We start from the raw sequence: 55037 nt of genomic DNA on the forward strand, positions 1-55037 counted from the left end.
CAATACTGCACCGGCTCTGACGGCGGCCTATATTACGGATTTATCATCCTGGCGCAATAGAAAAATCTTAAATTCAATCTGTTTGTTCATTGCGCATACAAAGCGGGGCTGTATTTACAAGACTGTTACGAAAACAGTGACATGCAGCAATGTTACAGCTTGCTCAAACTCTGCTTGGCCAGTTGGGCCGGCGAAGTGTTGGGATAGCCCTTGATCACCTGCTCATAGAAGTTCTTCGCTTCCGCCTTCTTGCCGTCAAGCTGTGCCAGCATGCCCAGCTTCAACAGCGCATCGGCTCGCTTGGGCGACTTGCTGAACTTGGTTGCCACCGTGGTGAACTGGGCAGCAGCGCCGGTCCGGTCACCCTTGTTGAACAACAGCTGACCCAGCCAGTAATGGGCATTGGGGACATAGCTCGAGCTTGGATACTGTTTGATGAACCCTTCGAAGGCGGGGATGGCCTTGTCGTAGTTCTTCTCCTTGAGCACCATGTTCACGGCCGCATCGTAGGCCTGGTTCTCATTTAGGTTGGTCGAGTAGTTGGCCGCAGCTGCCGGTGTCGCGCTCGCAGCGGCGGCTGCCGGGGCTGCTGGCGTAGCAGCAGGCTGGCTGTTGGCCACCTTGTCGAGCTCCTGATAGAGCTGACGCTGACGCTCTTGCGACTGTTCCATCTGGTAGGTCTGCTGTTCCAGCTGACCGCGCAGCTCGGAGACCTCCCCTTGCAGGGAGTCGACCTGCTGCTGCAATTCGGCTTGCAGGCGCAGACGGGCATTGAGGGTGCGTTCCAGCAGGGCAACCCTGTCTTCCAGGCTGCCGGTGGGCACGATGGCGCCGTTGTTGCCGCTAAGGACAACACCGCCACCCGAGTCACCGCTCAGATCGCTGACGGGAGCCGCCGCCTGCGCATTCAGAGCAACCAATACGGCCAGCGCAACAACAGCTTGCTTGTACACAGATTTCATTCGGATCAAACCTTAGCGTTTAGGGCAAATAAAACGGCCAGCGCCATCGTCGCTCGCTTATGCAGATTTCATTCGGATCAAACCTTGGCGTTTAGTGCAAATAAAACGGCCATCGAAATGGCCGCTTGCATATAAACGAACTTCGTTCGGTTTAAACCTTAGTAAACCAGAACCGCACGGCGGTTTTTGGCAAAGGCATCCTCGGTGTGGGACATGTCCAGCGGCTTCTCTTCGCCATAGCTGACGATGGAGAGCTGCTCGGCCTGCACACCCAGGGTTTGCAGATACTTGGCAACGGCCTTGGCACGACGCTCGCCCAGGGCGATGTTGTACTCCGGAGTACCGCGCTCGTCGGCGTGACCTTCGATCAGGACTTTAACGCTCGGGCGCTCGCGCAGGTAGCTGGCGTGGGCATCCAGCAGATCAGCGTACTGACCCTGGATATCGTAACCGTCGAACGGGAAGTAGATCACGTTGTCACGTTGCAGCGCTTCGAACTTCTGACGCATCTGCTCTTCCGGGGACAACATGCCGTTGGCGCCGCCGGTTTGTACACCGCCCATGCCGTCGGTCATACCTGATTCAGCACCAGCGGCGTCAGAATCAGAAGAAGAGCTACAAGCGGCCAGGGTGAACAGTGGCAGTGCGATGGCCAAACCCTTGAGCAGTTTATTGAGTTGCATGCTATTTCCTTAAACCTTTATAACAAAACAAAAAACAATTGGATTTTTATCAATTCAAGAAGGGCGACCAAGCTGGTGCACGAATTTCACCGCTACTGGTCGGAAGCACAGCCTTGAAGCGACCATCAGTCGACACCAACGCGAGACTCTTACGACCCTGATAGATGGTGGCATAAATGATCATGCTGCCATTGGGAGCCACACTTGGCGACTCATCCAGCGCACTCTGGGTAAGGACCAGCAGGGCATTGTTTTCCATGTCCTGGCGGGCAATACGGTACTGCCCCTGAACACGAGTCACCATCACCATGATTTTGCCATCAGGAGTGATGGATGCGCCCTGGTTGGATTCACCTTCCCAAGTCATCCGGCGAGTCATACCAGTCGCCAAATTTACGCTATAAATCTGGGGTTTGCCACCACGTTCAGAGGTGAACAACAAATTTTGCCCGTCCGGCATCCAGGAGGGTTCGGTGTCGATCACCCGGCTGGTTGTGACGCGAGTCAGCTGCTTGCTAGCGACATCAACCACATAGAGGTTCGGTGAACCATCCTTGGAGAGAACGATAGCCAGACGACGACCATCCGGAGACCACTCAGGCGCGCCGTTGATCCCGCGGAAACTGGTGATCAGGCTACGCTGCTGGGTGTAGATATCCTGCACGTAGATCTCGGACTTCTGGTTCTCGAAACTCACGTAGGCCAGCTTGCTGCCATCCGGCGACCAGGCCGGGGACATCAGCGGCTCGCGGGAGCGCAGCAGGGTCTTCTCGTTGTAGCCGTCGTAGTCGGCGATGCGCAGCTGATACGGGAACTGGGTGCCCTGCTGGACGGAGACATAGGCCAGGCGGGTCAGGAAGGCCCCACGTTCGCCGGTCAGGCGCTCATAGACGATGTCAGAGATGCGGTGAGCGAACTGACGCATCTGGGCGCCCGGGATGGTCGCCATGCGGCTGTCCAGGATGTAGCCGTTGCTCTCGCCACCTTGCGCCTTGGCCAGCTGGCCCTTCAGCACATCGACCAGCTCGAAGTTGATCTTGTAGGTACCGTCGCCGACAGCGGCAATGGAACCGACCACCACAGCCTCGACCCCTTGCGAAGCCCAGGGTGCGAAGTTGATTTCGCCGCTGGTGCTCGGCGTCTGCGGCATCTGGCCACGGGCCAGCGGCTTGAACTTGCCGCTGCGCATCAGGTCGTTGGAGACCACTTCCGCGATGTCCTGCGGCAGCTGGCCATTGCCTTCCCACTTGAAGGGGGCGACCGCAATGGGTCGGGCACTGTCGATACCGCCAGTGATGACGATGTCCAAGGCCGCCTGGGCGCTCTGGCCCAGCAACAAACAGCCAACCAAAGCAAAAAACACTTTTCTTATCATGGCTTAAATACTCGGTTCCAAAAAAATGAGAGATTAACTTCCTTTCTCGGCAAGATGCTGCCAACCACGCTACACGATTTACCTTACCCAGGCCTTAGATGCTCGGTTCCAACTTGAGGTTGAACTCCTTCAACATCTCGAACGCCGCAGGATCCTTCGGCACCGGCAGTTGGTTGGCCTTCAATACGGCCGCCTTGCCGGAACGACATACCGCCGGGTCACCCTGGCCGTTATCTACCGAAATGACAAAGCCAGTGCTCGCAAGACGTACGCCGATAGTACATGTTTTGCCCCGCATGGTGGGATCCAAAATCATATATCGCTCAACAGTCGCCTTGATGAGTGCCGCGTATTTGTCGACCTCGCCCTGCGCTGCAGCAGATGCCGCCTGACTGCGGGCATTGGCCTCAGCCGCCAGCTGCTGCTGCATCATGTCTTCCATCTCTTTTTGCAGCTTGGCCTCCTCGGCCGCCTTGCGCTTGCGCTCTGCCGCGATCTTGGCCTGCTTGTCGGCCTCCGCCTTGGCTTTCTTCTCTGCGTCAGCTTTTGCCTTCTTAGCGGCCTCTTCTTTGGCCTCCTTGGCTTTCTTGTCGGCTTCGGCCTTGGCCTTTTTCTCGGCCTCCGCCTTGGCTTTCTTGTCCGCTTCGGCCTTGGCTTTCTTCTCAGCCTCCTGCTTGGCCTTCTTCTCGGCTTCAGCCTTCTTGGCTGCGTCCGCCTTGGCCTGCTTCTCTTCGGCCTCTTTCTTCTCTTGTTCCTTTTTCTTCTTCAGCGCCAGCGCCTTGCTCTCTTCTTCCGCGGCCTTGCGCTCGGCTTCCACCTTCTTGGCTTTCTGCTCTTCCAGCTTGCGGGCTTCCTCGGCCTTCTGGGCCTTCTCTTCCGCCTGCTTCTGCTCGGCTACCTTTTTCTGCTTTTCAGCCTCGGCCTTGCGGGTGGCCTCTTCGGCCTCCTTGCGCTTGGTCTCGGCGATACGCAGCCGCTCCTGCTGCTGGGCCAGCTCGCGCTTGGCGATGTCCGTGTCTTCCTTATCCTTCTCTTTCTCTACCTTCTGCGGCTTGGGCTGAGACTTCTGTTGCTGGATCTGCTTGGCCTGCTCGTTGAGGAAATTCTCGTCGAGCATGACGGCATTGACGATCTGCCCCTTCGACTCGGGTCGCTTCGGCTTGCTGAAGTCGAGCCCGACAAACAGGATGATGCCGATGATCAGGTGCAGCAGAAGCGACGCGATGAGATAACCGGAAATACCACGCTTCACATCCATCTCCGTCAGTTCACCGGATCCGTCATCAGGCCGACCTGAGGCACACCCGCTTTCTTGAGGGCTACCATCAGCAGGATCACCTCTTCGTAGCGCACCGACTTGTCGCCGGCGACCACCACCGGGGCGTTCTGGTTGATGGCCAGATAGCCCATGGCCTTCTCGGTGATGTATTGCTGCATCGCCTCGGGAGTACCGGCAGGCACCGGCTCGTCATCGGCCTCGCCGGCCTTGATGACGTACTCACCTTCGGTGTTGACGCTGACGATGAAGGGCGGCTTGGCATCTTCCGGCAACTGCTCGGATTCCGCCTGCGGCAGGTCAACCTTGACCCCTTGCGTGATCACGGGCGTCACCGCCATGAAGATGATAAGCAGCACCAGCATGACGTCGATATAGGGAACCACGTTGATCTCGGCCACCTTCTTGCGCCGGATCCGCTGATAGGTTTGCATTACTGATCACCCTGCTGCTGAGCAATTTGACGGTTCAGAATGGTGGTGAACTCGTCCATGAAGTTGGCGTAGGCGTTTTCCAGCCGCTCGACCTTGTTGGAGAAGCGGTTGTAGAAGATAACGGCCGGGATGGCGGCAAACAGACCCATGGCGGTGGCGATCAGCGCTTCCGCGATACCGGGTGCCACCATCTGCAGGGTGGCCTGCTGCACCTGACCCAGGGCGATAAAGGCGTTCATGATCCCCCAGACGGTACCAAACAGACCGATGTAGGGGCTGATGGAGCCGATGGTCGCCAGCACCGGCAGATTGGATTCCAGTTCGTCCACGGCACGGGAAAGGGAGACCCGCATGGCACGGTAAGTACCGTCCATCACCGCATCCTGACCACGGGCACCGGCCTTGAGCAGACGGGCGTACTCCTTGAAGCCGGAGTAGAAGATGTCTTCCATGCCTTCGATGTCGTCGCGACGGGAGGAGGACTCCTGGTAGAGACGGTTCAGATCGACCCCGGACCAGAATCTGTCTTCAAATTGCTCCGATGCGAGATTGGCTGCCTTGATGGCCTTGGAACGCTGGATGATCAGCGCCCAGGAGACTACCGACATACCCATCAGGGTCATCATGACCAGTTTTACCAGCAGGCTGGCTTGCCAAAACAGGCCAATAAACGAAATTTCAGCGTGCACTTAACAGCACTCCCTTCACATTTTCAGGTATTGCAACAGGTTTCATATGCGGATGACTGACACAGGCTATCTGTACCATGGCCTGGGTGATCAGTCGTCCATCAGCCGCCAGTATCCGTTGTGAAAAACGCATGGAGGCGCGTTTCACTTCAGTCACTTGCGTTAATACAGTCAAAAGCTCATTAAATCGGGCCGCCGAGCGGAAATCGATCTCTGTTCGACTCACCACAAACGCGAACCCGTCGCGCAGCATGACATCCTGTTCGATGCCGCCGCAGCGCAGGAACTCGGTGCGAGCACGTTCCATAAACTTGAGATAATTGGCGTTGTAGACGATGCCCCCGGCATCGGTGTCTTCGTAGTAGACCCGTACCGGAAACTCAGAGACTTCCCCCATAACAATCTGTGATCCATTCGACAGTCAGATGGGGGGCTATCATAGCGCAGGGCTGAATAGGAAAGAAGCAGGGGGAAGCAGGGAAATCCTGCCTCCCCCCGTTTTTTATGAAAGGAAATAGCCTTGGGTCAACCAGAGCCCATATAACAAACTGGGCCAGGCGAGCCAGGGGCAAAACAGCACACGACCGATGAGGCTGCGGGGATGAAATCCCAGCCCGTGCATGACGCCACAACAGACCGCCCACATCAGCCAGGGCGCGAGCCAGAGCCCGTGTTCACTGGTATTGGCGGCCACCAGGTTGGGAGCCTGTAAAATGGCGACGGCCAGCAGGGCCGCCGCCAACAGCATCAACCCCTGCCAGGGTTGGCGCTCCAAGGGAGCGGCCAACCGGGCGAGTCGATCACTTGTTCTCATCGATCTGGCGATCCATGTTCTCGGTGTGCTCCAGCCAGAGCGCATTGATGATGCCGAATGCGCAAGCCAGCAACAGACCCAGGATCCAGGTGAAATACCACATATCAGGGCACCTTCTTAGTAGAGCGATTGTTGGTTGTCTTCGATGTGCTTGCTGGTCACCCGGCCGAACATCTTGATGTAGGTCCACAGGGTATAACCCAGCACAATCGGTACGAAGATGGCAGCCGCCACCGTCATCACCTTGAGGGTGTTGAAGGAGGCTGTGGCATCCCACATGGTCAGGCTCAGTGACGGCTCAAGACTGGAAGGCATCACGAACGGGAACATGGAGAAGCCTGCGGTCAGGATCACGCCGGCAACCGCCAGGGAGGAGGTAGTGAACGCCAGCCAGCCCTTGTTCAGTTTGGCGAACAGCGCGGTCAGCAGGCTCATGGCCAGACCCAGCACTGGTGCTGCAACCATCCAGGGATAGAGGTTGTAGTTGTTCATCCAGGCTCCAGCCTGACGCACCACTTCCTTGTTCATCGGATTGGAAACGGCATCGGTCGCGGCCGCCTTGACCACCACATAGCCTTCCATGCCGCTGACCCAGAAACCGGCCAGACCGAACAGCACCAGGGTCAGCAGCGAGCAGATCATGGCGGCAGTGCGGGAGCGGGCCAGCACTTCACCGTCGGTCTTCATCATCAGCCAGGTCGCACCCTGAGTGACCAGCATGAACAGGCTCACCAGGCCGGCCAGCAGGCCGAACGGATTGAGCAGACCGAAGAAGTTGCCGTGATAGGTCAGCATCATGAACTGGTTGAAGTCGAACGGTACGCCCTGCAGCAGGTTGCCGAATGCCACGCCAAACACGATGGGCGGCACCGCACTGCCGACGAACAGCGCCCAGTCCCAGTTGCTGCGCCACTTGGCGTCTTCACGCAGGGAACGGTACTTGAAGCCGACCGGGCGGAAGAACAGGGCCATCAGCGTCAGGATCATGGCGATGTAGAAGCCGGAGAAGGCTGCGGCATAGACCATGGGCCAGGCGGCAAACAGGGCACCACCGGCAGTCACCAGCCATACCTGGTTGCCCTCCCAGTGCGGGCCCATGGTGTTGAGCATCACCCGACGCTCGACATCCTTCTTGCCGACGAAGGGGAGCAGTGCGCCCACCCCCATATCGAAGCCGTCGGTGATGGCGAAACCGATCAGCAAGACACCGACCAGCACCCACCAGACCAGACGCAACATTTCGTAATCAAACATGGGTTACTCTCCTTATGCCTTGCTCTGTTCGAAGTGGTACTTGCCCGTCTTCAGGCTGCTTGGGCCCAGACGCGCGTACTTGAACATCAGGTACATCTCGATGATCAGCAGTACGGTATAGAACAGGCAGATCCCGATCAGGGAGAACCAGATCTCGGACGCCGGCACATTGGATGCAGAGACGGAGGTCGGCAGCACTTCGGCGATGGTCCAGGGCTGACGGCCATACTCAGCGACAAACCAGCCACACTCGATGGCGATCCAGGGCAAGGGGATACCGTACAGCAGCGCCTTGAGCAGCCACTTGCGCTCGCCGATCTTGTGACGGGTACTGTCATAGAAGGCCAGACCGATCAGCAGCAGCATCAGCATGCCGCAGGCAACCATGATGCGGAAGGCGAAGAACAGCGGCGCAACCTGCGGGATGGAGTCATCCACGGCAGCCTTGATCTGTTCGTCGGTGGCATCGGTGACGTTGTTGGTGTAGCGCTTGAGCAGCAGACCGTAGCCCAGATCCTGCTTCACTTCATCGAAGCGGGCACGGGTATCGTCGGACTTGTCGCCGGATTGCAGCTTGGTCAGCAGGTCGTAGGCGGTCATGCCGTTGCGCACGCGCAGCTCATGCTCGCTCTTCAGATCCTTGAGGCCGGTGACCTGACCATCCAGGGAACGGGTGGCGATGATGCCGAGCGCATAGGGGATCTTGATGGCGTAGTCGGTGCGCATCTCTTCCTGATTCGGAATACCGAACAGGGTAAAGGAGGCAGGTGCCGGCTCGGTGTTCCACTCGGCCTCGATGGCCGCCAGTTTCACCTTCTGCACTTCACCGGTCTCGTAACCGGACTCGTCACCGAGGATCAGCACGGAGAGGATGGAAGCCATACCGAAAGCGGCTGCAATGGCGAAGGAGCGACGGGCAAAGGCCACATCACGATTCTTCAGCAGGTAGTAGGAAGAGATACCCAGCACGAACATGGCGCCCGTGGTGTAGCCGGCCGCGACGGTATGCACGAACTTGACCTGGGCAACCGGGTTGAACACCAGCTCGGCGAAGCTCACCATCTCCATCCGCATGGATTCGAAGTTGAACTCGGCACCGACCGGGTTCTGCATCCAGCCGTTGGCCACCAGGATCCAGAGGGCGGAGAGGTTGGTCCCCAGTGCCATCAGCCAGGTCGCAGCCAGGTGCTGGCGCTTGGAGAGGCGATCCCAACCGAAGAAGAACATACCGACGAAGGTGGATTCCAGGAAGAAGGCCATCAAGCCTTCGATGGCCAGCGGGGCCCCGAAGATATCGCCGACGTAGTGGGAGTAGTAAGCCCAGTTGGTACCGAACTGAAACTCCATGGTCAGCCCTGTGGTGACCCCAAGGGCAAAGTTGATACCAAACAACTTGCCCCAGAACTTGGTCATGTCCCGGTAGACAGGGTTGTTGGTCATCACATAGACAGACTCCATGATCGCCAGAATGAAGGCCATTCCGAGCGTCAGGGGCACAAACAGGAAGTGATAAAGGGCCGTCGCAGCGAATTGGAACCGCGATAGGTCTACCACATGCTCAGCAATCATGATGTTTCCTCACCGATTATTGGCACGGCTATTTTAAGTTTTAAGGACAAAGCTTCCGTTGGAAGTCCCCGAATTATCGGTCATGTTCCAGTTTTGCACTGACGACCGGATTCGACTGCCACCACATTAACAACAAGGCAATAATAGGGAACAAAAAAAGCTAATGTTTAACAATTGCAAAACAATCTAGCTTGCTTTATTCCAGCCCATAATGACCTGCGTTTTATATCACCTTTATTTGATTGAAATCAATGTAAAACCATCATGAATACATGCCTTTTAAAGGCACTTTCACGGCCGATTAGATTTATTTTAGAGAGCTGCGTCACAAAAAAACAAAGATCGCAAATCATTGATTTAAATCAAATTTATATTTATCACCAATTAGTAATGGTTCTGTTAAAAAACAACTAGCAAGGTCGTTTTCATAATGTTTCCTGTGGCTGTGCCGGGTCCAAATAAAACTAATTAAAAACCACTAAAAACGCATGTTCATGCTAATTCCACAAGACAGCAAAATGATTAGTTAATCTAATCTGAGATAGGTAATTTTTCTTGTTTGTCCGAGTCCGATAGAGCTCCTACAATGCGCCTCGCAGTGAGGGCATACCCTTGGATACAGGCCGGTCAATCTGGGTTCCCGGTACGTATTCGATGAACATTTCGAACCTGTTTATTGGAATCAAAGATGAAAAAGTTTGTTGCTAAAACCATCCGTTACTACAAGCTTTCGTTCGTGCAGCTCTATCAAATGAACCGACTCTGAGGCCTCGCGACGGCTCCTCTGTTTTTTACCGGTCTGTCTCCAGACGCACTCACTGTCTGTGAACATCCATCCTGAATTGTCTTTGCCCACCGCATCCGCAGTGGGCTTTTTTTTGCCTGGATAACAAAAAACCGCCTCTGGCGGCGGTTTTTTGTTCAATCAGCTATTTTCACCCTTCATCTGGCCGTTGCAGGCCAAAATGCGCATAAGCTCTTGGTGTCGCGATCCGCCCTCTGGGTGTACGTTGCAGATAGCCCTGCTGGATCAGATAAGGCTCGAGTACATCCTCGATAGTGTCCTTCTCCTCCCCGATGGCAGCCGCCAGGTTGTCGAGCCCCACCGGCCCGCCCAGAAACTTGTCTATCACAGCCAACAATAACTTGCGGTCCATGAAGTCGAAGCCTTCATTATCCACGTCCAGCATGTCCATGGCTCGGGCCGCTATGGGTCCATCAATGCGGCCGTCAGATTTCACCTGGGCAAAATCGCGCACCCGGCGCAACAAACGGTTAGCAATTCGCGGCGTACCGCGCGAACGACGCGCCACCTCCAGCGCACCGTCTTCCGTCATGTCGAGCCCGAGGCAACGGGCGCTGCGCGCGACGATGTCGGTCAGATCCTTGACGTTGTAGAACTCGAGCCGTTGCACTATGCCAAAACGATCCCGCAGCGGACTGGTGAGAGAGCCAGCCCGGGTAGTGGCACCGATCAGGGTGAAGGGGGGCAGATCGAGCTTGATGGAACGGGCGGCTGGCCCCTCCCCGATCATGATGTCGAGCTGGTAATCCTCCATCGCCGGATAGAGCACCTCCTCCACCACCGGACTGAGGCGGTGGATCTCGTCGATGAACAGCACGTCGTTTGGTTCGAGGTTGGTGAGCAGTGCCGCCAGATCGCCGGCCTTCTCCAGCACCGGGCCGGAGGTGGTCTTGATGTTGACCCCCATCTCGTTGGCAACGATGTTGGCCAGCGTGGTCTTGCCAAGCCCCGGCGGGCCGAAGATCAACAGGTGATCGAGCGCCTCGCCACGCTGGCGCGCCGCCGCGATGAAGATCTCCATCTGCTCGCAGACGGGATCCTGACCGGTGTAATCGGCCAGCAGCTTGGGCCGGATGGCCCGATCGATGACTTCCTCTTCCCGCCCGCCGGAGGCGGAGATGAGACGATCCGCTTCAATCATTGTCTACCTCATACCAGGCTGCGCAGTGCTTCACGGATGATATCTTCCACCGACATGCCGTCGACAGCGACCTTGCTGACGATCTGGCTGGCCTGCTGCGGCTTGTAGCCGAGCGCCACCAGCGCGCTGGCCGCCTCTTCGCTCGAATCCGGCGCCCGCAGGGCACTCTCTCTGGCAGGCAGGGTGATCTCGGCCGGCGAGAAGAGATCGTGGCTGACCCAGCCCTTGAGCCGGTCCTTCATCTCCACCACCAGCCGCTCGGCGGTCTTCTTGCCCACTCCCGGCAACTTGACCAGGGAGCTTATCTCTTCGCGCTCGACGCTCAGCACGAACTGGGTGGCGGTCATGCCGGAGAGGATGGCCAGCGCCAGCTTGGGACCGACCCCGTTGGTCTTGATCAGCTCGCGAAACAGCGCCCGCTCCTGCTTGTGGTTGAAGCCATATAGCAGCTGGGCATCTTCCCGCACCACGAAGTGGGTGTGGATGGTCGCCTCCTTGCCGATCTCGGGCAGATCATAGAAGCAGCTCATGGGCATCTGTACCTCATAGCCCACGCCCCCGACCTCCAGCAGTACCTCGGGGGGTTGTTTCTCAATGACTACGCCTCTCAAGCGACCAATCACGGCAATCTCCTCACCAAACCAGCTATCTGTAAATTGGCTCATAGCATAAAGAATAACTGGATAAGTATCCAGCATAGGGCGGTGAGGATCGGGGCGGATTCTCGGCACGTTCGCCCGTTGCCAGCCATGCTTGGATCCGTGCATGGCAACAACTTTATTTTTCATCGGGAATGGCGGATTCCAGCCATTGATAAAACACTGAATTGGGTTTGTTCGGAGCCAAGGAAGGTCCTGCATCATGAAAATTGTCACCACATCGAATCTCGGGCTGACCATTCTGCTCAGCTGCACCCTGGGGATGGGCATCGTCGGCTGGTATGGCAGCCAGCGACTGGCGGATCTGCTCTCCTATGTATTGGGCGCCGCCTGGCAGACTGCCGACGGCGCCATGGAGGGGTCCATCGAGCTCGGCAACCAGTCGCTCTACATCCAGAAGATGCTCAGAGGCATGCCACTCGACGAGCCGGAGCTGCAACGCGCCAGAGCGGCCACCGCCGATGCCATGCGCCGAGTGGGGGAAGGCCGGTTGATCGACGCCACCGCCATCAGCGCGATGGAGCAGCAGCATCTGGCCTATCAGCAGCAACAGGAGCAGTTGCTGGCACTCTACCGGGCCTTTACCAGCGTCGATCAGGCGCTGCGCGCCAGCTCGGAGCGCATGTCCCGCCTCTCCACCCAGCTTGAGGTGGTGGGGGACGGCGCGGTCGAGAGCCTGACCCAGTCGCCGGATCAGGCCATCAGCTGGAATGGTGGTCTGGCTACCCGCTGGCATGCTGCCGATGGCGGCATGGAGGCCAACATCGGCTTCCTGCGCCAGCTCTATGCGCTGGAGAAGATGCAGAGCGAAGGGCCGACTCCCGCCATCCAGGCCGAGATGAAGGAGGCAACCCGCTTCTACCAGGAAGCAGTCGACGCCATGCTGGGCAGCGGCATGTTTGATGTGCCCGGCGAAGGGGAATTTGCCGGCCAGTCGCTGGCAACCCAGTACCGCACCTTGCAAACCGAGGTGCAGCGGCTGATGGTGCAGTGGATGGCGGCACTGAGCGAGTATCAGGGTCAACTGGTCAACTATGAACGCAGTGCCGACCAGCTCAAGCAGCAACTGGTCGAGGTCGAAGCCAAGGGGGACGCCACGGTCGAGGATCAGGTGAACCAGCTCAACAGCATCATCAGCCACACCAAGAACCTGCTGCTGGGGGGCCTGCTGTTGAGCCTGCTGCTCGTGACCCTGTGCGGCTTCTGGCTGGTGCGTACCATCGTCAAACCCCTGCTGCAGGTCAATCAACGCATGCAGGATATCGCGGCGGGAGAAGGCGACCTCAATGCCCGCATCAATCTCAAGCGCGACGACGAGATTGGCTCGCTGGCCGGCAGCGTGGATCGCTTCATCGAGAAACTGCAGAAGATGATCAGCTCCACCATGGACAACAACCAGCACATCAGCGAGCACGTCCACACCTCGGTCAACCGGGTCGAAGCCATCAGCCAGAGCAGCCGCCAGACCGCCGAACACGCCCAGGCACTGCACCACGACAGCGAGCAGATGGTTCAGGTCGCCACCTCCATCTCGGACAACTGCAGCCTGGCGGCGCAAAACGCCAACGAGGTACGCCAGCTCACCGCCGAGAGCAGCCAATACGTGACCTCCGCCAGCAACGGCATGCAGCGGGTAGTGGTGGAAGTGGGCGAGTGCGCCAACGCCATCAACGCCCTCAAGGAGCAGGCCAGCCAGATTGGCCAGATCATCTCCACCATCAGCAGCATTTCGGAACAGACCAACCTGCTGGCGCTCAACGCCGCCATCGAGGCGGCCAGGGCCGGCGAAATGGGTCGCGGCTTTGCCGTGGTGGCCGACGAGGTGCGCACCCTGGCCAATCGCACCGCCTCTTCCAGTGCCGAAATAACCGAGGTGATCAACAGCATCCAGCAACAGACCGAGAAAGCCTATCTGATGATGCAGCGCAATCTGAAGACGGTGGAATCCGGCATGGAGGACTCCGACAACACCAGGCAGATCCTGTTCAAGGTGGAAGAGGCCATCGACCATCTGGCGGACATGGTGCAACAGGTAGCGGATGCCACCGGCCAGCTCTCCCATACCCTGAGCCACACCTCGGACAAGGTCTCCGGCATCAGCCTGCAGGCCCAGACCGGCGAGCAGGAGGCGCAGGAGTGCCTGCAGCTCGCCTCCTCCCTGCATCAGGCCAGCCTGCTGCAACAGCGCCTGCTGTCGCAATTTCGGGTCTGACCAACGCGGGGGCTATGCCCCCGCTTTCTCCCGTCGCACGAATTTAGCCCTTGGGCCGCAGGGTCCGGCCTGTTAAAATTCCGCTCTTGAAATTATCCAGGGCCCAGCCGCCCGTCTTAGCTAAGGTCTACCGCGATGCGTACCAGCCAATATCTGCTTTCCACTCTCAAGGAAACCCCGTCCGATGCCGAGATCGTCAGCCACCAGCTGATGCTGCGCGCCGGCATGATCCGCAAACTGGCCTCCGGCATGTATGCCTGGCTGCCGTCTGGTCTGCGGGTTCTGAAAAAAATCGAGAACATTGTTCGCGAAGAGATGAACAATGCTGGTGCCATCGAAGTCTCCATGCCGGTGGTGCAGCCCGCCGAGCTGTGGCAGGAGTCCGGCCGCTGGGATGACTACGGTCCCGAGCTGTGCCGTCTGACCGACCGTCACAACCGTCCCTTCGTGCTGGGTCCGACCCACGAAGAGGTGATCACCTCGCTGGTGCGTTACGAAGTGAACAGCTACAAGCAGCTGCCGCTCAACCTCTACCAGATCCAGACCAAGTTCCGCGATGAAGTGCGTCCCCGCTTCGGCGTGATGCGTGGTCGCGAATTCCTGATGAAGGACGCCTACTCCTTCCACATCGACAAGGCTTCGCTGATCGAAACCTACGAGCGGATGCACGCTGCCTACTGCGCCGCCTTCACCCGCATGGGGCTGAACTTCCGTCCGGTGCAGGCCGATACCGGCTCCATCGGTGGTACCGGCTCCCACGAATTCCAGGTGCTGGCCGAAAGCGGTGAAGACTTGATCGCCTTCTCCGATACATCAGATTACGCCGCCAACATCGAGATGGCCGAAGCGCTGGCACCGGCTGGCGAGCGCCCTGCCGCCACCGCGGCCCTGACCAAGGTTGCCACCCCGGCCGTCCACACCATCATTGATGTGGCCGCCTTCCTGAACGTAGCACCGAACACCATCGCCAAGACCCTGCTGGTGCTGGGTGAAGAGGACGAGCACGGCAACCAGGCCGTCATCGCGCTGGTTCTGCGTGGCGATCACGAGCTGAACGAAATCAAGGCAGAGAAGCTGGCCGGCGTTGCCAACCCGCTGACCTTCGCCAACGACGAGCAGATCAAGGCTGCCGCCGGTTGCGACGCAGGCTCCATCGGCCCGGTCGGCTTTGCCGGTCGCATCATCGCCGATCGCAGCGCCGCCCATCTGGCGGACTTCGTCTGTGGCGCCAACGAGACCGGCTTCCACCTGACCGGCGCCAACTGGGATCGCGACATCGCCTCCTATGAAGTGGCCGACCTGCGCAACGTGGTAGAAGGCGACCCGAGCCCATGCGGCCAGGGCAAGCTGCTGCTCAAGCGCGGCATCGAAGTGGGCCACATCTTCCAGCTGGGTACCAAGTACTCCGAAGCCATGAAGGCGAGCGTGCTGAATGAAGGCGGCAAGTCCGTCACCATGGAGATGGGTTGCTACGGTATCGGGGTTTCCCGTCTGGTGGCTGCCGCCATCGAGCAGAACAACGACCAATACGGCATCATCTGGCCGGAAGCCATCGCCCCGTTCGAAGTGGCCATCGTGCCGATGAACATGCACAAATCCGAGCGCGTAGCCGAGCAAGCTCAGCAGTTCTACACCGAGCTGAAAGCCGCCGGTGTGGATGTGTTGTTCGATGACCGTAAAGAGCGCCCGGGCGTGATGTTCGCCGACATGGAGCTGCTGGGTGTGCCGCATGCCATCGTCATTGGCGATCGCGGTCTGGACAACGGCGTGGTGGAGTACAAGTGCCGCCGCACCGGCGAGAAGCAGGAAGTGGCGATCAGCGAGATCGTTGCCCTGCTCAAGGCCAAGCTGGGCCGTTAATTACGCCCCCTAGCCACCATAAAAAAGCGCGCCATTAGGCGCGCTTTTTGTTTTCTGCCGCAGGGCAGAGGCGAGGCTGGCCGCAGCTAGTTGCGACCGATGAAGAGATCGGTCACATGGCAGCTGCTTCTGGCTTCCAGCGCATCCAGCATGTAGGCGGCGGCGTCTTCCGGGGTCATGAAGCCGCTGCTGTCCACATGATCTGAGTTGTCCCAGAATTCACTGCGGATCCCGCTCGGATAGAGGTTCACCAGCCGCAGCGGCGAGCCTTTCAGCTCAGCCCGCAACGACTCCAGAAAACCGCGCATGCCCCATTTGGAGGCGCAGTAGAGGCTCTCGTTGGCCTTGCCCACCTGGGCGGCGGAGGAGAGCACGTTGGCCAGCACGCCGCCCTTGTCGCCGATGAGGCGTACCGTCTGCTGGGCCACCAGAATGGTGGAGATGAGGTTGCTCTCCACCACCCGGCGGATCTGCTCGGCGGTATAGACGCCGACCGGGCCGAACTCGCCCACGCCGGCACAGTGCAGCACCAGCTCGGGCAGGCCGCCCCACTCCACCGCGGCGGCAAACGCCACGTCCACTTCCTCGTGGTGCGCCAGATCGGCGGCGATGCCGATCACCGCCTTGCCGAGCAACTCCTCCTGCTCCTGCAGCCTCTGATAACGACGCCCCATCATGGAGACCTGATGACCGCGTTCAACCAGACCTATGGTGAGCGCCCGGCCCAGACCGGACCCCGCCCCCGTCACTATGATATGACCCATGCTCTTTCCTCGTCGGATGCCGCCATCGGGATGATGGGGCCATCGTCATCAGCCGTTGCCGGAATTAGAAGGTGAATTCGCCGCCGATGAACCAGCCGTCGACCCGCTGGTCAACGCGATCGAAGTCCATGCTCGCATCACGCCAGCCGGCACGCACCTTGAGCGGTACGGTCGCGAACTTATAGGAGCCACCCAGACGGTAGTCGTAGTTGTCGGCATCCTGCACGCGGGCATCGCCAAAGGCGGCAAAGCCGGTACCCGGGATGCGCACTTCGGCGCCGGTGTAGGCCATCAGCACGTCCTTGTCATAGGAGTAGTGCTGGGTGTTGAAATCACCATCGTAACGACGACCGGTCAGACCCAGATCGATCTGGAACAGGTCGTTGTTGAACAGGCGATAGTAGAGGCTCAGGTCATAAGCCATCAGATCGTTGTTGAGGGCGCCGCCGCTGGTACCGAAATCGGAGATCTCGAACTTGGCGTTGGGCAGCAGGATGATGCCGTGCTCCAGTTGCAGGTAGCCGCTCCAGTTGTAGTTCTCGTCGTAGCTGCCGTTGGCCCCGACACCGTTGATCTGGCCGCTGCCCTGAGCATTCCATACATCGGTACCGGCAGCGAAACGCCAGTCATCGGCAGCCATGGCTGCCTGGCTGAACAGGGCCAGTACGCAACCGGCAATCAAGGTCTTCTTCATCACGTCACTCTCTATCTATGGACTGGAAAGGCCATCATTTTACCCAGTGCGACGGGAATACACAGTGTAAAAAACTGAACAAGCGTCCATTAATGTCAGTGCTGCATGCCTGCCATGGGTTCAATCGGCTTCACCGGCAGGCTCAACTCCAGCTTCTGGCCATCATCCATGGTCAATGTCAGCGGGAAAGGGGTGCCCTGAGAGAGCTCGCGCACCTCGAACAGCATGATGTGAAAGCTGCCGGGTTTGAGCGCCACTTCCCCCTTGGCCGGCACCTCAATGCTCTCGACCTGGCGCATCTTCATCACACCGTTCTCGTGCAGATGGGTGTGCAGTTCGGCGCGGCCCACCTCGGGCGAGGTGGCAGCCACCAGCTTGACCGGCTGGTCGGCATCATTCTTCAGCACCAGAAAGGCGGCGGTGTTGGGCGAGCCCGGTGGCAGCAGGCGCACATAGCCGTCGACAGCCTCGACCTTGGCCAGGGCGGGAGCGGCCAACCCCAGGGCCAGCAGGGAATAGAACGCACGTTTAAACATGGTTGAAATCCTTTTATGATGTTGTTAAACGCCGCAAAGATTACCGCAGCGGTAAGCTTTTGACAGCCAGCAATAACAAGGATTTAGACATGGACCCCATTATCATTGTCGAGCAGCAGGATGGCTTGCTCACCCTGACCCTCAATCGTCCCGACAAGCGCAATGCCCTCAATACCACCATGTATCGTGCGCTCACCGACGCCTTGCGACAAGCGACGGAAGATGACGCCATCCGCGCCCTGCTCATCCAGGGGCAGAGCGACTGCTTTACTGCCGGCAATGATCTGGCCGACTTCGTGGGGAAAGAGACCCTGGAGGCGGACGATCCCATCTTGCAGTTCCTCCACACCCTGGCCGACTTCCCGAAACCGGTGATCGCCGCGGTCGGCGGTGCGGCGGTCGGCATCGGTACCACCCTGCTGCTGCACTGCGATCTGGTCTATCTGGCCGACAATGCCCGTCTGCAACTGCCCTTCGTCGAGCTGGGGCTGGTGCCGGAGTTTGCCTCCAGCCTGCTGCTGCCGCGCAGCGTGGGTCACTTGAAGGCGGCGGAGCTGTTGCTGCTGGCCGAAGCCATCGATGCCGACGAGGCATTGCGGCTGGGGCTCGCCAACCGGGTGCTGGCGGCCGAAGCGCTGCTCCCCTTTGCCCGGGAGCAGGGTTTGAAGCTGGCGGCCAAGGCACCGAAGGCGCTGCAAAAGAGCAAGGCGCTGCTCAAGCAGGAGCTCAGGCAGGCGGTGCACTTCGTCATCGATCTGGAGGCACGCGCCTTCTCCCTCGCCCTGCAGGGGGAAGAGGCACAAACGCGGATCGCCCAGCGCCTCAAAGGCCGTAAATGATCCTCAGTTGAGGCGAAAACGGCCGATCAGCTCGCAGCCCTGCACCTGATCCTGCAGCTGGATCAAGCGGGCGATGTCGGGATTGGGGTGGCGCTTGAGGAAAGAGAGCAGCGCCGCCCGACAGCAACCCAGTTCGCTGATGAGGGATTCGCACTCCTGGTTCGGGCACTGGGGCACCAACGCCGTCACCAGCTCGGAGGCCAGCTTGAGGTAGCGCAACTCATAGGCCGGCTCCTCCATGGCGCGCCAGAAGTCGGCCAGCCGGTGGCAGGTCGCCACCCGCATGCTGGCCAACTCGTCCAGCTCACCGTCACTCAGTTCGTATACCTCGGCGAGGGCCTGCTGATAGAGGCAGATGGCGGTGCCGAGCGCGCCCGCGCCCAGTGCGTTTTCAGCCTCCAGCATGTAACGCTGCCAGATTTGATGGGTCATGCCGATCTCCCAAGTTGATGGGTGGGACTTTTATCATGCTCAGTTGAGAATGAATATCAACCCGATATTTCGTGCAGGTTTTTGACCAGATAACGATGCTTGGCTTGGCCCCCGTCCCCATATGACTTACCATGCCGATCCACTCTTCAGGAACCGCACACTCCATGCTGCGACCCCGTTTGCCCCAGGATCTGGGCTGCTCGACCCTGTGCGTGCCCCGCCTGCTGGTCTGGATCTATTAGCTGCGCTCCTCGCGTCATCCACCCTATCCATTTGAACGAGGAGACAACCATGAAACCCTGCCAACACTGGTCGCAGGTCGAGTACCTGCACCTGACGGTGAGCAACCCCAACATCCTCCTGAAGGGGCGCCACAGCTACTACTCCGGCGCCTGGGACGGCCCGTTTGAAGAGGCCGCCGTGCGCTATCTGCACGGCGACAGCTTCAGCCGCAGCCCAGAGACCGGCTGGGAGCCGCTCTGGCACATCGATCAGCTTCATATCGGCGACTATGTGCAAATAGCCGCCGGGGTGAAGATCCTGATGGGCGGCAACCACACCCACAATGCCGACTTCATCAGCACCTATCCGTTTGCCGATCTCGATGCCCTCCAGCGCAGCTATCGCCCTGCCGGCGACACCCGCATCGGCAACGACGTCTGGATCGGCATGGACGCCATGATCATGCCGGGGGTCACCGTCGGCGACGGCGCCATCATAGCGGCGCGCGCCCTGGTCAATCAGGATGTGCCGCCCTATGCCATGGTGGCCGGTACGCCGGCCAAGGTGATCAAGATGCGCTTTGCTGAGGAGGAGATCGCCCGCTTGCAGGTGCTGGCCTGGTGGGAGTGGCCGGATGCCCAAGTGCAGGCCTTGCTGCCGCTGATCCAGCAAGGCGAAGTGGCCCTGCTGGAACAAGCCGCCGTGCACTGGCAGCAGGCCCGGCAGCCATCATGACGAAGCGGGGGGCATTGGCCCCCCGCAGTTGTTTTGGCAGCGGCTATCCGCTCAGTTGCCGCTGCGCGACTGATTGACCCGGCACTGCTTGCCCGGATAACCGGGCAGATCCGCCGCCTTGCTGCTGCACGCCAGCCGCTTGGCCTGATAGAGGCGATCCACCAGGTTGGCGCTGTCGACCGGCAACCAGTCCATCTGCTGGCCGAGCCAGCTGGCCCAGGCAAATTCGACGAAGTAGACCTGCTCCCGCTTGTCGAAATAGCCCGCATCCTGCAGCAGCCCGGCCACCGTCCGGTAGGAGTAATCCGGCAGTTCGCCGATGTGGGCCGGCAGTTGCTGCGGCGTCAGTGCGCCGCCCTTTTCATCCTTGAGCCAGGCCCAGTGGTTGCACTGCATCTGGCTCCAGAAGTTCTCCTTGTCCTGCAACCTGGCGATCACCTTGACCCGCACCTGCTTCACGCCAGACTGCCACAGCGCCTTGGTCAGATGGTGCCTGTCCACCAGCCAGTAACCGCCATCGGGCGCAATGACGATGGGGATCTCTTTCTTTTTCATCAGCTTGTCGAGCTGCTTTGCACTCTTGCCCGCCAGCTCGGCCTGGGTGTTGTCGACCTGGATCTGGCCCACGCCGCCCTGGGTCGGATGCAGCTGATCTATGTTCACCTCACACCAGCTGCCAACCTGGCTCTCGCGCTCACACGGCGCCAGCGCCCAGGCCCCCTGACTGATGGCCAGGGCCAACAGGATCCATGTTCTCATTGCTCACTCCTCTGCCCGAATGGCGGGTCAAATAAGATGCCGGGGAGTCCCCTCATCCAAGGGACTCATACTGGCGGTCTGACCAGCAAACGGGATATCATGATTTCCCGTCTGTCGGCGATCACTTCTCGCCGAGTTTTCACCCCGCTTCACACTATTTGAAGGATCAACCATGAAAGGATGGAGTCCCCTGCTGGCCCTGCTGGGCTGTGCCTGTGTCCAGGCTGCCGATGTTCCACCCGGCACCCAGCTCGCCGCCGAACAGGCCGTCGTGCGTCATCTGAAAGACGAGCCGGCGAGCCTGAGCCCGCTCAAGCTGGTCGGTCTGCCCGAGTTGCAGGTACTGCGGGATCTCTACGAGGGACTGCTGACCCAGGGACCGGACGGCAAGGTGCAGCCCGGGGTCGCCGCCAGCTGGGACAATCAGGGCAACCAGCGCTTCACCTTCCATCTGCGACCGGATGCCCGCTGGTCCAACGGCGATCCCGTGCAGGCCGCCGACTTCGTCTACGGCTGGCGCAAACTGGTCGATCCCAAAGAGGCCGCCACCTTTGCCTGGTTCGCCCAACTGGCCCGCTTCGACAAGGTGGATGAGATCGTGGCCGGCAAGCTGCCCCCCGCAGAGCTCGGAGTGAAGGCCCTCGATGAGCATACCCTGCAGGTGACCCTCTCCCAGCCGGTGCCCTACTTCCTGAGCCTGCTGACCCACCCCAGCCTGTCGCCGCTGCATCGCGCCAGCATGGAGCAATACGGCAACCAGTGGACCCAGCCCGGCAAGCTGGTCGGCAACGGCGCCTTCGTGCTGAGTCAGCGGGTGGTGAACGAGAAGCTGGAGCTGACCCCCAACCCCTACTACTGGGATCGCACCCATACCGTGCTGACCAAGGTCACCTTCGTCCCCATCAACCAGGAGAGCGCGGCCACCAACCGCTACCTGGCCGGCGACCTGCACATCACCGAGTCCTTCCCCAAGGAGCAGTATCACAAGCTGATGCAGCAGATCCCGAGCGAGGTCTATACCCCGGATCAGCTCGGCACCTACTACTACGCCTTCAATACCCAGCGCGCCCCCCTCAACGACGTGCGGGTGCGCAAGGCGCTCTCCTACACCATCGACCGGGGCCTCATCGCCAGCAAGATCCTGGGCACCGGTGAGAAACCGGCCTATCACTTCACCCCGGACGTGGTTGCCGGCTTCGAGCCCAAGGCCAACCTGCTCTCCAGCAGCAGTCAGCAGGAGCTGGACGACAAGGCCAGAGCCCTGCTCAAAGAAGCGGGCTACGGCCCGGCCAATCCGCTCAAGCTGACCCTGCTCTACAACACGGCCGAGGTGCACAAGAAGATGGCGCTGGCCATCGCCAACCTGTGGAAACAGAAGCTGGGGGCCCGGGTCGAGCTCACCAATCAAGAGTGGAAAACCTATCTCGACAGCCGCCAGAGCGGCCAGTTCGAGGTGATCCGCTCCTCCTGGGTGGCCGACTACAACGACCCGTCCGCCTTCCTCGGCCTGTGGGGCTCCCACCACAGCGGCAACATGGCCCGCTTCGCCAACGCCGGCTACGATACCCTGCTGACCAAGGCTGCCAACAGCCAGGATCCCCGTGAACGGGCCCGTCTGTTCGATGAGGCCGAAACCATACTGCAGGACGAGGCGCCCATCGCCCCCATCTATCAGTACACCAACGCCCGGCTGATCAAGCCCTGGCTCAAGGGCTATCCCATCAACAATCCGGAAGACGTGGCCTACAGCCGCCAGCTCTACCTCGTCAAACACTGACCCTGTGGGGGCCGGCCATGCCGGCCCCCTCTCTTCCCCTGTTCATGCTCAAGTTTTCGGCATAGAATGCCGCCCTTTCAGACAATCACTCCCCTCAGTCACCGATGTTGTTATGCGTTATTTATTGATGATCGCCCTGCTGACAGCCCTGCCCGTCCAGGCGGCCAGCGAGGCACAGTGCCGCCAAGCTTTCACCGAGTGGATGCTGGCCCAGCACAAGCAGTTCAGCGACCGCAAGGCCAGCAAGATGGAGCGGCGCAGCGCGGAGCGGGCCATCGATCAGGTGCGCAGCGAGTTCTCGAAGCGGGAGAGCTTCTGTCAGGCCATGGAGTGGGTGGAACACAACCGGGATCAGGATCCCCGCTTCACCCCGCGGATCGGGGAGATCCACGACTTCACCCCGCCCACAGACTCGCCGTCATGAAAAAAGCCCCGAACCTGCGTTCGGGGCTTTTTCTGGGCATGACAAGCATCAGTCGACGTAGAAGGTCTGCTGGAAGGTCAGCGTCTGTTGCTGCCCCTCCCCCATGATCTTCAGGGTGAACTGGTAGGTATCCTCGTTGCGATAGGGCAGCACCGCCAAGTAGTAGATGGCATCCCCCTCCTTGACCTCCTGGAAGCTCAGGTTGCGGATGGTGCCGGTGAGATTCTTGGCCTCGCCGCTGATCCCCACCGCCTGGGCGACCCCCTGCTTGTTCTGCACCGCGATGTTGACGATGCCGTTGTAGCGGCTGCGCTCCAGGCCGTAGGCCTTGGCCACCTCGGGGGTGAGGAAGCTGGAGTTGAAGGCGCTGTAGTGCACCTGCCAGGAGCCCAGTTCCTTCATCTGTTCGGCCCGCAGGGGCAAGGTCAGCAACAGTGCCAGCAGGCAGCATATCCAGGCTGTTTTCATGGTGTCATCCTTCTCGTGTTAACCCTGATTGTCCAGCAGGGCACTGACCTCGGCGGGGATCTGCCTGGGCGCCTCGATGGCGACCGTCTTGTGCCGTCCCAACTCCCCCCGCACGATGCGAACCTGCCCCTTGGCCACCTTGAACTGCTTGGCCAGATACTTGATCAAGTGGCTGTTGGCCTGGCCATCCACCGGCGGCGCCGTGATGGCCACTTTCAACTCTTCTCCATGCAATCCGACGATCTGATCCCGACTCGCCTTGGGCTGGATCATCAGATGCATTATCAGCTCATCCCCTTCCCGCAGGACGGCTGCCATCAAATCATCCACCACAGCTGGCCGAACAGATCACCCAACAGATAGTTTATGGCCTGCAGCCCGATAAAGGCGACCAGCACGGAGAGATCCAGCCCGCCCAGGGCCGGCAGAATGCGACGGATGGGGGCCAGGAAGGGCTCGGTCAGCTGGTGCATCACGTACTCGATGGGGTTGCGACCCTGGCTGACCCAGCTCAGGATGGCGCGGATCAGCAGCACCCAGAAGATCATGGAGCCGGCCTTCTTCAGCACAGTCAGCCCGGCAAACAGGCTGAGGGTGAGCCAGTCGGCCAGCAGCACGTTCATGCTCTTGAGCAGCGCCAGCTTGGCGAAGGCGATGATGATGGCCAGCAGCACAGAGGCCATGTCCAGCCCGCCAAACCCGGGAATGACCCGGCGCAGCGGCACCACCAGCGGATTGGTCAGCTTGACCACCATCTGGCTCATGGGGTTGTAGAAATCTGCGCGGGCCCACTGCAGCCAGACGCGTAACAGCACCACCATGAGATAGAGGTCAAAAATCGTGTTAATCAGAAAGTAAGCAGTGTTCATCTGGGCTCCAGGTTGAGACAGAGAGTAAGAGAAATCGGGTTCAGAACAGGGTTTCCATTTCGCCGGCCCGGGCAACAGCTGCCTGCATGGCGTGTGCCGTCAGCGGCATCAGCCCCTGCTGCTGGAAAGTCTTGATCGCCTCGGCGGTGGTGCCGCCCTTGCTGGTCACCTGCTCGCGCAGGGCCTGCAACGACAGCTCGGGATTCTGCTCCACCATGGCCGCCGCACCAAGGGCGGTCTGCTGCACCAGCAGGCGGGCCTGCTCGGGGGAGAAGCCCATGGCCTCGGCCTCCTCGGCGATGGCCTGCATGAACAGGAAGAAGTAGGCAGGTGCACTGCCGGCCGCGGCGATGACGCCGTTGATGGCGGACTCCTGCTCTACCCACAGGGTTTTGCCCACCGCCTGCATCATCTGCTCGGCCAGCGCGCGGTCAGCCTGCTCGATGCCGGGCGGGGCGTACAGCCCGGTCATCCCCAGCCCCAGCAGAGAGGGGGTGTTCGGCATGGTGCGGATGATACGGCCATGGCCGCCCGCCATCTCGGCCAGCCGCGCTACCTTGATGCCGGCGGCGATGGAGATGAGCAGCTTGCCCTCCAGCGTGCCCAGCTGTGCCACCAGCGCGCTCAGCATGGCCGCCATCAGCTGCGGCTTGACCGCCAGCACGATCACCTCCGCCGCCCGGGCTGCCTCGGCGTTGTCCTGGGTGATGCGGATGCCGTAGTCGTTGGCCAGCGCATCCAGCTTGGGCCGACTGGGGTTGGCTGCGATGATCCGGTCGGCCGGATAGCCCGCCTGAACCAGGCCGGCAATGATACTGCGGCTCATGTTGCCCGCCCCGATAAAGGCGAGGATTCTATGCTGCATCAAACGCTCCTGTTACCTGAAAAAAGCACTGCCCGATGCATCGCATCCCGGGCCTTGCTCATGAATAGTCGCGGGCACCGAAGATGGCGGTACCGACCCGCACCATGGTGCTGCCGTGGCCGATCGCCAGTTCGAGATCCTCGGTCATCCCCATCGAGAGGGTATCGACACCCGGGTATTGTTGCGCAAGCTCGGTGAACAGAGTCTGCATGCGCACCATCTGGGCGGCCAGCACCGCCTCGTCGCTGGTGTGCTCCGGAATCGCCATCAGGCCGCGCAGCCGCAGCCGTTCACAGCGGGAGACCAGTTCGGCCAGGCGGAAAATCTCTTGCTCCGACGTTCCGGATTTGCTGCTCTCTCCGCTAATATTGATTTGCAGACAGACATTTAGCGGCGCGAGCCCGCTCGGACGCTGGTTGTTCAGGCGCTCGATCAGCTTCTCTCTGTCCACGCTCTGCACCCAGTCGAAACGCTCGGCCACCAGCCTGGATTTGTTCGATTGCAGCGGGCCGATAAAGTGCCACTCTATGTCTGCATAGGCCCCTTGCTCACGCAGGGTATCTATCTTGGTCGCCGCTTCCTGGGCGTAGGATTCGCCAAAGCGGCGCTGACCGGCGGCATAGGCCTCGCAAACGGCCTCCAGCGGTTTGGTCTTGCTGACCGCCAGCAGCTGGATGTGATCGCGGCTTCGGCCCGCGCGACTGGCGGCTTGTACAATACGTTCCTTGACCTGAAGCAGGTGCTCGGCAATCTGGTTCATGTTTCGTTAGTGATCTTGTGATGGGAGAATGACAAATCTATGGATATCACAGAGTTATTGGCTTTCAGTGTAAAACATAAAGCCTCGGATCTACACCTCTCGGCCGGGGTTCCCCCGATGATCAGGGTTGATGGCGAGGTTCGCAAGATCAATTTGCCCGCCCTGGAACACCGGGAAGTGCACGCCCTCATCTACGACATCATGAACGACCACCAGCGCAAGGAACTGGAAGAGAACTTCGAGGTCGACTTCTCGTTCGAGGTGCCAAACCTGGCTCGCTTCCGGGTCAACGCCTTCCAGCAGGCGCGCGGCTCCGGCGCGGTATTTCGGACCATCCCCAGCACGGTGCTGAGCCTCGAAGATCTGGACGCGCCGGAGATCTTTCGCAAGATTGCCGAATACCCGCGCGGCCTGGTGCTGGTGACCGGCCCGACCGGCTCGGGTAAATCCACCACCCTGGCGGCCATGGTCAACTACATCAACGAGAACTTTCATCACCACATCCTCACCATCGAGGACCCCATCGAATTCGTGCACGAGAACAAGCGCTGTCTGGTGAACCAGCGGGAAGTACACCGCGATACCAAGAGCTTCAGCAACGCCCTGCGTTCTGCGCTGCGGGAAGACCCGGACATCATCCTGGTGGGCGAGATGCGCGATCTGGAAACCATTCGCCTCGCCATGACCGCGGCCGAGACCGGCCACCTGGTGTTCGGCACCCTGCACACCTCGTCGGCGGCCAAGACCATCGACCGGATCATCGACGTCTTCCCCGGTGCGGAAAAAGACATGGTGCGCTCCATGCTCTCCGAGTCGCTGCGGGCGGTCATCTCCCAGACCCTGCTCAAGCGCATCGGTGGCGGCCGGGTGGCGGCCCATGAGATCATGATGGGTATTCCCGCCGTGCGTAACCTCATCCGGGAAGACAAGATCGCCCAGCTCTACTCGGTGATCCAAACCGGGATGACCCACGGCATGCAGACCATGGATCAGAGCCTCAAGCAGCTGGTGAGCCGCGGCGTAGTGGCGGCGCTGGATGCCAAGGCCAAGGCGGTCGATCCCAACACCATCTAACCACGACGAATCTAGGGAAGGAGTCGTTATGAATCTGGATGCCCTGCTAACCGAGCTGGTCGCCCGTAAAGGCTCGGATCTGTTCATCACGGTCGGCACGCCGCCGACCCTCAAGGTCAACGGCCATCTGCAGTCGCTGGCAGAAGCCCCCCTCGACAAGGCAAGGGCGCTGGCGCTGGTCAAGGAGACCCTGAGCCAGGAGCACTTCGAGCGCTATCTGCACACCAAGGAGGCTAACTACGCCATCCACCGCGAGGAGCTTGGCCGCTTTCGGGTCAGCGCCTTCTGGCAGCAGGAGCTGCCTGGCATGGTGCTGCGCCGTATCGAGACCCGCATCCCCACCTTCGACGAGCTGGCGCTGCCCCCCATCCTGCAGGAGATCGCCCTGGCCAAGCGCGGGCTGGTGCTGTTCGTCGGTGCCACCGGCGCCGGAAAATCCACCACCCAGGCTGCCATGATCGGCTATCGCAACCAGCATGTGGACGGCCACATCCTGACGGTGGAAGATCCGGTGGAGTTCGTGCATCAGCACGGCCGCAGCCTGATCACCCAGCGCGAGGTAGGCATAGACACAGCGTCGTTCGACGTAGCGCTGAAGAGTTCGTTGCGCCAGGCCCCTGACGTGATCCTGATCGGCGAAATCCGCAGCCAGGAAACCATGGAGTTTGCCCTCCAGTTTGCCGAGACCGGCCACCTCTGCCTCGCCACCCTGCACGCCAACAATGCCAACCAGGCGCTGGACCGCATCCTGCACCTGGTCCCTCAGGAGAAACACCGCCAGTTCCTGTTCGATCTCTCCTTCAACCTGCGTGCCATCGTGGCCCAGCAACTGCTGCCCAGCCTGGACGGACGCCGTCGCTGTGCGGCCTTCGAGGTGCTGCTCAACACCCCGCTCATCACCGATATCATCCGCAAGGGGGAGATGCACCGGCTCAAGGAGGTGATGACCAAGTCCACCGAGCTCGGCATGCAGACCTTCGATCAGGCGCTGTTCGCCCTGTTCTGTGCCGGCCAAATTGGCTACAGTGAGGCCCTTGCCCATGCCGACTCGGCCAACGACCTGCGACTGCTGATCAAGCTGTCGGGGCGCGAGCAGCTGGGTGCAGGCACTCTTGACAACGTCACCCTGGATGAATGAGGGGCGTGCGTCACCGCTATAAAGGATCGTTATGCTGATTGTGGTTTCCCCGGCCAAAACGCTGGACTACGAGTCACCGCTGGTGACTTCCCGTTTCACCCAACCCGAGCTGTTGGACCACTCCGCCGAGCTGATCGGCCGGGCCCGCCAGCTGAGCCCGGACCAGATCGCCAGCCTGATGAAGATCAGCGACAAGCTGGCCGGCCTCAACGCCGCCCGCTTTGCCGACTGGCAACCCGACTTCAGCCCGGCCAACGCCCGCCAGGCGCTGCTGGCCTTCAAGGGGGATGTCTACACGGGGCTGGCGGTGGAGGATTTCAGCGAGGCAGATCTCGACTTCGCCCAGGCACACCTGCGCATGCTCTCCGGCCTCTACGGGGTGCTGCGCCCGCTCGATCTGATGATGCCCTACCGGCTGGAGATGGGGATCCGCTTCGACAACGCGCGTGGCAAGGATCTCTACCAGTTCTGGGGCGACATCATCACCGCCCACCTGAACAAGGCGCTGGCCGCTCAGGGAGACGAGGTGTTGATCAACCTGGCTTCCGACGAGTACTTCAAGTCGGTACGTCCCAAGGCCCTACAGGGGCGCATCATCACGCCGGTGTTCAAGGACGAGAAGAACGGCCAGTTCAAGATCATCAGCTTCTACGCCAAGAAGGCGCGCGGCATGATGGCCCGCCACATCATCAAGCACCGGCTCACCAAGGTGGAGCAGCTGACCGGGTTCAACGCCGATGGCTACTACTTCGTACCGGAAGAGTCCGATGCCAATACCCTGATGTTCAAACGCGCTGAAAATTAATTACAACCCGAGGGAACCAAATTCAGGATCCCCAAGTCTGAATAGGTGAATCCTCTGTTGTAAGCACTTTTTATTGGCCGACGTTTATACGTCGGCTTTTTTCTTTTCTGGCCCCCGCCGAGTGGGCAGCAGATAGCACAACGGCCATCCGGAGATGGCCGTTGTAACGGGCAAGCTTACTTCTTTTTCTTCTTGGCCGACTTCTTCTTGTCGTCCTTCGGCTTTTTCTTCTTCACCGGTACCCGCGCTTCCTTGTGCTTGGGGCGCAGTTCGTCGATCACCCGGCGCTTGAGACGCTCTTCGGTGTAGCGCTCGATCTTGGCGACCATCGCCATATCGTGGGCTTCCACCAGGCTGATGGCGCAACCACGGTTGCCGGCACGGCCGGTGCGGCCGATCCGGTGGACGTAGACATCGGCGCCGTAGGGCATGTCGTAGTTGATGACATGGCTGACGTTGGGCAGGTCGATGCCGCGAGCGGCCACGTCGGTGGCGATGAGGAAGGGCACTTCCCCTTCATGGAACTTGCGGATCGACTCGATGCGCTTGCTCTGCTCCATCTCGCCACGGATCCAGGCGCAGGAGACGCCAGCCGCCTGCAGCTGACCGGACAGCTCCGCCAGCCGCTCACGGGTCTTGACGAAGATGATGGCTTTCTGGGTCTCGGGATCTTTCAGAATATGCACCAGCAGGGCCAGCTTGTGAGCAGCATCGTCGGCCAGGTGCACCCACTGGGTGATGGGGCGACGTTCGCTGCGGGGCGGCTCGGCGTGCAGCTCCACCGGCTCCTTCAGGATATCGTTGGCGAACTTTTCAAGGCCTGCCCCTTCCAGGGTGGCGGAGAAGAGCATGGTGTGCTTGCGATAACGCGCCTCTTCCACGATGCGGTTCACATCCTTGATGAAGCCCATGTCCAGCATGCGGTCCGCTTCGTCCAGCACCAGTACCTCGATGTCGTGGCTCTCGAACTCCTCTTTCTCGATGTACTCGAGCAGACGGCCCGGGGTGGCCACCACGATGTCGGTGGTTTTGGTCAGGGCCGGCAGTTGCTCTTCATGGCTGACGCCGCCAATGATGGTCTCGATGCTGAGGTTGGTGTGAGCCGCCAGCGCCTTGGCGTGGGCGGTGACCTGCAGCGCCAGCTCGCGGGTCGGGGTCAGCACCAGCATGCGGCACGGGCCCGGCTTGCGGCGCGGGAAGTCCAGCAGGTGCTGCAGGGCGGGCAGCAGGAAGGCGGCAGTCTTGCCGGTACCGGTCGGGGCGGATGCCAGAATATCGCGGCCGTCCAGGGCTGGCTCCAGCACCATCTGCTGAATGGTGGTGGGGCGGGTGAAACCCATCTCGGCCAAGGCCCGGTTGAGGGCTGGATTCAGGTCGAAATCATCAAAGGACTGGCTCATGGCAATACTCGGTCATTAAGGAAACGGCAGATTATAGGCGATTATGTCGTCGGCTCCTATGGCGACTGTGGCTTAGTCGCTATAATCGCCGACCATTTTCTGCGGTACTGGCACAGGACGGGAGTCGGATGGGACGAAACAGCGGTTTTACCTTCAAGCAATTTCACGTCGCGCACGATCGCTGCGCCATGAAAGTCGGCACCGATGGCATCCTGCTCGGCGCCTGGGCACCTGTCACCAACGCCCGCCGGATCCTCGACATTGGCAGCGGCAGCGGCCTCATCGCCCTGATGCTGGCCCAGCGCAGCCCTGCCGACTGCCGCATCGATGCGGTAGAGCTGGATAACAATGCAGCCCGGCAGGCTCGCGAGAATGCGGCAGCCTCCCCCTGGCATGAGCGGGTCACCGTCATCGAGAGTGCCATTCAAACCTATCAGGCCGCCCCTTACGATCTCATCGTCTCCAACCCACCCTACTTCGTGGCGGGCCAGTCATTTCGCGATCCGGCCAGGGCACTGGCACGCCATACCGGCGGCCTCGACAGCCGGGATCTGCTGGCCGCCTGTGACCGACTATTGGCCCCCAACGGCGAGGTTGCGCTGGTCGTACCAACGGCCATGGCCGATGAAATTTTATGCATCTCGGCGGATTATGATCTGCACGCCGTTTGTTATACAGCTGTTATCACCAGAGCTGGAAAAGAGGCAAATCGTGTTTTATTGCGACTTGGCAGAGGATTAAACAAGTGTGAGCAGGGTGAAATTGTGATCCATTCTGCTGATGGAACCTATTCCGACAGATACATCCAACTAACCAGCCCCTTCTATTTGAAGATGTAAATTTCGTCTTGAACTATTTTTTCACGCCATTATGCTGACTCCTAAACGAGCGCCCGCTCAAGACCAGCTCAAACCACTGGTTGCGATGAAAAAACAAGCGGGGCTCCTTTTTTTTACCCCTGAACAATATCGGTCACTGACCAATAAAAAACTATAACAAGCAATAGTTTACAAGACAGACGAGGTTGAACTTGACGAAATCACTCACATTGTCCGACGTGCTCGGATTGGGCTTCATGACCTTCGCCTTCTATCTGGGCGCTGGCAACATCATCTTCCCGCCGCTGGCCGGTTACATGGCGGGTGAGCACCTCTCTCTCGCCATGCTGGGCTTTCTGGTCACTGCCGTCGGTCTGCCCCTCATCACCATCATCGCCGTCGCCAAGGCAGGCAACGGCTGGGCCGGCATGACCAAGCTGCTGCCTGCCGGCGTGGCCACCGCACTGGCCGTCGCCATCTACATCATCATCGGTCCGGCCTTCGCCGCCCCCCGTACCGGGCTGGTAGCTTACGAAATGGGCCTCAAGCCTTTCATCGGTGACATGGGTCAGGCCGGTCTGGCGGCCTACACCGTGCTGTTCTTCGGCGTGGCCATCCTGGTCTCCATGAATCAGGGCAAGCTGATGGATGCCATCGGCAAATACCTGACCCCGGTGCTGATGCTGTTGCTGCTGACCCTCGCCATCGGCGTGTTCGTCGCCCCGCAAGGTGATATGCCGGCCTCTTCCGGTGACTATCAGAACGGCCCCTTCGTGAAAGGGATCCTGGAAGGCTACAACACCATGGACACCCTGGCGTCCCTGATGTTCGGCGCCCTGATCGTCGACCTGCTGCGCCAGAAAGGCATTCATGACTACCAGAGCCAGTTCAAGTACCTGGCCATTGCCGGCATCATCTCCGCCATCGGTCTGTCCGTGGTCTACGTCTCCCTGTTCCAGCTGGGCAACACCGCAGCCGGTGTCGCCACCGACATCAGCAACGGCGGCGCCATCGTCAACGCCTACGTGTTGAGCCTGTTCGGTCAGCCGGGTCAGTTCATCCTGGCCGCCATCATCACCCTGGCCTGTTTCACCACCGCCGTGGGCCTGATCTCCGCCTGCTCCGACTTCTTCCACAACTTGACCGGCATGAGCTACAAGAAGCTGGTGGTGTTGCTGGGGGTCATCTGCACCGTGGTCGCCAACGTGGGCCTGAGCCAGCTTATCAGCCTCTCCATCCCGGTGCTGGTCGCCATCTACCCGGTTGCCGTGGCACTGGTGCTGGTCACCTTCCTGAAGGGTTACTTCGGTCGTCCGCGCCTGGTGTTCCGCGCCGTGCTGATGGTCGCCTTCCTGTTCGGCTGCCTGGACGGTCTGGGCGCCGCCGGCATGAAGATGGATGCGTTTGCCTTCCTGCCGCTGTTCGACAAGGGCCTGGCCTGGCTGCTGCCGACGCTGCTGGCCTGTGGCCTCGGCATGGCGGTACGCTCCGGCGAGAAACTGGCTGCCGAAGCCGCCTGATTTCACTCCCGCCCATCTCAAAGAGCCTGCCTTGCGCAGGCTCTTTTGTTTGTCTGCCAACAGCCTTTTACCACCCGTTACCCCTTTCCTGCGGCCAGCCCCCTGCCGCCATGTCTACCTCCTTCACTGCTGCCAACCGCTGGCTAATCGGTGATTTATCCTGGCCAATTAAATTGTTTCAAGATATTAATGTGTGATTGAGATCAAATTTCTCTTCTTTATGCTAAGAAGAGTGCTCCTTCGCCGATGTGCTCATCGTGGAGGAGAGGGAAGCATTGTTATCCGGTTATCTGCCAGGCAGTGGGTGCAATCAACAAGAACAAGCTGATAAGGCAGATGAGGTCAGGTTTGACGAAATCACTGAAGTTGTCCGACGTATTCGGACTGGGTTTTATGACGTTTGCTTTCTATCTGGGGGCAGGCAACATCATTTTTCCACCGCTCGCCGGCTTTATGGCCGGTGAACATTTGATGCCAGCCATGGTCGGCTTTCTGCTGACAGCGGTGGGTCTCCCTCTGCTGACGCTGGTCGCCGTTGCCAGAGGCAGCGCCGGACAAGGCAGCAGCGGCTGGACGGCGATGACCCGCTATCTGCCGACCTGGGCGGCCACGGCGCTGGCCATCGCTATCTACATCATCATGGGGCCGGCCTTTGCCACTCCCCGCACCGGGCTGGTGGCTTATGAAATGGGGCTCAAACCCTGGCTTGGCGAAGCTGGCCAACACCGTCTGCTGCTCTACAGCCTGCTCTTCTTCGCGCTGGTGATCCTGGTATCGCTGGATCGGGGCAGGCTGCTCGATGCGGTGGGCAAGTACATGACGCCTGTCTTGATGGTGATGTTGTTGATCCTGGCCGTCGGAGTCTTGGTTGACCCGCAAGGTACCCTGCCAGAGGCCAGCGGCGACTACACGGATACGCCGCTCATCAAGGGGATGCTGGAGGGGTACAACACCATGGATACCCTCGGCTCGCTGATGTTCGGTGCACTCATCATCGGTCTGCTGCAACGCAGGGGCATCGAGGACTACCCGAGCCAGTTCAAGTACCTGACCATCGCGGGCCTCATCTCGGCAGTTGGCCTCTCGGCGGTCTACATCTCCCTGTTCTATCTGGGCAACAGCGCGGCGGGCGTGGTCACCAACGTCGACAATGGCGGCGCCATCGTCAACGCCTATGTACTGAGCCTGTTCGGCCACTACGGCCAGTTGATCCTGGCCGCCATCATCACCCTGGCCTGCTTCACCAGCGCGGTCGGCCTGCTCTGCGCCAGTGCCGACTACTTCCACGGTCTGGCCGGCTGGACATACCGCAAGTGGGTACTGCTGATGGGATGCGTCTCCATCCTGGTGGCCAACGTCGGGCTGAGCCAGCTCATCAGCCTCTCCATCCCGGTGCTGGTCGCCATCTACCCGGTCGCCATCGCACTGGTGCTGGTGACCTTTGTGCAGGGTTATTTTGGCCGGCCACGGCTGGTGTTTCGCGCCGTGCTGCTGGTGGCGTTTCTGTTCGGCTGTCTGGACGGGCTGGGCGCGGCCGGCATGCAGATGGATGCGTTCGCCTTCCTGCCGCTGTTCGACAAGGGGCTGGCCTGGCTGCTGCCCACCCTGCTGACCTGCGGCTTCGGCATGCTGCTGCGCCCCCGCGAAGATCTGGCCGCCGAAGCGGCCTGATCAACCGGGCGACCAACGACAAGAGGCCAGCATCAGCTGGCCTCTTGCATTGCATCTGTCACCCTGGCTGCTACAGCAGCGGATCTACCGGCTTGGGTCTGCCTGCCAGACCATACCAATGGGTCTCCACCCGCCCGGCATGCCACTCAAAGGTGCCCCAGGGCTGGTCTGCCTGCCAGCGCGGAAAGTTCACCACCACCCGGTTGTCTTCGTACTTGTAGAGCGAGGTGGTGATCTGGAGATCAGACAGGATGAGCAGCAGGGCCCAACCGATGAAGAACCATTTCAGCGCTTTCCACATAGGGTTACTCGAAACAGATCTCGATGGTGGCACGACCGTAATCTGATTCGAACGGCATCATGATCTTGGTGCCATCGGCACGATGAGTGATGGTGTGGTTGGGGCCGGAGACGATGATGGGGGTCGCCATGTCGAACTCATACCCCTTCTCCCCCAGCATGCGCTTGGCGCCGCCGGTCACCATGTTGGTGATCTCGCCCACCATGTCGGTCACTTCTTCATTGATGGTGGCCGGTGCCTCACCCAGCATCCGGCGCATGATCTCCAGCGCCAGCCCCTTCTCGAAGCTGATAGAGAGCGAGCCACGGGTCTGCGGGCCGACCATGCCGATGAGACCAGAGACATCGCCGCGTGCCAGCTCGTCCATCTTGCGTTTGGGTTTGCCCGGCTTGAGCTCGAGCTGTGCCATGGTGGAGAGCACATTGAGCAGGGAGAGCAGGAACGGGTTTACAAAATCAGCCTTCATGTTGACTTCCTACGGTGGGCGTACAGCGAGCACATTGGCCATGTGCCTCTATTGTCTTATTGGTAATAGTAAAGCCATGCAAGTGGGCTTGCTCGGAAAACGCGCCATCGATCGCCGCGTCATGCAACTCGACCACCTCGCCACACCGATCGCAGATGAGCAGTTGCATCGGGTGGGCATGATCGAAGTGACAGCAGAAAATGAAGGCGTTGAGCGACTCCACCTTGTGGGCAAAGCCCTGTTCAAGCAGAAAATCGAGTGCCCGATAAACGGTCGGCGGCTTGGCATGGGCCTCGGTCTGCTGCAACTGGGCCAACAGATCATAGGCGCTGATGGCATTGCCGTGGGCAGCCAGCAGCCTGAACACCTGACGCCGGGTAGGGGTGAAGCGGATCCCGCGTTGTTCGCAGAGTCGTTCGGCTCGTAGTAAAAGTTGGTCTTGATTCATGATCACGCAATTACCCTTTTTATTAGCCGGATACTATCACAGGGCCCCCTTTGACGCGGTGACAAAATTCATTTTCTGGGGCTGCCTCACGTTGTGGTAAAATCCGCCCCCTTTGTTTAGCCAACCCGGATGATTTTTATGCAGGCGCAGCGTTTTTCCATCGCCCCCATGCTGGACTGGACCGATCGGCATTGCCGTTATTTCCATCGTCTGATGACTCGCCAGACCTTGCTTTATACCGAGATGGTGACCACCGGCGCCATCATCCACGGCAAGGGAGATTATCTGGGTTACAGCGAGCAGGAGCACCCCATCTCCCTCCAGCTGGGTGGCAGCAACCCGGCCGATCTCGCGCGCTGCGCCAAGCTGGCCGAGGAGCGCGGCTATGACGAGGTGAACATCAACGTCGGCTGTCCCTCCGATCGAGTGCAAAACGGCCGCTTTGGCGCCTGCCTGATGGGTGAACCCGCCCTGGTGGCTGATTGCGTCAAGGCGATGCGCGATGTGGTCGATATTCCGGTGACGGTGAAGACCCGCATCGGCATCGACGAGCAGGACTCCTACGAATTTCTGCAGGCCTTTATCGAACAGGTACGCGACGCAGGTTGCGACACCTTCATCGTCCATGCTCGCAAGGCGTGGCTGAGCGGCCTGAGCCCCAAGGAAAACCGCGAGATCCCGCCGCTCGATTATCCCCGTGTCTATCGGGTCAAGCAGGATTACCCGGATCTCACCATCGCCATCAACGGCGGCGTTACCTCCATGGAGCAGACCCTCGAACATCTGCAACACCTGGATGGCGTCATGATGGGGCGCGAAGCCTATCAGAACCCCTACATTCTGGCGCAGGTGGATAACTTGGTGTTCGGCCAGAACCACGCCGTACCGAGCCGCCACGAGGTGGTGCGGATGATGCTGCCCTATATCGAGCAGGAGCTGGCCAAGGGCAACTATCTCTCCCACATGACCCGCCACATGCTGGGGCTGTTCCAGAACATGCAGGGGGCTCGCGCCTGGCGCCGCCATCTGAGTGAAAACGCCTGCAAACCGGGAGCGGATATCCAGGTGGTGCTGGATGCCATGGCCAAGGTGCCGGAATTCGCCACCACGGAGGCGGCGGAGTAACCATGTACCGTTTCACCGGCTCCTGGCTGCACAAGGCCATCGTCCGGCTCTGCGCCGGCCTGCTCGCCATTCTGGGCATCAAACTCAGCGCCTTCTACTTCCTCGGCTTGCTCATCGTGCTGGGGCTGCATCGGGATCAGCTGCTCGGCTGAGTTCACCCCGCATCGACCTATAAAAAAAACCGGCAACACCCAGTGTTGCCGGTTTTTTATTGTCTCTTCAGCCTCGCTAACCGCCTTTGTCCACGAACTGCAGCTCGGGCGCTCTGGACGTCAGCACATCGGCGCAATAATCCCAGGTCGAGATGCGGTAGTGCTGCAGATCCTCGTCCAGGTGCAGACCATCCGACTCCTGATGGAACCAGCTGGCAAATCGGGACGGAGTGATGAGCTGGATCTGCTCCTCGATGGCGTGGCTATCCTTGCCCTCCGCCAGATCGCAATCCTCCATTACCCGTACCGCGTAGATATGGCGGAAATAGACCCGACAGAGGATTTGCGGCGGCAGATCGATGCTGCGAGCCCTGCCCAGCATGATGGTGAGGGAGTCGCTCCAGATATCCTGATGAAGTTCGGCCACAACCAGGCCCGGGGGGAGTTGGCGGGACGGAGCCCAAGGTACGGCAACCTGCCGAATGGCATTTTTCTGTTCCATCATCCACCTCACTACGGCGCACGCCATATCTTGAGTGTATCTGAAACAATTTCCGCTGACGATGGCAATAAAAAACCCGGCTGGCGCCGGGTTTTTGGGAATTACTTGACGGCGTCTTTGAGCGCCTTGCCTGCCACAAAGGACGGCACATTCGCGGCTGCAATCTGGATCTCTTTACCAGTTTGCGGATTGCGACCGGTACGGCCAGCACGATGGTTCACCTTGAAGGTGCCAAAACCCACCAACTGCACAGCATCACCTTCTTTCAGGCTCTGGGTAATACCATTGATGATCTCTTCCAGAGCGACTTTGGCCTGAGCTTTGCTCAGATCTGCTTTGGCTGCAATTGCATCGACAAGTTGAGCTTTGTTCATAACATTTCCTTTATGATCGGGCATTTAGCACCGGGCCACTCTATTCAAAAAAAAACACTCAGGCAAAGGCTTTATCAGCCGGATTGGCTTGAATGCTGGGGTTTTCATCAAGATCTGCGGAAATAGTCACATATCTCGCCCCTTCGTGATCGTAATTGACGGGAAGAGGAGAGCAAATGATGGTGCCTTGTAACCAAAACGCCACCCGGTGTAACAATATCCCCATGCCCCTATTGACGGTCAACTGGATTTTCCCTAGTTATAGGAGGGTGTCGTCAGTCAATAAAAAGGCCGGAGGCCCGTCACGATAGCACTCCATGCCTATGCCCCACGGAGGGACTATGTTAACTGAACTGGAACAAACCAAACGCGCATTGGCAGGAAAGCACAGAGCTATCGATGACTGGCTGGATGCCAGGCAGGCATTGCTGGTCGAATACATGCGACTTGCCGGACTGACTCCCGCCCGCACCAAGCAGCGTTCGCTGCCCGGCCATGTGGAACTGCAAGGCTTCTGTGAACGCCTGGTCGACTACGTCAGCGCCGGACACTTCGAGATCTACAACCATGTGGTGACCGCCTTCGAACAGGCCAGCGGCGACAAGCTGGAACTGGCGAAGCGCATCTACCCCCACATCCGGGCCTGCACCGAGTTTGCGCTGGAGTTCAACGACAAGTACAGCAATGCCGATGAGGCCCAGTTGCTGTTGCTGGATGAGGATCTGAACCAGCTGGGCCCCGTGCTGGAAGATCGTTTCAAGCAGGAAGATCGACTGATCAAGGCACTGCAGGTCGTGGAGTCACTCAGCGCCCAGCAGGTTTGATATCCAATTTCGGAGCCAGTTCAAGATCCTGATGTGCAAGGTGCATTACACTCTATGTCATGACCTTTAGCTCCAATTCCTATTGCTGACAGGAGATGAGAATGTCCGAGCGTCGCCGTTTTTCACGGATCCTCTACTTGACCATGGCCGACCTCGTCCAGGGAGATAAGAAATGGCGGACCCAGCTGGTGGATATCTCCCTGCAGGGCGCCCTGTTGATCCGGCCCGATGACTGGGAAAGTCACGACAACAAAGAGTATTCACTCAGCTTCGTGCTGAGCGGCAGCGACATCGAGATCAAGATGCAGGTCATGCTGACCCATGAGGCCAGCAAGAAGCTGGGGTTCTACTGCCATCACATCGATATCGACAGCGCCACCCACCTCAAGCGGATGATCGAGCTCAACGTCGGCGATGAAGACTTGCTGCACCGGGAGCTGGAGCAGTTGCTGAGCGAACATCTCGAACACCCCCACCCCTGAGCAGTACATTCAATGTAAAAAGGAGCGCCGTTGCGCTCCTTTTTATTGCCTGCCTGCGGCCACTATGCCGATTACAAGGCTTCCAGGGCATCGGCCAGTTTCTTGACCGGCACCACTTCCATGCCTTCGATGGGATGCTTGGGCGCGTTGGCGTGCGGCACTATGGCCCGGCGGAAGCCATGCTTGGCCGCCTCCTGCAACCGCTCCTGGCCGGAGGGCACGGGCCGGATCTCGCCGGACAGCCCCACCTCCCCGAACACCACCAGATCCTTGGGCAGGGATTGATCCCGGAAACTGGAGACCATGGAGAGCAGCAGAGCCAGATCCGCGCTGGTCTCTTCGACCTTGACCCCGCCGACCACGTTGATGAAGACATCCTGATCCGCCATCTGCAGGCCGCCGTGGCGATGCAGCACCGCCAGCAACATGGCGAGACGGTTGTGATCCATCCCCACCGCCACCCGGCGCGGGTTGGAGAGCTGGGAATAATCAACCAGCGCCTGCAGTTCCACCAGCAGGGGCCGCGTCCCCTCCCAGATCACCATCACCACCGACCCCGGCGCCTGCTCTTCACCGCGGCTGAGGAAGATGGCGGAGGGGTTGCTCACCTCCCGCATCCCCTGCCCGGTCATGGCGAAGACACCGAGCTCGTTGACCGCCCCGAAGCGGTTCTTGTGGGAGCGCAGGGTCCGGAAGCGGGAGTCGTGGCCGCCATCGAGCAGCACGGAGCAGTCGATGCAGTGCTCCAGTACCTTGGGGCCGGCCAGGGTGCCATCCTTGGTCACGTGACCCACCATGAAGATGGCGACGTGATTCTGTTTGGCATAGCGGGTCAGCAGGGCGGCGGCTTCCCGCACCTGAGACACTGAACCCGGCGCCGACTGCACATCCGCCACATGCATCACCTGGATGGAGTCGATGACCATGATCTGTGGCTGCTCCTGCTGGGCAATCAGGCAGATCTGCTCGACCGAGGTCTCCGACAGCATGCGCAGCTTGTCGGTCGGCAGGCCGAGGCGCGAGGCCCGCATCGCCACCTGCTGCAGCGACTCCTCGCCGGTGACATAGAGGGTCTTCATCCGCTCCGCCAGACCGCACATGGTCTGCAGCAGCAGGGTCGACTTGCCCGCCCCCGGGTTGCCACCGATCAGGATCGCCGAACCCGGCACCACCCCGCCCCCCAGGACCCGGTCCAGCTCCTTGAAACCGGAAGAGAAACGGGGGATCTCGGTGGTGGCGATCTCCGCCAGCGTCTGCACCTGGCTGCCGATGGCGCCGGCATAACCGGTATAACGGGCACTCTTGCCCGGGGTCACCGAGCCTAGGCGCACCTCGCTGATGGTGTTCCACTCCTTGCACTCACTGCACTGGCCCTGCCAGCGTGTGAAGTCGGCGCCACATTCGGTACAAACATAGGCAGTTTTGTTTTTGGCCATGGATAACTCGGGGACAGGATGAATTCCTGCTTGATATACTTGTTTGCGACCGACAGATCAAACCCAGAATCGGAAAAGTGACTTTCCGTGGCAGGAACACATGGATTCAGAACAACAACAGCACCTAATTGAACAGCTCATCCCCCTGCTCAGAGAAAAGGATTTCGATGACATCTTCAATCGCCTGACCCAGGACGAAAACAGCAACAGCCGTTTTCTGATCAAGATGGAGATCAAGCGCAGATGCACCCCCTGCCGTCGCGTGATCGACATGCGGGACGAACTGGGTGACGAGTGTCTGGTCCATGAATCCGACGGGATCACCCACTTCATGCCGGCCGAGGCCATCGGTCTGTTCCAGTCACAGTGCTATCTCTACAAAGACGATTACACCCTGGGAGTCTACGAGGCACTGCAATACTGGCAGAAACACCACCATGGCAAGAGTGATGGCCCGCTGCAGCCCCCTGCCAGCCCGTTTCGCCAGTACGACGTCAATCCCATCGCCTTTGCCAGCTACTATGGCCGACGCCAGGAGCGGATGCACTTCAGCTCCCCTGTGCTCATCAAGTTTGCCGATGGCGACAAGCTGTTTGCCAAAAGCTCCGATCTTTCCCTCGGCGGGATCCGGGTCTCGGTGCCCTATCTGCCCAACTACCAGACCGGCGCCCAGGTCGAAGTGTTCTTCACCGGGCTGGAGCGGGATCATGCCAACCCGGTCCTGCACCATTCGGTCAGCTACCAGATCCTCGGGGAAGAGAGCAAGGAGGGCAAGTTCTGGCTCAGGCTGGTCAAAACCGGCGAACACCCCGGCTTCGACCAGTTCCTGAGCGAGTTCATCGAGAGCAACAAGAGCCGCTATCGGGTCAGTGTCGACTACCTGCTCTCCGCCGCCATCATCAAGGGGTATGAGCAGTTCTATCTGCCGCGCATGACCGGCATGCCGCTGTTTTTCGGTTCGGGCGACAGCCCCAGCCTCGAGATCGCCCTGCGCACCGAGAACAACCAGCACATTCTCGAATACTGGCGCGATGCCAAGAACCGCGACATGCTCGCCAGCCTGTTCTCCGCCACCCGCATGCAGGCCCTGCTGCCGGCGGCCGGTGAATTGAAAGAGACCCTGATCTACTGCTTCACCCACTCGGTACGCAGCCACCTCTATTTCTTCTCCGCCACCCGGGAAGAGCTGTTGCAGAGCGGGCTGATGTCGCTCTTCTTCCAGGTCGGTGCCCGGCGCCCCAGCTGGCGGGTCTACAAATTCAGCCTGGAGCGCTGTGACCTGCACGAGGCCGATCTGGCCAGCCAGCAGAGCAAGGAGAGCCCCCAGCTGCAAGACATGCTGCTGCAGGAGCGGCTCAAGCAGATAAGCTATGTCGGCCTGCTGCAGGATGTCGGCCTCGACAGCCAGCGGGAAGAGTTCCAGTACGATGCCAGCGCCCAGCACAATGCCAACGAGCTGCAGCGTTTCGGCCACGACAGCAGTGCCGCCCCCTTCGAGATCGAGACGCTGCACTATGTCCAGTTGCGCAAGGAGGCCCGCTACATCCACAAGACGGCCGTGGCCATCAAGCACAATGGCCGCGCCTGGCTCGGCTGGACCCGCGACATCTCGGCCCACGGCATGCAGATCGAGCTGGAAGAGCCGTTCGAGGGGGTGAAGGACGACATCGTCACCATCGCCCTGCCGCGCCTGCAGGAGCTCTCCAAGAGCATGGATCTGCAGCGTCTGCCCTACCGGCTGGTCAGCATCAACCTGACCCGCACCGTGCTGCACCTGTGCATCGAGGGCGATCCGGAGCGCCACACCGGCCGCCAGTTCTTCAAGCTGCTGATCGAGAGCAACCAGAACAAGCTCAAAGCGGCCCAGGAGCAGCGCCGCTATCGCGGCATGGCGCGGGCGCTGCGCAACATCTACACCCACCACGTCTTCAGCACCCCGGTCTACATCAACAAGCTCAAGGGCGCCCCCAGGCCGGCCTCCATCGGTCATGCCCCGCAGGCGCGCAGCCTGTCGCGGCTGCTGAAAGCCTGTGCCGAACAGGGTGACCAGGACAACCTCTATCCCCTGTTCCAGGGCGAATTGCTCAAACAGCTCATCATGAATCCGCTGCGGGCCATCGAGCGGGAGGATCAGCCCCAGGAGGAAGAGGTCTACATCGCCAGCCTGCAGACGGCGGCCGGCCTGCCCATCTTCACCAGCCGGCTCGCCAGCAGCTTCAAGAATGTGGCGGAGAAGCGCAGCTTCATCGAACAGGCGCTGCGTCAGGGGGAGTTCTACTCGGTGCTGGTGGGCATCTCCCGCACCGGCCGCCCCGACACCAACTTCATCGCCAACGAACTGGACTACATCGCCAAGTTCGCCATTCACAAGGCCAAGAAGCTGGAAGAGGAGCTGTGGAGCGTGGTGGGGGTGGGTGAGCTGACCGATACCAGCCAGGCGACCCTGTTCCGGCTCGGCATCACGGCGCCCGTCAATTGAGCAGGCCCCTGCAAACCACGGCCCTCAACCAGATGGGCAGGCAATAAAACCATGGCGGGCCTCTGGCCCGCCATGGTTTGTTCATCCATCAGTACACCGGATAGCAACCCGCTCCGCCAACCGGTCTTTGTCAGGCTGCCTGCGGGTTGAGCAGCCATTCCAGGATCTGCGGGAAGTGATCTTCCTGCGCCTGCGGGGCGGTCAACATGTTGATGTGGTCGTAATCGAGCCGGTTGCCGTTGTCCCGGCCGAGGCGGGTATGGCGCGCGGCCGAGCCCATCTCGGCGCTGAAGCGGCGCACGTCGGTCGGGTGACCCAGCACCTTGTCCGCCTTGGCCGAGATCATCCAGAGCGGTGGCCAGTTGACCCGGGCGGCTGCCTCGTCATAGGCGAACCCGTCGCTGGGATCTTGCCAGGGGCCGCATTTGACCCAGGGGATGGTCTCCTGCAGGTAACGCAGCGGCTCGTCATCCGCCCCGATCTTCAGGCTGCGCGCAGCCAGAAAGCCGTTGCGCCTGGCCAGCCAGGGGGCCAGCCGGTTCCAGATTAGATCCACCTTGAGCCAGCGCTCCGGGTTTTGGACCGACACGCCGCGCTTGGTGCCAAAAAACACCAGACTGGCCACCTGCTCCGCCAACTCGGGGAAGCGCACCAGGGTCGACGCCATGATGACGCCACCCCAGGAGTGGGCCATCCAGTGCAGCTTGAAGCCGCCATGGCGGGCGGCAATCCAGCGGTGCAGGGCCGGCAGATCCTCGGTGATGAGCTCATGCTGGCCATGTTCGGCCTGCTCGGCGATGGCCGGTGTGCTCAGCCCCCGTCCCCGCAGGTCTGCCACATAGACCTGATAGCCGTGGCGGGCCAGAAAGCAGGCCAGCCCCTTGCCCGATTCGGTGTAGAAGATGCGGCCGTTCTCGATGGCGCCATGCACCATCAGGATCGGCTCGCCATGTACCGCAACCCGCGGCTGGATGTGGCGCACGTGCAGCCGATGTGCGCCGCAGGGAATAAACAAGGATTGCTGTAACAGTTCCATTATGAGACTACGTCCTCCGTGACGTGGACCAAGGGCCTTGCCGAGGCGCCGGGACTAGCGGCGATCCCAGCGCTGCTGGCGGCAGGCCAGCGCACTGAGCAGGCAGATCACCCCTTCCAGATCGTGGTGATTGAGGGTGGCCGCCGCCTGCGCCCGCACCAGCGGCTTGGCGTGGATGGCGATACCGAGCCCGGCCACCCCCATCATCTTGAGATCGTTGGCGCCATCGCCGACGGCCACGGTCTGGCCAGCGGCGATGCCGTACTCCTGCGCCAGCTGCTGCAGCACCTCGGCCTTGACGGTGGCATCGACGATGCGCCCGCTCACCTTGCCGGTCAACTGTTGCCCTTCCACCGCCAGCTCGTTGGCGAAGATGGCATCCAGCCCCAGCTCCCGCTGCAACTGGCCGGCAAAACGGGTGAAACCACCGGAGGCGATCGCCACCTTCCAACCGGCCTGCTTGAGGGTATCCACCATCAACTGCAGGCCCGGCATCCAGGGCATGTTGCCCGCCACCTCGTCAAGAAGGGTGACCGGCGCCCCCTCCAGCAGGGCGACCCTGGCCCGCAGGCTGTCGGCAAACTCCAGCTGGCCCTGCATGGCGGCGGCCGTGACCGCCGCCACCTGCTCGCCGACCCCGGCCAACCGGGCAATCTCGTCGATGCACTCGATGCGAATGGCGGTGGAGTCCATGTCCATCACCAGCAAACCGGGCTCCGCCAGGCTGGGTAGGGCCGACAGATGACACAGATCGATGTCCCACTCCTCCCCCTTGAGAGCCTGTACCAGAGCGGGTGAGAAGCGATCCGTGCCCAGCAGCAGCAGAGGCACCCCGGCCGGCATGGCGGGCGGATAGAGCCTGGCCTGCAACTCGTGCTGCGCCAGCAGCCCGGCCAGCCGCCCGAGATGATGAGCGGCCAACGCGCGCCCGAACAGCACCAGCCAAGCGCCATCCAGCGCACTGGCGGCAGGCAGCAACGCCTGCGGCGTCGTCTCCCACCAAGGGGCGCCGGACAGGCACTCGGGCCACTCTGAAATCTCTGCGGGCAATTGGGACAACAACATAGGGATAACGCCTTCCTTGGTGATCATGGGGTTAACAATGCTGGCCCAGAGTAGCGTATTGCTTTTTGTACAGGCAAGCGCCAAGATCCCGCCACCCCTTGTCAGCAAAAGGCTCAACGCTTGCGTCATCTCCCCATCAAACGTGTGCTCAGTCTCGGTGCCGGCGTCCTGCTCGGGCTCTGGGTGCTCGCGGTACTCATCCACATGCAGGGTGAGAGCCAGGCTTCGCTGCACAGCGAGGCACGCAACCGGGCCCAGGCGCTGGTGGCCTACGCCGCCCGCGACATGAAGCGCTGGCTCAAGGAGGACAAGAACAGCGAGCTGGAGCGGCTGGCCCAGGATCTGGCTGCCGAGCCCGAGATCCTCGACGTCACCCTCTACGATGCCCGCGGCATCCCCCTCGCCCAGTCGGACAATGCGGTGCCGCTGGACAGCCTGCTGCCCATCGGCGACAGCAACAAGTCGATACCGGAGCAGGGCAAGGGGCGCATCCAGTTCGTGCAGGAGATCCTGGATGGGGAGCAGACCCTGGGGTATCTGCGCATTACGCTGGAAGAGCAGCAGATGCTGGCGGACAAGGATACCCGGCTCAAGGTGGTACAGGAGAAGCAGCGGCTGATGCTGCTGGTCGCCCTGCTGGCCGGGTTGCTGATCTCCTACGGGATCCGTCGCAACTACATGCGGGTGCGCAAGCACAAGAAGAAAAGCAAACCGGTCGAGCCGCAATAAGGCGGCGCGATCCCCCGACCCGAAACTGGCAATGCCACCAGCAGGAGCGCTGTATGATTGCCCCCTCTCTGCCGCTGGATGAAGAGAGTCGACTGGAACGACTCCGCATCCTCGGCCTGCTTGACCGCGAGCCCATCGATCAGCTGGATCGCCTGACCCGGCTCATTACCCGCCATTTCTCGCTGCCCATCGCCATGGTCTCGTTGACCGACGTGAACCGACAGTGGTTTCTTGCCCGCACCGGCGTCGCCCTGTGCGAGATCAGCCGGGAGCACTCCTTTTGCGGCCACGCCATCCTGCGTCCCGACATCATGCAGGTGCCGGATGCCCGGCTCGACCCGCGGTTTGCCGACAACCCGCTGGTGACTGAGGAGCCGCACGTAGTCTTCTATGCCGGGCGGCCGCTGCGGGCGCTGGATGGCGTGGTGCTCGGTACCCTCTGTCTGGTGGATCATGCACCGCGCCACCTCGACCAGGAGGCCTGTCGCGATCTCGATGACTTCGGCCGCCTGGTGGAGAACACCCTGCACGATCTGGAGCGGCGCCATCAGGTACGCAGCCTCAATCAGGTGCTGGAGGACAAGGATCACCTGTTCACCCTCACCTTCAACCAGTCGTCGGTGGGCATGGCCCTCTCCTCCCTCGAAGGCAAGTGGCTGCGGGCCAACCCGGGACTGGAGCGGCTGCTGGGCTACAGCGAGCAGGCGATGCTGAGCCGCACCTGGCACGCCATGACCCATCCCGAGGATCTGCCGCGCGAGCTGCCCCTGTTCAACGCCCTGCTCGCGGGGCAACGGCAGGACTACCGGCTGGAGAAGCGGATGATCCGGGCCGACGGCAGCCAGTGCTGGGTCCAGCTCAGCGTGACCCTGTGCCATAGCCGCACCATGGCGCCGCACCTGATCGCCGTGTTCGCCGATCTCACCGAGCGCAAGCAGGCCGAAGCCGAGCTGCTGCAGCTGCAGCAGGGGCTCGAGCAGCAAGTCCGTGAGCGCACCCGCGAGCTGTCGAGCACGGTGGAGCAGCTGCATCGCGAGATGCAGGAGCGCGGCGCCATGCAGCAGCGCCTGTGGCAGGAGCAGCGCCGCCTGCAGCACATGCTGGAACATACCAGCAACGCCTTCCTCGAACTCGACGAGGCGCTGGTCATCACCGGCTGGAACCCGGCCTCCACCACTCTGCTGGGCTGGCACCCCGAAGAGATGCTGGGGCGTACCCTACCCGCCCTGCTCGGTAGCGCTCACCCCCTGCTGGCCCAGCTGACCCATCCCCAGAGTGCTGCGCGCCGCCTGGAGTGCGAGATCGGTACCCACGACGGCCGGCGCATCCCGGTGGAGGTGATTGCCGAGCGCTACCAGTTCGACGGCAAGGTGCGCATCGCCCTGTTTTTGCACGACATCACGGCTCGCCGCCAGGTGCTGGCCGAGATTGAGCGCGGGCGGGCCAGGCTGCGGGCCATCACCGACGGCCTGCCGGTCACCATCAGCATGGTCTCGCCCGAGGGGCGCTACCTGTTCGCCAACCAGGCCTACTGCCGCTACTTCGGGCTCGATGCCGAGCTGATGCGGGAGATGAGCGTGCGGGAGGTGATAGGCGACGCGGCCTACGGCCGGGCCATCGCCCATCTGGAGCGGGCCCTCGCCGGCGAGCAGGTGAGCTTCGAGAACCGTTTCGAGCTGCCCATCGGCCCGCGCGATCTCAGGATCACCATGATCCCGAGCCGGGGCGATGAGCCGGGGGTTTACATCCTCGGCAGCGACATCACCGAGTTCAAGGCGCTGCAGAACCAGCTGGAGCACGAAGCGGCCCACGACCCCCTCACCGGCCTGCCCAATCGGCGCGCCTTCACCCTGCGCCTCTCCCGGGAGCTGGAGCGGGTGCGCCAGAATGCCGAGACCCTGGGCCTGCTGTTCCTCGATCTCGACGGCTTCAAGCGGATCAACGATCAACTCGGCCATCACGTCGGCGACGCTCTGTTGCAGCGCTTCGCCAGCGTGCTGAGTGCCGAGGTGCGCCCCGGCGACATGGTGGCACGCCTGGCTGGCGACGAGTTCACCATCATACTGCCGGCCCTGCGCCAGCCGGAGCTGGAGCTGCCCGCCCTGTGCGAGCGGCTGCTGGCGGCCATGGCGGTGCCGGCCGACGTGGCCGGCCACCTGTTGCCCCTCGCCGGCAGCATCGGCGGTGCGCTCTGCCACTCGGGCCAGTATTGCCACATCGACGATCTGCTGCACCGGGCCGACAGTGCCATGTACCAAGCCAAGCAGGCCGGCAAGGGACGCTTCGCCCTCGACCTCTGAGCTGCCATCCTTGAAATGCAAAACGGCGGCCCGAAGGCCGCCGTTGTCATTATTCATGCGCGAGGGGGATTAGTTGTCGCCCAGCAGGACGGAATCCAGCGCGATTTCGATCATGTCGTTGAAGGTCAGCTGACGCTCTTCGGAGGTAGTCTGCTCACCGGTACGGATATGGTCGGAGACGGTGCAGATGGTCAGTGCCTTGGCACCATACTCTGCAGCCACACCGTAGATGCCGGCGGCTTCCATCTCGACACCCAGGATGCCGTACTTTTCCATGACGTCGAACATGGAGGGGTCCGGGGTGTAGAACAGGTCGGCGGAGAAGATGTTGCCCACGCGCACGGCGACGCCCTTGTTCTTGGCGGCCTGTACGGCATTGGCAACCAGATCGAAGTCGGCGATGGCGGCGAAGTCGTGATCCTTGAAGCGCAGACGGTTCACTTTGGAGTCGGTGCAGGCACCCATGCCGATCACCACGTCACGCAGTTTCACGTCTTCACGCACGGCACCGCAGGAGCCGACGCGGATCAGGGTTTTCACGCCGTAATCGGTGATCAGCTCTTTTGCATAGATGGAGCAGGACGGGATGCCCATGCCGTGACCCATGATGGAGATGCGACGACCCTTGTAGGTGCCGGTGAAACCGAACATGTTGCGCACGTCGCACACCTGCTCGACGTTCTCCAGGAAAGTCTCGGCGATGTACTTGGCGCGCAGGGGGTCGCCCGGCATCAGCACGGTATCAGCAAAGGCGCCATCTTTCGCATTGATATGAGGAGTTGCCATTCTCTTGATTCCTTCACACTAGGTTGAGTTTTATTGTCTTTATTGGTTGCCCGCCGCCGAGGCGGCGGGCGGGTAAATTACAGGAAGCTGGTACCGTATGCCAGTTTGGGCAGGCCGTGGTACGCCGCGATGCTCTGGCCGATGTCGGCGAAGGTCTCGCGACGACCGACGGAGCCGGCTTTGACCGGCTTGCCGTAGAACAGCACCGGGATGTACTCGCGGGTGTGATCGGTACCACCCCAGGTCGGATCGCAGCCGTGGTCGGCGGTCAGCACCACCACGTCGCCATCTTCCAGCAACTCGAACAGCTCCGGCAGGCGGGAGTCGAAATACTCCAGCGCATCGGCGTAGCCCTTCACGTCGCGACGGTGACCGTAGGAGGAGTCGAAGTCGACGAAGTTGGTGAAGACGATGGTCTGGTCACCGGCCGCTTTCACCTCTTCCAGAGTACGATCCCACAGCTCGGTCAGACCGGTCCCCTTCACCTGCTTGGTGATGCCCTGCTGGGCATAGATGTCGGCGATCTTGCCGATGGAAACCACCTGGCCGCCCGCTTCCTTCATGTAGTCCAGCACGGTCGGTGCCGGCGGCAGCACGGAGTAGTCGTGGCGGTTGCCGGTGCGCTTGAAGTTGCCCTTGCCACTGCCCACGAACGGACGCGCGATGACGCGGCCGATGTTGTAGGGCTCCAGCAGCTCGCGCACGATGTGGCACAGCTCATAGAGCTTCTCGAGGCCGTAGGTCTCTTCGTGGCAGGCGATCTGGAACACGGAGTCAGCAGAGGTGTAGAGGATCGGCTTGCCGGTACGCATGTGCTCTTCGCCCAGATCATCCAGCACCTGGGTGCCGGAGGCGTGGCAGTTGCCGAGGTAACCCGGCAGACCGGCCTTCTCGACGATGGCATCCAGCAGCTCCTGCGGGAAGCTGTTGTGGTGGTCATGGAAGTAACCCCACTCGAACAGCACGGGCACACCGGCGATCTCCCAGTGACCGGACGGGGTGTCCTTGCCGGAGGAGAGCTCCTGGGCAAAGCCGTAGGCGCCGACCACCTCGATGTCTTTGTTCAGACCGGCCGGGAAGGTGCCGCTGGCGAGTTCGCCTGCGTGACCCAGACCCAGCTTGCTGAGGTTCGGCAGATTGAGGGCACCACGGCCTTCGATCTCACCGGCAGCGCAGGCCTTGGCGATATGGCCAAGGGTATTGGCGCCCACATCTCCGAACTTGTCGGCGTCGGCGGCAGCGCCAATACCGAAAGAGTCCATCATCAGAATAAAGGTACGTTTCATGGGACTTCCCCTTGTTACAAATCAGCCAGACCGATGCGACGGTAGACCTCGGGCAGCGCCTCTGGTCGGGTGTCACCGATCTTGACGGCGGCCTGCACCATGCTGGCAGCCTGAGCGAATTGCTCTTCAGTTTGAGCGTGGATCAGGGCGAGCGGCTTGTCTGCCTCGACGCTTTGACCCAGGCGGATAAAGTCGGTCAGACCGACCGCATAATCAAGTTTGTCACCGGCAGCGCGACGGCCACCGCCCATGGCGACCACGGCCAGACCCAGTTCACGGGTGTCCATGGCAGTCACGAAGCCGCTGTTGGCGGCATAGACGGGGCGCGCGATGGCGGCTTTCGGCAGGTGATGATCGTAGCGCTCCATGAAGTCGCTCGGGCCACCCAGGCCGGTCACCATGCGACCGAAGAGCTCGGCCGCCTTGCCATTGTCCAGCACGGCTTGCAGCTTGCGACGGGCTTCGCCGTCATCGCTGGCCAGGCCGGCGGAGATCAGCATCTCGGCACACAGCGCCATGGTCACGGCGTGGATGCGCGGGTTGCGGTATTCACCGGTCAGGTAGCGCACCGCTTCGCGCACTTCCACTGCGTTGCCGGCGCTGGAAGCCAGCACCTGGTTCATGTCGGTCAAGAGTGCTGAAGTGCGGCAGCCGGCACCGTTGGCCACGGCAACGATACTCTTGGCCAGCTCTTCGGAAGCTTCAAAGGTCGGCATAAAGGCACCGGAGCCAACTTTCACATCCATCACCAGCGCTTCCAGCCCGGAGGCGAGCTTCTTGGAGAGGATGGAGCCGGTGATCATGGCGATGGATTCGACGGTGGCAGTGATGTCCCGTACCGCATAGATACGCTTGTCGGCCGGGGCGAGATCGCCGGTCTGGCCGATGATGGCGACACCCGCCTCTTTCACCACTTTCAGGAAACGATCGTTATCGACCGAGGTCTGGTAGCCAGGAATGGCATCCAGCTTGTCGAGGGTACCACCGGTGTGGCCCAGGCCACGGCCGGAGATCATCGGCACGAAACCGCCGCAGGCGGCGACCATCGGGCCGAGCATCAGGGAGACGACGTCACCCACACCGCCGGTGGAGTGCTTGTCGACGATCGGGCCACCCAGATTGAGGTGATCCCAGGTCAGTACCATGCCGGAATCGCGCATGGCGCAGGTCAGGGCGACCCGCTCATCCATGGTCATGTCTTTGAAGTAGACCGCCATCGCCAGCGCCGCAATCTGGCCCTCGCCGATGGTGTTGTTGGTAATGCCCTGAACGAAGAATTGAATCTCTTGGGTACTGAGCGCTTCACCGTTGCGCTTCTTGCGAATAATTTCTTGAGGCAAAAACATCTTTCATTCCCTCCGCCATTGCTGGCGTTACACAAGCCTGAATCCTTGCCCGCACACCGCATGGTGGGGGCGAAACAGGGCGGACCAGGTCCGCCCTCTCATCAACCTATTAGTAACCGCTGGTGTTGGCCGGCTTGTCGCCATGCCCCAGTGTGGCCAGCAGGCTGGCCAGCAGGCTGGATGCACCAAAGCGGAAGGTGCGGGCGGATACCCAGTCCTTGCCCAGGATCTCTTCGGCCATGGCCAGGTACTGACCCGCCACGGCGGCGTCTTTCACGCCACCGGCCGGCTTGAAGCCGACTTTCGGGTTCTTGGCCTTGATCACTTCCATCATGATGCGCGCCGCTTCCGGGGTCGCATTGACCGGCACCTTGCCGGTGGAGGTCTTGATGAAGTCGGCACCGGCGTCGATGGAGATTTCAGACGCGCGGCGGATCAGCGCCTCTTCTTTCAGTTCACCGGTTTCGATGATCACTTTCAGCAGGGCTTGGCTACCACAGGCTTCCTTACAAGCTTTGACCAGATCGAAGCCGACCTGTTCATTGCCGGCCATGAAGGCGCGGTACGGGAACACCACGTCCACTTCGTCGGCACCGTAGGCTACGGCGGCGCGGGTTTCGGCCACGGCGATCTCGATGTCGTCGTTGCCGTGCGGGAAGTTGGTCACGGTCGCAATGCGCACGTCGGCGGCGCCGATTTCACGCAGGGTCTTGCGAGCGATGGGGATGAAACGGGGATAGATGCAGACGGCGGCGGTCAGGCCGGCCGGTGACTTGGCCTTGCGGCACAGGTCGATCACCTTCTGATCGGTGTCGTCATCGTTCAGAGTGGTCAGGTCCATCAGGTTCAGGGCGCGCTGGGCGGCCAGTTTCAGATCAGTCATTCTGTTCTCCAAAGTCTCGATTTAGTCCGGATTCCAGGGCATGGGTCCGCCTGTCGCAACGCAACCGGCAAGACACGACTCCCAAAGAAACGGGAATGGAATTGCAGCGCAATTGCACGGGCAATGAGGCTGCAAATAAGGCAAGAGCCCTGTCACTTTCTTACAAAAGTGCGGACTTGGTTCCATGAAGACTTGAGAAAGGCAGACAAGGTCTGACCCGACTTCCCAATCAATTCCATTTGACCGCCAACACCCGATTTCATCGGGCATTAGTCAATGCCAGCACCCTGCTGGCAATGCCTATTTCAGCCGAGATACCCCTTGTTTGCAAGCCGGATTTGCCATTTTCAGAGGTACCTCACATCTGGCAAATCCGGTACTGAAAAGTGCGTTAAGAGAAGAAGCGAGTGAGTATCCAGGAGTATGCCAGCCCCCCCAGATAGACTCCGACGATCCCCATTACCCCGGACAATACGGGTGGGGCCGGGATCGGCAATTTGAGGAAAGAAAACAACAAGCCAACGATAAAGCCGGCCGCCATCGCCAGTAGCACTTCATTCATATAACCTCCGATTTGACTCATTTTATTATTAGTTTAGAAAGGAAAACGGTTGTCACCGCCCCAAACGCGAACGCCACAGCTTCTCGCTGTGGCGTTCGTCTTTATCCTGACAGTCAGGCGATATTACATGCCGGACAGCGCCAGGAAGAAGCCTGCGATGGTCGCAGACATCAGGTTGGACAGAGAGCCAGCCAGTACGGCTTTCAGACCAAATTTGGCAATGGTGCCACGACGGTTCGGTGCCATGGAGCCCAGACCACCCAGCAGGATGGCGACGGAGGACAGGTTGGCGAAGCCGCACAGGGCGAAGGAGATGATGGCCTTGGTGTGGTCGGACATGGCCACGCCATTGATCAGCACTTCATCTTTCAGATACGGGGCAAAGTTCAGGTAGGCCACGAACTCGTTGACCACCAGCTTCTGACCGATGAAGGAACCGGCCACGATGGCTTCGCTCCAGGGCACCCCGATCAGGAAGGCCAGCGGGGAGAAGATCCAGCCCAGCAGCAGTTCCAGAGAGAGCTGCGGATAACCGAACCAGCCACCCACACCGGAGAAGATGCCGTTGATCATGGCGATCAGACCGATGAAGGCCAGCAGCATGGCACCAACGTTCAGGGCCAGTTGCAGACCGGCGGAAGCACCGGCGGCAGCGGCATCGATCACGTTGGCAGGCTTGTCTTCCAGCTCGCCATCGGCATTGTTTTCGTCGTAGCTCGGGGTCTCGGTTTCCGGCACCAGCAGCTTGGCGAACAGCAGACCACCCGGAGCAGCCATGAAGGAGGCGGCGATCAGGTATTCCATCTTGACGCCCATGGAGGCGTAGCCAGCCAGTACGGAACCGGCAACGGAGGCCAGACCACCACACATGACGGCAAACAGCTCGGAGTCAGTCATCTTGGAGATGAAGGGACGTACCACAAGCGGGGCTTCAGTCTGACCCACGAAGATGTTGGCAGTGGCAGAGAGGGATTCGGTACGGGAAGTGCCCAGTACTTTTTGCAGACCACCACCCAGCAGTTTGATGACCCACTGCATGATGCCCAGGTAATAAAGAACGGCGATCAGCGAGGAGAAGAAGATGATGACCGGCAGTACGCGGAAGGCGAAGATAAAGCCGCCGCCACCGAATACTTCGAACATCTTGTTGCTGACCAGACCACCGAACAGGAATTCGATACCGTTTTGGCCATAACCGATGACGCTGGAAACGGCATCGGATACACCCACCAGAATATCTCGGCCAACCGGGACGTACAGCACGAATGCACCCAGTCCAGCTTGAATTGCAAAGGCACCGGCAACGGTGCGAATTTTTATTGCTTTGCGATTACTGGAGAACAGCACCGCGATAAGGACGAGCGTTGCCATCCCTACCAGACCCATTATCAAATTCATTATTAACACTTCCTCTTTAGTAGCACCTTCCAGCTTGTTAACAACTTGTATCTCAAAGCCATCAATCAAGGGTGCGCATTATACTAATTACGGTGCGACAAAGTAGAATGCTGGTCACATTTTATAAGCATGAAATGCGCTAGGGGTCGTCAAATTAGACCGCAAACGATTTTTACTCACCCCGTTTTTTATCATGCCGCTATCAATAGTTAATCAGCTGTTAATTTGTGACTTGCCCAGTTGGAAAGCCTGCAAAGTGGATTCACGTAACACCGAGGCAACATGGGCCAGCGGTTGTTGCCGCAAATCGGCCAGCAGTTGCGCAATTTTCGGCAGGTTGGCGGGGGTGTTGGGCGCCCCCTGCTGACCCTGCAGCGGCATGTCGGGAGCGTCGGTTTCCAGCAGCAAGGATTCCAGCGGCATGTCGCGCACTGCCTCCCGGGTCTTGTTGGCCCGCTCGAAGCTGATGACCCCGCCGATACCGAGCCGAAATCCCAGTTGCCAGAACGCATCTGCCTGCTGCAGAGAACCGCTGAAGGCGTGGATGACGCCCCCTCTGGCCGGACGCAGGCGCCTGAGGATCTTGGCAACCGTGTCGTTGGCGCGCACCGAATGGACGATCAAGGGCAGCTCATGCTCCATGGCCAGCGCGATCTGGGCCTCGAACATCTCGAGCTGCCCCTCCTGAGGCACATGAGAGCGCAGATCCAGCCCGCACTCCCCCACCGCCACCAGCCCGCGTGGACGCTCGGCC

General features: G+C 60.5%; 59 protein-coding genes (1 of these 59 running past the window's edge). 19 read left to right on the top strand and 40 right to left on the bottom strand.

Translation table 11 applies throughout. From position 1 onward, the window contains the following. Window positions 1-152 precede the first annotated feature (152 nt). The 13 genes from ybgF to ruvA form a co-directional block, all read right to left on the bottom strand. Window positions 153-962: a tol-pal system protein YbgF gene (gene ybgF, locus C2U40_RS18245; RefSeq protein ID WP_024945827.1), complete on the bottom strand. Its 810-nt coding sequence runs from the start codon at window positions 960-962 to the stop codon at window positions 153-155. 158 nt (window positions 963-1120) lie between these two features. Continuing rightward, window positions 1121-1645 carry a peptidoglycan-associated lipoprotein Pal gene (gene pal / locus C2U40_RS18250; protein WP_005304908.1) on the bottom strand — a complete coding sequence of 175 codons (525 nt, stop codon included), beginning with the start codon at window positions 1643-1645 and terminating at the stop codon, window positions 1121-1123. 49 nt (window positions 1646-1694) lie between these two features. Further along, complete coding sequence (gene tolB / locus C2U40_RS18255; RefSeq protein WP_011707363.1) at window positions 1695-3020, bottom strand: Tol-Pal system beta propeller repeat protein TolB; 1326 nt, start codon at window positions 3018-3020, stop codon at window positions 1695-1697. Window positions 3021-3114: 94 nt separating this feature from the next. Further along, complete coding sequence (tolA, locus tag C2U40_RS18260) at window positions 3115-4278, bottom strand: cell envelope integrity protein TolA (protein WP_011707364.1); 1164 nt, start codon at window positions 4276-4278, stop codon at window positions 3115-3117. A gap of 5 nt (window positions 4279-4283) precedes the next feature. Beyond that, window positions 4284-4730 carry a protein TolR gene (gene tolR, locus C2U40_RS18265; protein WP_011707365.1) on the bottom strand — a complete coding sequence of 149 codons (447 nt, stop codon included), beginning with the start codon at window positions 4728-4730 and terminating at the stop codon, window positions 4284-4286. After that, complete coding sequence (tolQ, locus tag C2U40_RS18270) at window positions 4730-5419, bottom strand: protein TolQ (protein ID WP_011707366.1); 690 nt, start codon at window positions 5417-5419, stop codon at window positions 4730-4732. Before tolQ ends, tolR begins: the two co-directional genes overlap by 1 nt. Continuing rightward, window positions 5409-5816: a tol-pal system-associated acyl-CoA thioesterase gene (ybgC, locus tag C2U40_RS18275; protein WP_011707367.1), complete on the bottom strand. Its 408-nt coding sequence runs from the start codon at window positions 5814-5816 to the stop codon at window positions 5409-5411. Before ybgC ends, tolQ begins: the two co-directional genes overlap by 11 nt. 105 nt (window positions 5817-5921) lie before the next feature. After that, window positions 5922-6233 carry a cyd operon YbgE family protein gene (locus tag C2U40_RS18280; protein WP_039213707.1) on the bottom strand — a complete coding sequence of 104 codons (312 nt, stop codon included), beginning with the start codon at window positions 6231-6233 and terminating at the stop codon, window positions 5922-5924. Beyond that, the gene (gene cydX, locus C2U40_RS18285; protein ID WP_005304933.1) at window positions 6220-6336 is read right to left on the bottom strand and encodes a cytochrome bd-I oxidase subunit CydX; all 117 of its coding nucleotides are present in this window, start codon (window positions 6334-6336) and stop codon (window positions 6220-6222) included. Before cydX ends, C2U40_RS18280 begins: the two co-directional genes overlap by 14 nt. A 14-nt stretch (window positions 6337-6350) precedes the next feature. Further along, on the bottom strand, window positions 6351-7487 hold the full coding sequence (gene cydB, locus C2U40_RS18290; RefSeq protein ID WP_043127303.1) for a cytochrome d ubiquinol oxidase subunit II: 1137 nt from the start codon (window positions 7485-7487) through the stop codon (window positions 6351-6353). Window positions 7488-7499: 12 nt separating this feature from the next. Next, window positions 7500-9056, bottom strand: coding sequence for a cytochrome ubiquinol oxidase subunit I (cydA, locus tag C2U40_RS18295; RefSeq protein WP_011707370.1), 1557 nt, complete (start codon window positions 9054-9056; stop codon window positions 7500-7502). 935 nt (window positions 9057-9991) lie between these two features. After that, on the bottom strand, window positions 9992-11002 hold the full coding sequence (gene ruvB / locus C2U40_RS18300; RefSeq protein ID WP_011707371.1) for a Holliday junction branch migration DNA helicase RuvB: 1011 nt from the start codon (window positions 11000-11002) through the stop codon (window positions 9992-9994). Window positions 11003-11010: 8 nt separating this feature from the next. After that, on the bottom strand, window positions 11011-11625 hold the full coding sequence (gene ruvA, locus C2U40_RS18305) for a Holliday junction branch migration protein RuvA (RefSeq protein WP_016351960.1): 615 nt from the start codon (window positions 11623-11625) through the stop codon (window positions 11011-11013). 238 nt (window positions 11626-11863) lie between these two features. Between ruvA and C2U40_RS18310 the strand changes: the two genes are divergently transcribed. Further along, window positions 11864-13873, top strand: coding sequence for a methyl-accepting chemotaxis protein (locus C2U40_RS18310; protein WP_103827468.1), 2010 nt, complete (start codon window positions 11864-11866; stop codon window positions 13871-13873). A 135-nt stretch (window positions 13874-14008) separates the two neighbouring features. Continuing rightward, window positions 14009-15733 carry a proline--tRNA ligase gene (locus tag C2U40_RS18315; protein ID WP_103827467.1) on the top strand — a complete coding sequence of 575 codons (1725 nt, stop codon included), beginning with the start codon at window positions 14009-14011 and terminating at the stop codon, window positions 15731-15733. An 86-nt stretch (window positions 15734-15819) separates the two neighbouring features. On the opposite strand, the gene C2U40_RS18320 is transcribed toward C2U40_RS18315, so the two are convergent. The 3 genes from C2U40_RS18320 to C2U40_RS18330 all read right to left on the bottom strand — a co-directional run bounded on the left by C2U40_RS18320 (window position 15820) and on the right by C2U40_RS18330 (window position 17727). Beyond that, a complete protein-coding gene (locus C2U40_RS18320; RefSeq protein WP_011707375.1) occupies window positions 15820-16497 on the bottom strand; it encodes an SDR family oxidoreductase in 678 nt (225 codons plus the stop codon). A 64-nt stretch (window positions 16498-16561) separates the two neighbouring features. Further along, entirely contained in the window at window positions 16562-17191 is a 630-nt protein-coding gene (locus C2U40_RS18325) for a TIGR04219 family outer membrane beta-barrel protein (protein ID WP_011707376.1), read from the bottom strand. Between the two features lie 95 nt (window positions 17192-17286). Continuing rightward, the gene (locus C2U40_RS18330) at window positions 17287-17727 is read right to left on the bottom strand and encodes a copper chaperone PCu(A)C (RefSeq protein ID WP_103827466.1); all 441 of its coding nucleotides are present in this window, start codon (window positions 17725-17727) and stop codon (window positions 17287-17289) included. A gap of 89 nt (window positions 17728-17816) precedes the next feature. On the opposite strand from C2U40_RS18330, the gene C2U40_RS18335 reads away from it, so the two are divergent. Next, the gene (locus C2U40_RS18335) at window positions 17817-18566 is read left to right on the top strand and encodes an enoyl-CoA hydratase-related protein (protein WP_181014761.1); all 750 of its coding nucleotides are present in this window, start codon (window positions 17817-17819) and stop codon (window positions 18564-18566) included. Window positions 18567-18569: 3 nt separating this feature from the next. On the opposite strand, the gene C2U40_RS18340 is transcribed toward C2U40_RS18335, so the two are convergent. Next, window positions 18570-18998: a DUF2753 domain-containing protein gene (locus tag C2U40_RS18340; protein WP_011707379.1), complete on the bottom strand. Its 429-nt coding sequence runs from the start codon at window positions 18996-18998 to the stop codon at window positions 18570-18572. A gap of 291 nt (window positions 18999-19289) precedes the next feature. On the opposite strand from C2U40_RS18340, the gene C2U40_RS18345 reads away from it, so the two are divergent. Continuing rightward, the gene (locus tag C2U40_RS18345) at window positions 19290-19955 is read left to right on the top strand and encodes a CatB-related O-acetyltransferase (RefSeq protein WP_103827464.1); all 666 of its coding nucleotides are present in this window, start codon (window positions 19290-19292) and stop codon (window positions 19953-19955) included. 51 nt (window positions 19956-20006) lie between these two features. On the opposite strand, the gene C2U40_RS18350 is transcribed toward C2U40_RS18345, so the two are convergent. Then, complete coding sequence (locus tag C2U40_RS18350) at window positions 20007-20714, bottom strand: ParB-like protein (protein WP_103827463.1); 708 nt, start codon at window positions 20712-20714, stop codon at window positions 20007-20009. Between the two features lie 172 nt (window positions 20715-20886). On the opposite strand from C2U40_RS18350, the gene C2U40_RS18355 reads away from it, so the two are divergent. Next, window positions 20887-22491, top strand: a complete 1605-nt coding sequence (locus tag C2U40_RS18355) for a peptide ABC transporter substrate-binding protein (RefSeq protein WP_103827462.1) — start codon at window positions 20887-20889, stop codon at window positions 22489-22491. Between the two features lie 112 nt (window positions 22492-22603). Further along, window positions 22604-22915, top strand: coding sequence for a hypothetical protein (locus tag C2U40_RS18360; RefSeq protein WP_181014760.1), 312 nt, complete (start codon window positions 22604-22606; stop codon window positions 22913-22915). A gap of 48 nt (window positions 22916-22963) precedes the next feature. Here C2U40_RS18360 and C2U40_RS18365 read toward each other — a convergent pair whose 3' ends face one another. Genes C2U40_RS18365 through C2U40_RS18385 form a run of 5 tightly spaced genes read right to left on the bottom strand, consistent with a single transcriptional unit; the run spans window position 22964 to window position 25877 of the window. Further along, complete coding sequence (locus C2U40_RS18365) at window positions 22964-23383, bottom strand: DUF4426 domain-containing protein (RefSeq protein ID WP_103827460.1); 420 nt, start codon at window positions 23381-23383, stop codon at window positions 22964-22966. A gap of 18 nt (window positions 23384-23401) precedes the next feature. Further along, complete coding sequence (gene yggU / locus C2U40_RS18370) at window positions 23402-23701, bottom strand: DUF167 family protein YggU (RefSeq protein WP_011707385.1); 300 nt, start codon at window positions 23699-23701, stop codon at window positions 23402-23404. Beyond that, the gene (locus C2U40_RS18375; RefSeq protein ID WP_016351969.1) at window positions 23701-24252 is read right to left on the bottom strand and encodes a YggT family protein; all 552 of its coding nucleotides are present in this window, start codon (window positions 24250-24252) and stop codon (window positions 23701-23703) included. The genes yggU and C2U40_RS18375 overlap by 1 nt, the downstream gene beginning before the upstream one ends. Before the next feature lie 40 nt (window positions 24253-24292). Beyond that, complete coding sequence (proC, locus tag C2U40_RS18380; protein WP_103827459.1) at window positions 24293-25117, bottom strand: pyrroline-5-carboxylate reductase; 825 nt, start codon at window positions 25115-25117, stop codon at window positions 24293-24295. Window positions 25118-25175: 58 nt separating this feature from the next. After that, on the bottom strand, window positions 25176-25877 hold the full coding sequence (locus C2U40_RS18385; RefSeq protein WP_103827458.1) for a YggS family pyridoxal phosphate-dependent enzyme: 702 nt from the start codon (window positions 25875-25877) through the stop codon (window positions 25176-25178). A 39-nt stretch (window positions 25878-25916) separates the two neighbouring features. Between C2U40_RS18385 and tapT the strand changes: the two genes are divergently transcribed. The 3 genes from tapT to yaaA are packed head-to-tail and all read left to right on the top strand — an operon-like array spanning window position 25917 to window position 28894. Continuing rightward, window positions 25917-26951: a type IVa pilus ATPase TapT gene (gene tapT, locus C2U40_RS18390; protein WP_011707389.1), complete on the top strand. Its 1035-nt coding sequence runs from the start codon at window positions 25917-25919 to the stop codon at window positions 26949-26951. Between the two features lie 28 nt (window positions 26952-26979). Continuing rightward, window positions 26980-28089, top strand: a complete 1110-nt coding sequence (tapU, locus tag C2U40_RS18395) for a type IVa pilus ATPase TapU (RefSeq protein WP_065475661.1) — start codon at window positions 26980-26982, stop codon at window positions 28087-28089. A gap of 31 nt (window positions 28090-28120) precedes the next feature. Next, the gene (yaaA, locus tag C2U40_RS18400) at window positions 28121-28894 is read left to right on the top strand and encodes a peroxide stress protein YaaA (protein WP_103827457.1); all 774 of its coding nucleotides are present in this window, start codon (window positions 28121-28123) and stop codon (window positions 28892-28894) included. Between the two features lie 176 nt (window positions 28895-29070). Here yaaA and srmB read toward each other — a convergent pair whose 3' ends face one another. After that, on the bottom strand, window positions 29071-30294 hold the full coding sequence (srmB, locus tag C2U40_RS18405) for an ATP-dependent RNA helicase SrmB (RefSeq protein ID WP_016351974.1): 1224 nt from the start codon (window positions 30292-30294) through the stop codon (window positions 29071-29073). Between the two features lie 128 nt (window positions 30295-30422). Here srmB and C2U40_RS18410 point away from each other — a divergent pair, with 128 nt between their 5' ends. The 3 genes from C2U40_RS18410 (at window position 30423) to brnQ (C2U40_RS18420) (ending at window position 34303) form a co-directional block, all read left to right on the top strand. After that, on the top strand, window positions 30423-31133 hold the full coding sequence (locus C2U40_RS18410; RefSeq protein ID WP_103827456.1) for a tRNA1(Val) (adenine(37)-N6)-methyltransferase: 711 nt from the start codon (window positions 30423-30425) through the stop codon (window positions 31131-31133). 236 nt (window positions 31134-31369) lie between these two features. Beyond that, window positions 31370-32632, top strand: a complete 1263-nt coding sequence (gene brnQ / locus C2U40_RS18415) for a branched-chain amino acid transport system II carrier protein (RefSeq protein ID WP_233768849.1) — start codon at window positions 31370-31372, stop codon at window positions 32630-32632. A 393-nt stretch (window positions 32633-33025) separates the two neighbouring features. Next, entirely contained in the window at window positions 33026-34303 is a 1278-nt protein-coding gene (gene brnQ / locus C2U40_RS18420) for a branched-chain amino acid transport system II carrier protein (protein WP_233768850.1), read from the top strand. A 70-nt stretch (window positions 34304-34373) separates the two neighbouring features. On the opposite strand, the gene C2U40_RS18425 is transcribed toward brnQ (C2U40_RS18420), so the two are convergent. Genes C2U40_RS18425 through zur form a run of 3 tightly spaced genes read right to left on the bottom strand, consistent with a single transcriptional unit; the run spans window position 34374 to window position 35518 of the window. After that, window positions 34374-34604: a hypothetical protein gene (locus C2U40_RS18425; RefSeq protein WP_029302182.1), complete on the bottom strand. Its 231-nt coding sequence runs from the start codon at window positions 34602-34604 to the stop codon at window positions 34374-34376. 4 nt (window positions 34605-34608) lie between these two features. Beyond that, entirely contained in the window at window positions 34609-35070 is a 462-nt protein-coding gene (locus tag C2U40_RS18430) for a chemotaxis protein CheX (protein ID WP_016351979.1), read from the bottom strand. Then, window positions 35060-35518: a zinc uptake transcriptional repressor Zur gene (gene zur, locus C2U40_RS18435; protein WP_081304784.1), complete on the bottom strand. Its 459-nt coding sequence runs from the start codon at window positions 35516-35518 to the stop codon at window positions 35060-35062. The genes C2U40_RS18430 and zur overlap by 11 nt, the downstream gene beginning before the upstream one ends. A gap of 138 nt (window positions 35519-35656) precedes the next feature. On the opposite strand from zur, the gene dusA reads away from it, so the two are divergent. Next, entirely contained in the window at window positions 35657-36643 is a 987-nt protein-coding gene (gene dusA / locus C2U40_RS18440; RefSeq protein WP_103827455.1) for a tRNA dihydrouridine(20/20a) synthase DusA, read from the top strand. 2 nt (window positions 36644-36645) lie between these two features. Beyond that, a complete protein-coding gene (locus tag C2U40_RS18445; RefSeq protein ID WP_011707400.1) occupies window positions 36646-36795 on the top strand; it encodes a hypothetical protein in 150 nt (49 codons plus the stop codon). 76 nt (window positions 36796-36871) lie between these two features. Here C2U40_RS18445 and C2U40_RS18450 read toward each other — a convergent pair whose 3' ends face one another. The 3 genes from C2U40_RS18450 to C2U40_RS26225 all read right to left on the bottom strand — a co-directional run bounded on the left by C2U40_RS18450 (window position 36872) and on the right by C2U40_RS26225 (window position 37915). Beyond that, complete coding sequence (locus C2U40_RS18450) at window positions 36872-37297, bottom strand: hypothetical protein (RefSeq protein ID WP_103827454.1); 426 nt, start codon at window positions 37295-37297, stop codon at window positions 36872-36874. Between the two features lie 101 nt (window positions 37298-37398). Then, on the bottom strand, window positions 37399-37671 hold the full coding sequence (gene hupA, locus C2U40_RS18455; protein WP_005305063.1) for a nucleoid-associated protein HU-alpha: 273 nt from the start codon (window positions 37669-37671) through the stop codon (window positions 37399-37401). A 58-nt stretch (window positions 37672-37729) separates the two neighbouring features. After that, on the bottom strand, window positions 37730-37915 hold the full coding sequence (locus C2U40_RS26225; RefSeq protein ID WP_130631666.1) for a hypothetical protein: 186 nt from the start codon (window positions 37913-37915) through the stop codon (window positions 37730-37732). A gap of 97 nt (window positions 37916-38012) precedes the next feature. On the opposite strand from C2U40_RS26225, the gene C2U40_RS18460 reads away from it, so the two are divergent. After that, the gene (locus C2U40_RS18460) at window positions 38013-38495 is read left to right on the top strand and encodes an Rsd/AlgQ family anti-sigma factor (protein WP_011707403.1); all 483 of its coding nucleotides are present in this window, start codon (window positions 38013-38015) and stop codon (window positions 38493-38495) included. 101 nt (window positions 38496-38596) lie between these two features. Beyond that, window positions 38597-38977, top strand: a complete 381-nt coding sequence (locus C2U40_RS18465) for a PilZ domain-containing protein (protein WP_011707404.1) — start codon at window positions 38597-38599, stop codon at window positions 38975-38977. Window positions 38978-39048: 71 nt separating this feature from the next. Here the strand turns inward: C2U40_RS18465 and radA are convergent, their stop codons facing one another. Further along, complete coding sequence (gene radA / locus C2U40_RS18470; RefSeq protein ID WP_011707405.1) at window positions 39049-40413, bottom strand: DNA repair protein RadA; 1365 nt, start codon at window positions 40411-40413, stop codon at window positions 39049-39051. A 100-nt stretch (window positions 40414-40513) separates the two neighbouring features. On the opposite strand from radA, the gene C2U40_RS18475 reads away from it, so the two are divergent. Next, window positions 40514-42892 carry a PilZ domain-containing protein gene (locus C2U40_RS18475; RefSeq protein WP_045788992.1) on the top strand — a complete coding sequence of 793 codons (2379 nt, stop codon included), beginning with the start codon at window positions 40514-40516 and terminating at the stop codon, window positions 42890-42892. A gap of 130 nt (window positions 42893-43022) precedes the next feature. Here the strand turns inward: C2U40_RS18475 and C2U40_RS18480 are convergent, their stop codons facing one another. Continuing rightward, window positions 43023-43928, bottom strand: coding sequence for an alpha/beta hydrolase family protein (locus C2U40_RS18480; protein ID WP_103827453.1), 906 nt, complete (start codon window positions 43926-43928; stop codon window positions 43023-43025). A gap of 54 nt (window positions 43929-43982) precedes the next feature. Continuing rightward, window positions 43983-44993 carry a phosphoserine phosphatase SerB gene (gene serB / locus C2U40_RS18485; RefSeq protein ID WP_103827452.1) on the bottom strand — a complete coding sequence of 337 codons (1011 nt, stop codon included), beginning with the start codon at window positions 44991-44993 and terminating at the stop codon, window positions 43983-43985. A 120-nt stretch (window positions 44994-45113) separates the two neighbouring features. Here serB and C2U40_RS18490 point away from each other — a divergent pair, with 120 nt between their 5' ends. Beyond that, window positions 45114-45722 carry an AhpA/YtjB family protein gene (locus C2U40_RS18490; protein WP_017411238.1) on the top strand — a complete coding sequence of 203 codons (609 nt, stop codon included), beginning with the start codon at window positions 45114-45116 and terminating at the stop codon, window positions 45720-45722. A gap of 53 nt (window positions 45723-45775) precedes the next feature. After that, a complete protein-coding gene (locus tag C2U40_RS18495) occupies window positions 45776-48022 on the top strand; it encodes a sensor domain-containing diguanylate cyclase (RefSeq protein WP_103827451.1) in 2247 nt (748 codons plus the stop codon). Between the two features lie 69 nt (window positions 48023-48091). Here the strand turns inward: C2U40_RS18495 and deoD are convergent, their stop codons facing one another. From deoD to C2U40_RS18530, 7 genes are all read right to left on the bottom strand, one after another. Further along, window positions 48092-48808 carry a purine-nucleoside phosphorylase gene (gene deoD, locus C2U40_RS18500; protein ID WP_011707410.1) on the bottom strand — a complete coding sequence of 239 codons (717 nt, stop codon included), beginning with the start codon at window positions 48806-48808 and terminating at the stop codon, window positions 48092-48094. A 77-nt stretch (window positions 48809-48885) separates the two neighbouring features. Beyond that, window positions 48886-50094, bottom strand: a complete 1209-nt coding sequence (locus C2U40_RS18505; RefSeq protein ID WP_024945853.1) for a phosphopentomutase — start codon at window positions 50092-50094, stop codon at window positions 48886-48888. Between the two features lie 14 nt (window positions 50095-50108). After that, the gene (gene deoA / locus C2U40_RS18510) at window positions 50109-51440 is read right to left on the bottom strand and encodes a thymidine phosphorylase (protein ID WP_103827450.1); all 1332 of its coding nucleotides are present in this window, start codon (window positions 51438-51440) and stop codon (window positions 50109-50111) included. Between the two features lie 109 nt (window positions 51441-51549). Then, window positions 51550-52323, bottom strand: coding sequence for a deoxyribose-phosphate aldolase (deoC, locus tag C2U40_RS18515; RefSeq protein WP_011707413.1), 774 nt, complete (start codon window positions 52321-52323; stop codon window positions 51550-51552). Between the two features lie 391 nt (window positions 52324-52714). Further along, window positions 52715-52885, bottom strand: coding sequence for a XapX domain-containing protein (locus tag C2U40_RS18520; RefSeq protein WP_005305103.1), 171 nt, complete (start codon window positions 52883-52885; stop codon window positions 52715-52717). Between the two features lie 123 nt (window positions 52886-53008). Further along, a complete protein-coding gene (locus C2U40_RS18525) occupies window positions 53009-54283 on the bottom strand; it encodes a NupC/NupG family nucleoside CNT transporter (RefSeq protein ID WP_016351990.1) in 1275 nt (424 codons plus the stop codon). Between the two features lie 213 nt (window positions 54284-54496). After that, window positions 54497-55037: the 3' portion of a TatD family hydrolase gene (locus C2U40_RS18530; protein ID WP_103827449.1), read on the bottom strand. The gene runs 248 nt beyond the window's last position; 541 of the gene's 789 nt are visible here — the last part of the coding sequence; the start codon falls outside the window, past its right edge — the gene reads right to left on this strand; the stop codon is at window positions 54497-54499.

This window comes from Aeromonas sp. ASNIH4 (assembly GCF_002934425.1).
GTDB classification, from domain to species: Bacteria; Pseudomonadota; Gammaproteobacteria; order Enterobacterales; family Aeromonadaceae; genus Aeromonas; species Aeromonas hydrophila.

Excerpts from the sequence above, each read along its gene's own strand:
- C2U40_RS18340 (WP_011707379.1), bottom strand. The coding sequence starts at position 18,998 with ATGACCCATCAAATCTGGCAGCGTTACATGCTGGAGGCTGAAAACGCA.
- srmB (WP_016351974.1), bottom strand. The coding sequence starts at position 30,294 with ATGAGCCAGTCCTTTGATGATTTCGACCTGAATCCAGCCCTCAACCGG.
- deoC (WP_011707413.1), bottom strand. The coding sequence starts at position 52,323 with ATGACTGATCTGAAACTGGCCGCCCAGCGCGCCCTGAACCTGATGGAC.
- hupA (WP_005305063.1), bottom strand. The coding sequence starts at position 37,671 with ATGAACAAAGCTCAACTTGTCGATGCAATTGCAGCCAAAGCAGATCTG.
- cydB (WP_043127303.1), bottom strand. The coding sequence starts at position 7,487 with ATGTTTGATTACGAAATGTTGCGTCTGGTCTGGTGGGTGCTGGTCGGT.
- C2U40_RS18460 (WP_011707403.1), top strand. The coding sequence starts at position 38,013 with ATGTTAACTGAACTGGAACAAACCAAACGCGCATTGGCAGGAAAGCAC.
- yaaA (WP_103827457.1), top strand. The coding sequence starts at position 28,121 with ATGCTGATTGTGGTTTCCCCGGCCAAAACGCTGGACTACGAGTCACCG.
- cydA (WP_011707370.1), bottom strand. The coding sequence starts at position 9,056 with ATGATTGCTGAGCATGTGGTAGACCTATCGCGGTTCCAATTCGCTGCG.
- deoD (WP_011707410.1), bottom strand. The coding sequence starts at position 48,808 with ATGGCAACTCCTCATATCAATGCGAAAGATGGCGCCTTTGCTGATACC.
- ybgC (WP_011707367.1), bottom strand. The coding sequence starts at position 5,816 with ATGGGGGAAGTCTCTGAGTTTCCGGTACGGGTCTACTACGAAGACACC.
- C2U40_RS18350 (WP_103827463.1), bottom strand. The coding sequence starts at position 20,714 with ATGAGAACATGGATCCTGTTGGCCCTGGCCATCAGTCAGGGGGCCTGG.
- C2U40_RS18365 (WP_103827460.1), bottom strand. The coding sequence starts at position 23,383 with ATGAAAACAGCCTGGATATGCTGCCTGCTGGCACTGTTGCTGACCTTG.
- C2U40_RS18345 (WP_103827464.1), top strand. The coding sequence starts at position 19,290 with ATGAAACCCTGCCAACACTGGTCGCAGGTCGAGTACCTGCACCTGACG.
- C2U40_RS18335 (WP_181014761.1), top strand. The coding sequence starts at position 17,817 with ATGGACCCCATTATCATTGTCGAGCAGCAGGATGGCTTGCTCACCCTG.
- C2U40_RS18375 (WP_016351969.1), bottom strand. The coding sequence starts at position 24,252 with ATGAACACTGCTTACTTTCTGATTAACACGATTTTTGACCTCTATCTC.
- dusA (WP_103827455.1), top strand. The coding sequence starts at position 35,657 with ATGCAGGCGCAGCGTTTTTCCATCGCCCCCATGCTGGACTGGACCGAT.
- C2U40_RS18450 (WP_103827454.1), bottom strand. The coding sequence starts at position 37,297 with ATGGAACAGAAAAATGCCATTCGGCAGGTTGCCGTACCTTGGGCTCCG.
- yggU (WP_011707385.1), bottom strand. The coding sequence starts at position 23,701 with ATGGCAGCCGTCCTGCGGGAAGGGGATGAGCTGATAATGCATCTGATG.
- pal (WP_005304908.1), bottom strand. The coding sequence starts at position 1,645 with ATGCAACTCAATAAACTGCTCAAGGGTTTGGCCATCGCACTGCCACTG.
- C2U40_RS18475 (WP_045788992.1), top strand. The coding sequence starts at position 40,514 with ATGGATTCAGAACAACAACAGCACCTAATTGAACAGCTCATCCCCCTG.
- radA (WP_011707405.1), bottom strand. The coding sequence starts at position 40,413 with ATGGCCAAAAACAAAACTGCCTATGTTTGTACCGAATGTGGCGCCGAC.
- C2U40_RS18425 (WP_029302182.1), bottom strand. The coding sequence starts at position 34,604 with ATGTGGAAAGCGCTGAAATGGTTCTTCATCGGTTGGGCCCTGCTGCTC.
- C2U40_RS18525 (WP_016351990.1), bottom strand. The coding sequence starts at position 54,283 with ATGAATTTGATAATGGGTCTGGTAGGGATGGCAACGCTCGTCCTTATC.
- C2U40_RS18355 (WP_103827462.1), top strand. The coding sequence starts at position 20,887 with ATGAAAGGATGGAGTCCCCTGCTGGCCCTGCTGGGCTGTGCCTGTGTC.
- deoA (WP_103827450.1), bottom strand. The coding sequence starts at position 51,440 with ATGTTTTTGCCTCAAGAAATTATTCGCAAGAAGCGCAACGGTGAAGCG.
- tolA (WP_011707364.1), bottom strand. The coding sequence starts at position 4,278 with ATGGATGTGAAGCGTGGTATTTCCGGTTATCTCATCGCGTCGCTTCTG.
- ybgF (WP_024945827.1), bottom strand. The coding sequence starts at position 962 with ATGAAATCTGTGTACAAGCAAGCTGTTGTTGCGCTGGCCGTATTGGTT.
- C2U40_RS18480 (WP_103827453.1), bottom strand. The coding sequence starts at position 43,928 with ATGGAACTGTTACAGCAATCCTTGTTTATTCCCTGCGGCGCACATCGG.
- tapU (WP_065475661.1), top strand. The coding sequence starts at position 26,980 with ATGAATCTGGATGCCCTGCTAACCGAGCTGGTCGCCCGTAAAGGCTCG.
- tolR (WP_011707365.1), bottom strand. The coding sequence starts at position 4,730 with ATGCAAACCTATCAGCGGATCCGGCGCAAGAAGGTGGCCGAGATCAAC.
- C2U40_RS18495 (WP_103827451.1), top strand. The coding sequence starts at position 45,776 with ATGATTGCCCCCTCTCTGCCGCTGGATGAAGAGAGTCGACTGGAACGA.
- C2U40_RS18520 (WP_005305103.1), bottom strand. The coding sequence starts at position 52,885 with ATGAATGAAGTGCTACTGGCGATGGCGGCCGGCTTTATCGTTGGCTTG.
- C2U40_RS18445 (WP_011707400.1), top strand. The coding sequence starts at position 36,646 with ATGTACCGTTTCACCGGCTCCTGGCTGCACAAGGCCATCGTCCGGCTC.
- C2U40_RS18280 (WP_039213707.1), bottom strand. The coding sequence starts at position 6,233 with ATGAGAACAAGTGATCGACTCGCCCGGTTGGCCGCTCCCTTGGAGCGC.
- C2U40_RS18310 (WP_103827468.1), top strand. The coding sequence starts at position 11,864 with ATGAAAATTGTCACCACATCGAATCTCGGGCTGACCATTCTGCTCAGC.
- C2U40_RS18320 (WP_011707375.1), bottom strand. The coding sequence starts at position 16,497 with ATGGGTCATATCATAGTGACGGGGGCGGGGTCCGGTCTGGGCCGGGCG.
- proC (WP_103827459.1), bottom strand. The coding sequence starts at position 25,117 with ATGCAGCATAGAATCCTCGCCTTTATCGGGGCGGGCAACATGAGCCGC.
- C2U40_RS18465 (WP_011707404.1), top strand. The coding sequence starts at position 38,597 with ATGTCCGAGCGTCGCCGTTTTTCACGGATCCTCTACTTGACCATGGCC.
- C2U40_RS18360 (WP_181014760.1), top strand. The coding sequence starts at position 22,604 with ATGCGTTATTTATTGATGATCGCCCTGCTGACAGCCCTGCCCGTCCAG.
- C2U40_RS18505 (WP_024945853.1), bottom strand. The coding sequence starts at position 50,094 with ATGAAACGTACCTTTATTCTGATGATGGACTCTTTCGGTATTGGCGCT.
- tapT (WP_011707389.1), top strand. The coding sequence starts at position 25,917 with ATGGATATCACAGAGTTATTGGCTTTCAGTGTAAAACATAAAGCCTCG.
- C2U40_RS18430 (WP_016351979.1), bottom strand. The coding sequence starts at position 35,070 with ATGAAGGCTGATTTTGTAAACCCGTTCCTGCTCTCCCTGCTCAATGTG.
- brnQ (WP_233768850.1), top strand. The coding sequence starts at position 33,026 with ATGACGTTTGCTTTCTATCTGGGGGCAGGCAACATCATTTTTCCACCG.
- ruvB (WP_011707371.1), bottom strand. The coding sequence starts at position 11,002 with ATGATTGAAGCGGATCGTCTCATCTCCGCCTCCGGCGGGCGGGAAGAG.
- zur (WP_081304784.1), bottom strand. The coding sequence starts at position 35,518 with ATGAATCAAGACCAACTTTTACTACGAGCCGAACGACTCTGCGAACAA.
- serB (WP_103827452.1), bottom strand. The coding sequence starts at position 44,993 with ATGTTGTTGTCCCAATTGCCCGCAGAGATTTCAGAGTGGCCCGAGTGC.
- C2U40_RS18410 (WP_103827456.1), top strand. The coding sequence starts at position 30,423 with ATGGGACGAAACAGCGGTTTTACCTTCAAGCAATTTCACGTCGCGCAC.
- cydX (WP_005304933.1), bottom strand. The coding sequence starts at position 6,336 with ATGTGGTATTTCACCTGGATCCTGGGTCTGTTGCTGGCTTGCGCATTC.
- C2U40_RS18315 (WP_103827467.1), top strand. The coding sequence starts at position 14,009 with ATGCGTACCAGCCAATATCTGCTTTCCACTCTCAAGGAAACCCCGTCC.
- tolB (WP_011707363.1), bottom strand. The coding sequence starts at position 3,020 with ATGATAAGAAAAGTGTTTTTTGCTTTGGTTGGCTGTTTGTTGCTGGGC.
- C2U40_RS18325 (WP_011707376.1), bottom strand. The coding sequence starts at position 17,191 with ATGAAGAAGACCTTGATTGCCGGTTGCGTACTGGCCCTGTTCAGCCAG.
- C2U40_RS18385 (WP_103827458.1), bottom strand. The coding sequence starts at position 25,877 with ATGAACCAGATTGCCGAGCACCTGCTTCAGGTCAAGGAACGTATTGTA.
- C2U40_RS18330 (WP_103827466.1), bottom strand. The coding sequence starts at position 17,727 with ATGTTTAAACGTGCGTTCTATTCCCTGCTGGCCCTGGGGTTGGCCGCT.
- brnQ (WP_233768849.1), top strand. The coding sequence starts at position 31,370 with ATGACCTTCGCCTTCTATCTGGGCGCTGGCAACATCATCTTCCCGCCG.